Below are 57,671 nucleotides of genomic sequence, written 5' to 3' on the forward strand. Positions count from 1 at the left end.
ACGGCGAACGCCCCTTGATTGTAGCGCCTCTGCGATGGGCGCAGGACGAAGCGCTGGCCAAAATCAAAGCTTTCATCGACGCGGGGCCTCCAGAGACAGGCGCCACCGCTGGGCTGGATTTCGCGACAGTAGCGCAAAAAGTCTTTCCAGTTCTCTCATCGTCTCAGACGTCCCAGGCTGCGGATCGCATCGAGTCCCAAGGAACAGAGCGCGGCAACGCGAATCTAATCGCTCTTCGAATGCTGCCTCTCTCCTTTTCCAATCAGCTAGCTTTGCTGACCACACAGGACATGGCCTCATGGCCACACGGCGTCGACACGCTCCTTCGAGAACCTACTGTCGAAGAATATCTAGAACAGATCGACACCCTGGATTTCGCGGGCCCTACCGAGCCGTTGAAAACCAAGCTGCATCTTTTGTCGAAGATCAATGAGCGCTACAGGCCAGAGTGCGAGGCAAGGAAGGTTGACTGGTCACAGGCGTTCACGCATGCGGACAATGATATAAGGACACTCTCGCTCGATTTGGCTGACGCCATCGGGGGCCAGCGGGCCTCGCGGCAGCTAGCCGCCACTGGGTGGAGTTCTCAAGACCTCCCCCCCATCCCAGCTTATGAGGGCTCCTCCGTCCTCGGAGCGCTACCCGACGTCGAACTCCTGCCGCTAGGCTCTCGCCTGAACGGAGAGTACTGCTTGCGTCTCCTCCACCAACGGCCAGGCCTTCGCGCCGCTGCCGAAGCAGGTATCTGGCGCTGGATTGCGGCCACCCTCGAGACAGCCCGCACGAGTCATTCGATTGGCGGCACTTGGTGCCACTACGGCAAACGCGATGAAGCCTTTGCCGAATTCGTCGCCCACGACGGCGAAAAAGTATATCAAGTCCTTGCTAAGGTCTGGGCGGACCATAGCCTCAGAAACAACTTGCTTTACGGAGACTGGGACGGGCCGGGCTGGCCGCTCCTGAAGGCATTAGCTCCTCAACAGCCTAACTTCGTGAAACAGATCTGGCGAGAAGCGGTCACACATGGGCGCGGCTTCTCCTCCTCTTTGACCAGCAGCTTTCCAACTGACCTCCCACCCGGCCCGGATTTTGACGATGTGAGGCTGGAAATGTTGGAGGCGGTCCATACGGACGAGGGGTTGTTTGGGTACGTGCGCGCACTTCAACGCAAAGGCCATCTTGGCTTTGTGAAGGATCTAGTCGCCGAACGGTTTAATGGCGAGAAGCCCTATGATCGCGCTTGGGCCATGACGCTGGCGGGCTTTTTAATTCCCACGGATGGGGCTGAGGCGATATGGCGCGAGCATCTGTCGCGATCGCCCGCCGGAGGCTGGCTTGCCCAAGTCTACGAGACCTCGCGCAGATCATTCGACTCGGCGCTACACATGCGCCATTGGTGTTCAAAGCTTGTAGAGGCCGTCTCCGAGGAGGACGCCTGGTGCGCTTTCCGTTTGGCTCAACTCAATGCAGATGATCGCTATGCCGACTTGATGGGGGGGCCGCCGTTTTTATTCAAGAACAAGGATAGTCGGGTCAGTTGGTTGAACTTTCTTGCGTCGGAAGGACACGACGCACGAAAAAAGGTTCGGCAGGCCCTTGGGAATACATGGCTCAGAGGCCCTCGCTATCAGGATACGATTAACGGGCGTTGATACGAATTTGTCGCCTCTTCTAGCCTCTACTCAACAGGCCAACGGGTCTGCCGTGATGTGGCGAGACCTCGGCTCAGCGGCAGCGAACTGGACGGAAACCAATTTGGCTCACAGCGCCACGGTGACCCTTTCGTTTTGACCGGGAACGAACGGCAGCTTTGCGTCCAAGAGCTGCCGTTTCTGAATTTGCCCATCGTACCGACGCAAGTATTCATGTTGGCGTTCTCGTCGTGTGTGGCATCGGTTAAATGGCATTCATCGGAAATTCCTAAGCAAGCCCACCATTGTGATAACCCTTTCAAAACGCTGATTCTGAGCCGAGCGACGTCAATGACCGTATTTGAAGTCACCAAGGAGATGATTGTAAGGCTTGAGGACGAGCAGTTGCGTCAACTGCTCTGTCGATTGCTTGAAGCCGAGGCACGAGCCCGCAGTATTCCGCTATCAGCTATCGCAGTAGGAGGGAACCAAACCGCAGGCGACGGTGGCGTTGACGGTTCCATCGCTTGGAATGGACCACCTAACCCTGAAGGTTGGCTTCCACAGCGCATGATTTACTTCCAGTCTAAGGCCGAGGTGATGGGCCCGGCAAAGCTTACCAAGGAGATGCGCCCCGGTGGCGTAGTACGTTCAATCTTCACCGAACTGGCCGCTGTCAGAGGTGCGTATATCGTATTCTCCAGCGATGACCCTTCCAAGTCTAGCCGTGACGCGCGGCTTACCGCCATGCGCGCCGCATTAGCCGATGTTGCGGGTTCAGATCAAATTGCGCTCGACTTCTACGGCGCTGACAAGATCGCGCGTTGGTCCAACGAGCATCTGGGCGTCGCGTTGTGGTTACTCGAGGAGACCGGTCGACCGCTAGCAGGATGGCGCAGGTATGGCGCCTGGTCAGCTCCGGACAACCCGGGCCAACTCTACCTTGTGGACGACACTGCACGAGCGACGATCCACGATCGCGAGTTGCCGATGCGCGACGCCGTTGCAGCGATGCGCGAGATACTCGCCCGCCCTGGTGGGGTTGTGCGTCTGATCGGTCTGTCGGGCATGGGCAAGACACGCCTTGCGGAAGCCCTTTTCGACGATCGCCTCGAGGCGGGTGCGGCGCTACCAAAGGAGCGAGCGGTCTATGGCGATACCGGCCTCGACCTCTCCGTGAGCGCGGCCCTGATGGCGGAACAGATCGCAGTGGCCGGCATCGAAGCCGTAATGGTGGTCGACAACTGTACGCAGCGTACCCACGACCAACTCGCTGAAATCGTGCGGCGTGGAAATAGTCGGGTGAGCCTACTGACAATCGACTATGATGTCCTGAGCGAGCAGCCCGCCGGTACGCTTGTGACACTCGGCTGCAATAGCGAGGAAATCCTGGAAGGAGTGCTCAAGCAGCGCTTTCCAAAGTTAAGCAATACAGAGCACCGGCACCTCGCTGAATTTTCCGGCGGCAATGCCCGGATCGCACTTAAGATCGCAGAGGCTGGCGGGGAGGACATTGACCTCTCTAAACTGAAGGACAGCCAGTTGCTTGAGCGGCTCTTTCAGGGCGGACGCCAAGAACGCGACTCCAGGATGCTTGACTGTGCGGAGGCAGCCTCGCTCGTCCACGCCTTCTATGTCGCCGATGGCGACGGGCACGTTGTCGAGTATCCAGTGCTGGCGAGCTTGGCGGACATTAACCCTCAGCGTTTCTTTCGTGCGATCGCCACATTCCTCGACTGGGGCGTCGTGCAGCAGCGAGGGCCACAGCGCGCGGTGATGCCCCCGCCACTCGCCAATATGCTGGCTGGACCATGCATTCGCCGTAGCGATCCCGATACGCTCGTTGCGACGTTTTCCGGAGGCCCAGTAAGGTTGTTCGCCTCATTTGCGCGACGCATTGGACAATTGCACGATGAGCGTGCCGCGATCGCCATTGCTGAGCGCTTCTTCGCTGCAGGGGGACCGCTCGGACATCCGGTCGAGTTCGATCCGCTTATGCATCGCGCCTTCATCCAAGCTGCCCCTGCAGCCCCCGAGGCAGCGCTGGGTGCGATCGAGCGGGCATTGGCGAGTGGCGACCGGGACCGATTGCTCGTACCCAACGAGCATCGCCGGGACCTGTGCCAATTGCTGGTCCACCTTGCCCATGAACAGCGCCTGTTCGGACGCGCTATAGACGTGCTCATAGACTTCACGCTGGCCGATCGGGACACCCGCGATGAGTTTAAGGCGCGGCCGCACCTCCTCGAGCGCTTCTGGCCGATCTTGTCCCTAACTCTCGCCGATCAGGACACCCGACTTCTCAGAATCGACCGAATGTTGAGCAATCCCGATGACCGCGTCCGCGCGCTAGGCGTTGAAGCGCTTGATCACATGCTCGACGCCAATCACTTCAGCTCGTCGCTCAGTCTTGAGTTCGGCGCTAAGGCTAGACTCAAGGAATGGCGACCAAACAACGGCGCAGGGTATCGGCCCTGGTTCGATGCAGCCTATGACCGTTTGGTTATGATCGCCAAGGGTGAGCACGCTGATACCGGGCGAGCGCGAGAGGTGATCGCGGAGCATTTTCGCGAACACTACGACAGCTCGATCGATGACAAGACGCTCGACGCTATGCGCGCGGTACGTGGTGCCGGCTATTGGGAGCGTGGCTGGCGAGCGATCAATGACACGCTCCACTTGATGCGGAGCCGCCCTGCACCGGAGAATCCAGCGGCCGTAAACAAGCTTGAGGCATTGGTCGCACTGGAGCGTGATTTTCGTCCCAAATCGCTCGACGACTTCTTCGTCACTTTCGTTTTAGGCGAGCCGTGGCGACACTGGCACCCAAATGGAAACGATCGCAAGATGTTACGCAACGCGAGCACGCTTTCCCGAGCAGTTGGGCGCGTGATGATGCGTAGGAATGTGCCATTGGCACCCTATCTCTCCCGTGCCGCTGTTGCTCATGGCGCAAACAGTGTGTGGTCGTTCCTGGCTGGCCTTGCTCGATCAGCGAACGATCTCGACGAACTTTGGGACATGTCATACGAGCTATTCGCCGTCACCGATCATGGCCATCCGGGACAGTTGGGCGGGCTGCTTGAGGGCGCTAGATTTCGGCATCGCGACTGGGTTGAGCGCAAGCTCGACGCAATCGTGACCGATCCAACGTTGGGTGAGCATCTCATTACCTTGCAACATGCCGTTCCGCTCGACGCGGCTGCGGTCGGGCGGTTCAGCACCGCGCTTTCCCGAGGTCTTATTTCGGTCGATCGCTTTTCACAGCTCATGGCGGGCAGTGTGACGAAACCACTGCCCGGAACCGTCCTTGCGCAATTCCTGCGGGAATTGTTCGCCCATCAGGACGGACTCGTCCCCGCGGCCCAGATACTGCACATGCGATTGTTTGGCGATCGCAGTGACAAGATGCTGATCGATCCTGCCTTAGTCGAGGTCGGCCGCGAGATGTTGGATGACGCTCGTATCTACACGCATGAATTTCGCCAGCACGATCACGACATCACCGAAATCGCCAAAGTCGTGTTCATGGCTGGCGACAATTCGGAACTCGCCCGAGCGATCTGCGTCGCGATGCGCGAGAATGCTGGCAACAATTATGTCAGTGATCGCGAGTTTAGGGAGTTGGCTGCACTGATCATGACGCGATACCCGTTAATCGTCTACGAGGAGATTGTCGAGAAATCGGCCAATATGCATCTCATTGAGCGCTTCTTCGGCGAACTTGCCGACGACGATGATGACAAAATGCCCGAGTCCGAGACCAGTCTCGAAACGCTGCTTGAGTGGGTGGCCCAGGACCCTCAAGCGCGCGCGCTCAAAGTAGGCCACGTCGTTCGATACACGGTCAAAGATGGCGATAGCGGAGAACTGCGCTGGTCCGCACTCGCTCTGGCATTGATCGACATCGCCGTCGATCCTGGTGCAGTACTACGTGTGTTCGAGAACCGATTCTTCACCGGCGCCGGCTGGGGACCATTCTCACTCAGATTCGTGCGGCGTCGGCCACTCGTTGCCGCCATGCTCCAGAGCAGCCATCCGCGCGCTCGGGCCTGGGCGCGCGAGGCCGGCCCTCGGATCGAGGAAAGTATCAGACAATGGGATGAAATGGATCGCGATCGCGACAGTCGGTTCGAATGAAAACCAACCACTCGAACCACCGTATATAAGCCAGCTTAGCGACCGACACGCCCATATTGGCTCCAATGCATCCAAACCGCTTCCCGCCCCTTTCAGTCACCAACAAGTTGGCCGGTCGCCGAAATGAGCCAGAGCTGATGACGTTGAAGACAAATAAGCCGCTACAGGTTCGCCTTTTGTGCTTCGAAAGTCGCATAAAGGGCAGTCTGGAATTTTTCGGGGACTGGCCTGACACGGTGACTTTCAAAGGAGCATTATCTTCGAGTAGCGGACAACAATTTTGTCCTGCCGGAAGCGGCGCTCCAAGTCGCCCCGCCGGCGCTGCCAATCTGAAATGTCCACTGTTGGCGTCATCACCTCGAAGACGACAATTTCGTCGCTTTCTGTTTCTCCGCCGTCCTTCCAAAGACCTTGCGCAGGTGCCTGTAGATAGGCGGTCACGCCTTCGAAACGAGCCGCTAGCTCTTCTTTCAGCCGGTCGAATTCTCTCCCGGGGAAGGGTTGACCCTGGTTGTCTGAACGGGGCAAGAGGATTTGGACGAGATACATAGCAATGGCCGCCGTGCTGCGGCTCTCAGTTGGATTTGCTTACGAGGAGTGTGATCTGTGGACCGGCTCGATAAAGGAAACGGGCGACGCTCGCCCGTTGTTGTCACACTTAGCGATGTCGGGGTCCAAAATACGGTTCAGCCGTTGGACCGAGCCGCTACCTATTTCAACTCCCTAGGCGCGTTTCACTCCCTCGCATGAGTCAAGATTCGGAATAGCACCCACTGAGAGATCGCTTCGCGCAACCTGGTGAAAAGGTTGCCTTCTTTGTCGATGGCGGACCGAACTTGAACAGCAGCCCATCCGGCTTTCATCGTCCCGCCGACATGGCAATGGCAAACAACAGCGTGCAACTGCCAATCTGTTAGCTCGAAGAAGCGCTTGGCTTCGCCATATGTGTCGGTTTTCAGCCCCTCCGCGCGCAACATCGGATCGGCGAAAGCGATGCTGAGCGCGGAGCCCAGCGACTGGGCTTTGTCGCGCACATCCAAGGTCATGTATTCCGTGCCGGGGAAAGCGGCGAGGCACTGTTCGGGATTTTGCTCGAGCAGCCTTGCCCAATGTTCCAGGCGCTGATTGCGTGTCATAGCCGGAAGTGATGCCGCGACTTCCGCGACCTCATGCAGTTCTTCGATGGTCTGATGTTTCATGGCCGTCTCCTGTTGGCGAGGCGCTCTGCCTGCATGTTGCACAGGTCGGAATGGGCCTCAGTCGTCCCTATGCATGCGAACCTGCAATGGGGCGGGAAGTTCCGTGGCCGGAAAAATTTGCCGCCGCCCCTACATTGCCCCCAATGTCCCGGCGGCTCAGGCCACCCAGCAGCGTGCTAGTGCGGTGCTTGGACTAGTCGTTGGAGCAAGGGTAATGCTTCAGATCTTTGTAAGGGGTGATGTCCAGATCCCCGGGCACGCGGCGAAGCTGTTCGGCTGCGACTACTCAAAGCAAACGGCACTCGTCCGTTCCGGCTTACACAACCGCTGTCACCCATAGCGCGGTCTTCTAAACTGGAACCAATTGCCGATTAGCAGATTCTCTTGCGGAGTGAGTGCCTGATCCAAGAAGGAGCTCGTCATGGGAAGCACGTCAGACAAGGTTAAGGGCAAGGGTAACGAGGTCGCTGGAAAGGCGCGCCAGGCCGTGGGCAAGGCCGTGGACAACCACGAGGAACAGGCCAAGGGCAAGGTCCAGGAAACCAAGGGCAAGGCCCAGGTTGCGAAGGGTCAGGTCAAAGACGCGGTGAAGAACTTCGTCGACAAAGCCTGATTGTCGATATCCAGCTATCAGTTAGCCTGCGGCGACGCGGCTTTTCCTTAGAAGGGAGAAATCCGCCTCGGGACGGCGTATTCCCCAGTCGGGAGGCTCCAACAGGCAGGCGGCTGTTCTGCCGACAGAAACTCAAGCCTCATGCGGCAGCTTTCCGCGCAGGCGAGCGGCGCTTGCCGCCGGTCCTTGACGTAAACTTGCGCTTTGAAAGGTGCGCAAGCAGGGCCGCCAGACACATCGCGTTGAGGACTCGGTCTCTTGGGACGCCTCCCTTGCGCGCCATCTCGACACCCCAATGCATGTGGTCGAGTTCGCGGATTGAATGCGCGTCTGGATTGATGCTGAAGATGCATCCGTAGTCGAGTGCCTTTTGATGCCACCGCCAGTCGAGGTCCAGCCGCCACGGATGCGCGTTGATTTCGACCGCGACGCCATTTTTCGCGCACGCTTTGAGGACCTTATCGACGTCGAGATCGTAGCCGGGACGACGCAACAACTGGCGACCGGTCATGTGCCCGATGATTGTCGTGAGGGGGTTCGCGATTGCCGCAATGATACGTTCCGTCTGCTCTTTCTCAGGCAACCTGAAACGGCTGTGCACACTTGCGACAACGAAATCGAACTGCTTCAAGATGTGGTCCGGATAGTCAAGCGAACCGTCGGCCAGGATATCTGCCTCAATGCCCTTGAGGATGCGGAATTTTCCATCATACTTCTTGTTCAGCCGATCGGCTTCGCGGTGTTGTTCAGCAATCTCCTGCAACGTGAGCCCACCCGCATAGTGGGCGGACTGCGAATGGTCTGCGACGCCATAATACTCGAACCCGCGCCTACGGGTCGCTTCAGCCATTGCCTCAAGCGTCTCGGTTCCGTCGGATGCGGTCGTGTGAGAATGCAGGATCCCATGGAGATCTTCGTCCCGGACGAGGGTAGGGAGTTGCCGCCTCGCTGCCCGCTCAATCTCGTCCCTGCCTTCGCGCAGTTCAGGCTCGATGAACTGCAGGCCCAACGCTTCGTAGATTTGGGCCTCTGTCGCTGACGCGACGAGCTTCCTGCCGCGGTAGAGCCCTTCGGGTTTGAGGGCGAACCCCCTCTCGGCCGCGTACCGCCTCAACTGCTCAAGATGGGCCTCCGAACCGGTGGCTTCGAGGAGGCTCGCGCCAAAGCGCTTGTTGTCCGTGACGACAAGCCTGAGGGTGGACTGCTCGATTTCGGTCCGCCTCTTCCCAAGCGCTACCAGCGCGAGGTCGGCAACAAGTTCGCAACCGCGTCGGAAATCACCGGCGATTTCTACCCGCGAAAACTCGGGATGCTCTTGCTTCAAAGATATGACCGCATGTTCAAGGAGGGCCGCGGCCTTGTGCAGGTGAAGCTGTGTCTCGCCGCTTCGAGCGATGGTCAAGTTCTGCAGGATCTTTGTCTGAAGCGAAGCACCGAGGCCTTTGACTGGCCGAATGCGATCTGCCTTTGCTGCCGCTTCGAGTTCAGCAATCGAGTTCACGCCGAGCGCGTGATGAAGCTTCAGGATCTTGTCGGGCCGAAGCCCCGGTATGGCAAACAGCTCCAAAACCCCCGCCGGCACTTCCTCGCGTAGCTTCTCAAGGCTTGGATGCGTGCCTGTTTCATAGAGCTTGCGCACCATGTCCGCGATCGCTTCGCCGATGCCTGGCATTCTGGTGAGGGTGCCCGCGGCGATGATCCGATCAAGTGGTTGCGACAACGCAGCCAAGCTATCGGCAGCGCGCAAGTAAGCTTTGGCGCGATAGGGATTGCCTCCGCGAAGCGATGTGCGATGTGCATATTCCCTCAAGAGTCTGGCGACTGTCCGTGGATCGGTTTTTGCCATGGTTGAGGCAAACGGGACCGATATCCCCGGGTTCCAATCAGGCGAACGAGGCGAAGCCTTGATCCAGTCTTTCTGCCGTCGAGGAATGGGCTACAGATTTGGCAATAATTGGTCGGCTCGGCCCCATCCCACCAGGGATTTGCTGGCTGCGCGTTTCTTCAGTTCACCAGCATCGCCGATGTGGAAATGCGAGGGCGCATCAATCGTCTTCATTTCCGCCCAGGTGATGGGCGCGGCCACCGGAGCGCCCGGTCGGGACCTCGCGCTGTAGGGCATGATTGCGGTCGCCCCTCGCTGGTTGCGCAGATAGTCGACAAAGATACGGCCCTTCCGCTTCGCCTTCGACAACACGGCCGTAAAGTGAGAGGGATCGGTCTGGGCGACCGCCTGCGCCAGCCCGGAGGCGAAGGCCTTCACCTCGGGCCATTCGGCCTGGGGTGTGAGCGGGGCGATCACATGGACACCCTTGCCGCCCGTCAACATCGGGAAGGTGGTTAGCCCAAGCGATTTTAGAATGTCCCGGAACTGGAACGCGGCGGCACGCACCGCCTCGAAATCGAGACCCTCGTCAGGGTCGAGGTCGAAGACGAGGCGGTCGGCCTTTTCAACGTCCTCGATCCGAGCGCCCCACCCGTGCAGCTCGATCGTTCCCATCTGCACGCAGGTCATCAGCCCATCGGCATCGTCGACATAAAGGTACGGCTCCTCGTGGCCATCCTTTTCCGCGATACCGACGTGGTGAACTTTGTCGCCAAAGCTGCCGGCATCATGTTTCTGGAAAAAGCACTTCTTGGCTCGGCCCTGGTGGCACCGAACAAGGCTTATCGGCCGGCTGCCGACCCAAGGGAGCATGATCTCCGCGACGGCTGCGTAGTGGTCGGCGAGCTGGCCCTTGGTGATGTTGGATTCGGGATAGATCACCCGGCCGCGGTTGCTGATGGCGATCGTGCTTGCCGCCGGAGGCGGCAGGGTTGCTGTACGTTGCGCCGTCTCAAGCGCAACGGCTTCCGGCTTCTTGTCCTCGCGCAGGCCGAGATAGCTTGGATGGCGCAATGTCCCTTCATTGGTCATCTCGGTGTAGGCGATCTCGGCAACAAGCTTCGGTCGCAGCCAGTGCGCGCCGCGAACCTCCGCGCGCGGTGCTTCGACCGTGGCGGCGCTCTGCTCGAGCGGGGCCATGGTCTTCATCAGCCGCGCCATCTCGGCGGTATCGAAACCGGTTCCGACCTTACCGGCATAGCGCAGCTTTCCGCCCTCATGGACACCGAGGATCAGCGATCGAAACGCGCGGTCCTTGTCTGACGGCGTCCAGCCGACGAGCACGAATTCCTGGCGTTTGATGCACTTGATTTTCAGCCAGCTTCCGTCGCGAGCGCCGACATAGTCCGAATCGGCCAGTTTCGAGATTACCCCCTCGAGCCCGGCGTCGCAGAAGCGGTTCAGCAACTCGTCGCCCCGGCCCTGGATATGGTCGGAGTAGCGAAGGATAGGGTTCTTCGCCGGCAGAATTTCCTCCAGTTTCGCCTTGCGCTCCAGGAGGGGAAGCCTCGTCAGGTCTTCGCCGTCGAGTTGGAGCAGGTCGAAGGCATAAAAATCGATGCTGGCGGGATCGCCCTTCAAGGCGTTCTGGAGCGCCTGGAAACTCGATCGCCCCTCGGCGTCGATGACAACGGCCTCACCATCGATGAGCGCGGATCGAACCTTAAGCTTGCCTGCCTCCGAAAGGATAGAGGGGAAGCGCCCGGACCAGTCCAGGCCGGAACGTGTGTAGGCACGCGCCTCTCCGCCACCCACCGCGACGAGAATGCGGTAGCCATCGTATTTCATCTCGTGGATCCAGCGATCGCCGGCAGGGACAGTGTCCACCAGCTTTGCGAGCTGGACGGGCCTAAAACTGGGCGGCCTTAATGTGGCTAGCTCAAGCGGAGGCGACTCCGTTTGACGAGCGCGCACCCCATCGACTGCCTTTCGCTTGCTCACTTTCACCGCCCCACACTCAAGAGCAATGGCTCAATCGCGTCCAACGCAGGACTGCTTCTTTGGTTTCGACGCTCAGTGGGGTGGGTGCAGTTCTCCCTACCTGAACCGCAGAAAGGGCAGAGCTATCTTGCCGTCAGAAGGATACGAGGTGCCCTCGACGTCTGCCCGTTTGCTCCGGAAGTCGCATAGAAGGCATTGTTGAATTCTTCACTCGGCGCGTTTCAAGAAGTCTACTTGAGGTTATTGGTCGTGCGCGGATGCGTTGATTCAGCAGGTGCGTCCCGGACTGGCCTGCGAACGCCCTGAGCCAGCGCGTTAGCCGCTACTTAGATCGTGAATGGCCGGCTGTAGACCGTCAGGCGTGATATCAACCGTCGCAAGCGTGATCGGTAGCTTAAAACGACGGTGACCGGCGCTGCCTGGATTAAGATATAGCACGCCGTCAACGGTTTTGAGTTTTGGCACATGGGAGTGACCCGACACGACCATGTCGATGCCAAGCGCCGCTGGTGAGACCTGAAGCGCCTTGAGATCATGAAGGACGTAGAAGGTTCTGCCTGCCAGCCGCACCAGCGCGGTGTCAGCGTATTTCGAAGCCCACCCGGCCCTGTCCACGTTGCCTCTGATCGCGGTAACCGGCGCGATCTGCTGAAGCGCGGCAATAATGTCAGGACTGCCAATGTCTCCGCCATGGATGATGTGGTTTACCCGGGCCAGGCGCAGTTCCGCCTCAGGTCTCAGCAGGCCGTGGGTGTCAGAGATGATGCCTATCCTGAATGTCATTGTCGGTCGTTATATGGTGAGCACATCGAGATCAGCCGCAATACGGCTGTTCGGAAATGCCCGCACGGCTTCCGCGAGGATTTCTTCGTCGGCATAGCGGCCAGAGATATGCGTAAGAACGAGCTGCTTCACGTTGCTCGTCGCTGCCAGAGATGCCGCCCGCGCAGCCGTGAGATGACCATAGTCGCGCGCCATGGCCGCATCTCGTTCCAAGAAGGTGGCCTCGATCACCAGAAGATCGGCGCCGCGGACATGTTCCGCGAGATCATCGGTCGACTCGGTATCGCCGATGATGACCAGCTTCTTGCCTGCTTCCAGCGGCCCCAACACGTCTTCGGAAGCAACTGTTCGGCCATTCGCGAGCGTGATTGAGCGGCCCTCCACCAGTTCCTTCCTGATTGGACCGTCTGGCACGCCTAGAGATGTGAGGTGCTCGGCGCGAAGGTGGCGGCGCGGTGGTGTCTCGATCACGAAGCCATAGCTATCGGTGTCGCGGTGACGAACCTGAAAGCAGTCGATCATGAATTCGTCCGCGTCAAAAAACCGGCCGGGCGTCAGCGGCTCAAGCGTTAGTGGGATCGGCGCTCGTCCTTCACCCCACAGACCAGCGAGCATGCGCACAATGACATCGAGGGTATCCGAGCCTCCATGGACGGTCAGGAGATCGTCGCTTTGCCGCAACCGGAGTGTCGAGAACAGGCCGGGAATTCCAAGGATATGGTCGAAATGCGCATGGGTGAGCAACAGGCGATGAAGCCGCCTGAAGCCAGCGCCGCTGCGCAGCAGCTGGCGCTGCGTGCCTTCCCCGCAGTCGACTAGAATTCGGTGGCCTCCAGCCTCGACAAGCAGGGCAGGGTGATTTCGCTCGGCAGAGGGTACGCTGGCCGAGGTGCCAAGAAATGTCAGTCTGAAAATCATGGGAATAGTCTATCCCGCGAGCGGTGACGCCTCAAAGCGGGCAAACAACGCTTTCGCGCGGCCAGTCTGCCGTGGCCTTCTTTGACTATTTTTAGGCCACGCCCTGCTCAGACTTTATCCCGAGGTATGACCATCACTGGGGCCTACCGAAGTCTAACCAAATGCGGCTTTCCGAGTGGAACCGTGGATGCTAAGGCCCCCTGGTCGAACACTGGATCGAGCTGTACTCGCCCGAGAGCGGTCGCTTTACCTCCTTGGGCCGTGTCGTCTCGAACGCTAGGGCGTTAAGCGCTATGGTGCAGCCCCCAATTGCTTCAAGGCCTGCTTAGCCTGGGCGTATTCGACAGAAGTGACGGGGCAGCTTTCAGCGGCGGCCCGACACTGACTCGTTGCTCGGCTGTTCGACTCGACACCTGATCAAAGACGCCGACGTAAAAGTCAGCCTCGCACTTCTCGACCGAGCTGGACGCCGTTGCGGTGCGGCACGCCTTGCCGGGGGCGGTCTGCCCCGCGTCCCGCCTGCGGCGGCGCTATGCTGACGCTCCTTAGGCCGCCCTATTGAACCGGTCTCGTTGTCACGAACCGGCTCGACGATGAAATGACATTGTCCGTCCGGCGGACATTTCATCGTCTGCGCTTTGTACGCCCTCATTTTGTTTTGGCCGCTTCGCGGCACGGCTGACGCCGGAACGGATGGAGACTTCTCCCTGTGAGGAGAGGGACGGCGTTGACGTCTCGAAAGTGCTGCTGTTGGCGGACGGAAGTTGTTGCCGGTCAAGACAGCGCAACTCGATGGGAGTCTATACAGTGTTGTGTATCGGATCAGCGGTACGATCATTATGCTATATCGACTGGTTTGACAGAGGACGCTCTGCGCGCTAGATATAATATCCTGATCTTTGGCCTTTTTGATACGGATTATATATCATGGCCTACCAGAGCGAAAACCTGATCGCGCAAGCTCGCGAGGTCCGCGAGGCCTCCGGTGTTAGCCAGCGCGCGCTAAGCGAGCGGGCCGGGCTGACGCAGAGCCATATCTCGCAAATCGAGAGCGGCAAGATGGAGCCGGGACTGTCGAGCTTCATAGACCTGACACGGGCGCTCGATCTGGAGGTCATGCTCGTACCGAAGAAGCTCGTGCCGGCGGTACTCGGCCTGGTCAAGGCCCAGGCGACGCCTGACATGCATATCCATGCCGGTCAACCAAACGACAAGCGTTTTGCCCGTGCCGAGCGGCTGGTAAAGAAAATGAAGCGCCTTTACGGCAGCTCAGCCGACCTTGATCGGATCGAGGATACGCTTCGGTTTCTGCGGCGGGTGAATCTCGGCGATCAAGAAATGCAGTTCGTGCGCGAACTGATCGCCCGCCTCGAGCGCTATCAGGCGAGCGCGCAGGCAGCACCCATAGTGCGTGACATCGCGCAGAACCTGCAGCGCCTTCGCAACTCGATCGCCCATCCCGTTCCGTCGGAGCCGCGACCTGCCTATTCGCTGGACGATGGAGATGCGGATGCCTGACGTCTCGGTTCTCGACGTACGGCTCTACGACGAGCCTATTGGCACACTTACCCATCTGCAGGGCGATCGAACGATATTTGCTTTCAACGAAGATTACGTCGATAACCCCGATCGGCCGACCCTCAGCCTGTCGTTCAAGGACGACCTTGGCGGCCTCATCACCAGGATCCGCCCGACACAAAGGGTCGTGCCGCCATTCTTCTCCAACCTTTTGCCAGAGGGCGGCTTGCGTCGCTATCTCGCCGAGCGGGCCGGGGTAAATCAGCAGCGCGAATTCTTCCTGCTCTGGGTGCTGGGGCTCGACCTGCCCGGAGCACTCTCGATCCATCCTGGGGTAGGTGACGGCCTTCCTCCTGGTGATGACGAGGACCTTCCGAAGAACGCCAAACCCAATGCGCTGCGCTTCTCGCTCGCCGGCGTTCAGCTCAAGTTCTCCGCGTTTCAGAACGCAGGGAAGGGCGGCGGCCTGACCATTCCCGCCGAGGGCGTCGGCGGATCGTGGATTGTGAAGCTGCCGTCGCAGCAGTTCGCCGGCGTTCCGGAAAACGAGTTTTCGATGATGACGATCGCCGGGATGATCGGCATGGAGGTGCCCATCATCAACCTGGTCGATCTCGATGCAATCGCCGGTATCCCCGAAGGAGTGGGTGAATTGAAAGGCCAGGCGCTTGCTGTCAGCCGCTTCGACCGAGCCGGTGACGGTCCTGTCCACACCGAAGATTTCGCGCAGGTGTTCGGGGTCTTCCCGGACGACAAGTACAAGCGTGCAAGTTATGCCAACATCGCGCGCGTTATCGGCACCGAGGCGGGCGATGTCGGCGCGGCCGAGTTCATTCGCCGCCTCGTGTTCAGTGCGCTGATCGGCAATGGCGACATGCACCTCAAAAACTGGTCCCTGATCTATCCGGACCGGCGCTCGGCCGCGCTCTCGCCGGCCTACGATCTTGTGTCGACCATTCCCTATATGAAGGGCGAGGACACGGCTGCGCTTAATTACTCTCGGACGAAAAAGATGGCCAAGCTCGATACCGATGAGCTTCGGCATCTGGCGGCCAAGGCTCTTCTGCCGGAAAAGCTTGTCGTCGACACCGCTGCGGAAACCGTCCAACGATTTCGGCAAGTCTGGGAGGCTGAGAAAACGCATCTTCCTCTCGCCGCTACCGTCGTGAAGGCAATCGACGCGCACGCTCCGAGGGTGCCACTATTTATCGAACTCGCATGATCAGGACTCGGCTCGCCGTCGCCTTGAGAACATTCGATCTGGCCCATCCGATCGAGTCTCGGCGGGCTTTGGTATAGCCGCGGATGGCGCGGCCCTCAGGCCGCGCTCGCGATGCCGGTCGCAAAGCCGCGATAGGTGTGCAAGGGGCGGCCCAAAATAGTGGTCAGCCGTACAACGTCATCGGCCTCCGGGATCATACCATCGCTGACATAGCGCTCGGCCATCAGGCGCATCTCGTAGGCCGTCCATTTCGGCATGAAGCTCGCCATGTTCTGCTCGAACGCGCCGGGATCGTCGCCCCCATAGACCACCTGGCGACCCAGAAGGTCCGACCAGATCTTAGCCACCTCCGGGCCGGTCAGCGTGTCGGGTCCCACCACGTTGATGGTCTCGATCGGCAGCTTGCCGGGCGCGGAGTCGCGGCGGATCAGCTCGATCGCGGCCACTTCGGCGATGTCACGAGCGTCGACCATGGCTACGCCTTTGCTGCCAATCGGCATCGGATAGACGCCGTGCTCCATAATGACGTCCTTTACCATCGACTCGTTGTCGATGAAGTAGGTCGGACGCAAGATCGTGGCGCTGAAGTCCATCTGCACCAGCATGCGCTCGGCGCCGAACTTCACGGCGAAATGCGGAACGTTCACTGCCCGATCGGCTTCGAAAACCGAGAGATAGACGATACGGTCGACGCCCGCTTCGCGAGCAACGTTGAGCGTGATGATCGCCTGGGCGAATTCGTCACCCGTAACGGCATTGAGCAGGAAGAGCGTGGTCACGTCCTTGAAGGCGCTGCGCAGCGCATCGATGTCGAGGAGATCGCCCTTGGCGACGTCGACACCGGCCGGAAAGCTGGCTTTCGTGGGGTCGCGGGTGAGCACACGCACCGTCGCGCCGCGCTGAAGGAGTTGATCGACGACGTGGCGGCCGACGCGGCCGGTGGCACCTGTAACGAGGATGGTCATTGGGGTTCACTTTCTGTTTGAGTTAAAAGGCACGCTCAAAATGAGTGATCCACATTCATCCCGATAGATGGTATATTTGGACAGGTCGTCTCATTGGTGGAACAGAAAAGAACAAAATCGTGGATCTTCTCGCTCTTGCCGACTTCAACCTGGTGGCCCGCCACGGCGGGTTCGGAAAGGCCTCGCGTGCAGCCGGCCGGCCAAAAGCTACTCTTTCCAGACGCGTGGCCGATCTCGAGGCAAGTCTTGATCTGCGCCTGTTCGAACGTGGTTCGCGGACGCTCAAGCTCACGGAGGAGGGACGAGCCCTGTTTGAACGAACGGGCTTTCTGCTCACAGAACTGGATGAGACGGCGAAGGCGATCGCTTCGGGCGGCCATAGCCCGCGTGGCCGGCTACGCGTCAGCGCGCCACTGCTCTTTTCTCAGACCGCGGTCGGAAAGCTCGCGGCCGGCTTCGTCCTCAGATACCCGGAGGTTCGGTTGGAAATAACCACGGAAGACAGGGCCGTGGACATGATCGAAGAAGCCTACGACCTCGTCATCCGGGTCAACCCGGAGCCGGATGCCACCCTTGTTGGACGAGTGTTCCTGCGCGATCGGCTGGTGGCGGTGGCAAGTCCCCACCTGACGCCCCCGGCCTCTGGGCGCCCTGTTCCCGCGATCTGTCGAGGGTCGTTGAACGAGTCCGAAGCCTGGCAAGTCACGACCTCGTCCGGCAAGTCGACGATTAAGGCCAAGCCAGTGCTCAGCCTGGCGTCGTTCGTCATGGTCCGGGATGCGGTGCGCATGGGGCTCGGCGCCGCGCGCCTCCCGTTGTCGCTTGCCAGCGGCGATCTGGCTGCCGGCACGCTGGTGCATTGGGGTGATGTGTCAGGGCCCGAAACGGCGCTTTGGGCCCTCTATCCTTCGAGGCGTCTGCTCAGTCCCCGCGTGTCAGCGTTTCTCGACTACTTGAAGGAAGCCTTTCCGCAGGGGACGGCTGATGAATTGGCAGCCTATGTAGCGGGCTGAACATGCGGCCGCCCGTTCCCGCGAGCAAGGTGAGGTGGCGCCCGTCAACCGCAGCGAAATTCGAATGAGAACGTGAGTTTGATCGCCTTCTTGATGGAATGGTCGCGTTCAAGTGGCTTAAGCTGACAAACGGCTTGCAAAAGTGACCCCGGATTGGCGTTCAATTTTCCCCTTTGTAATGCACGGAAATGTCAACCAGCAGCCGATAACGCCGACTACCGGGGGCCGCATTTGGGCACCGTTCCGTGGGCATTCCAGCAGGTTGACTTACCTCGCTCTTCATAGTACCAAGAGAAACGACGTTTTGTGATACGAAACGCAGTGCGCCGACCGCACTCGCCAATGCGCGGAGACTTGGACGCATCAACGAAGGATCGCGGGCCAAGTGACCATAGTGCCCGACTGTACGCGGAAGCGCTGAGCAGAATGTACATTGACTACCAGCATTTGCTCTCAGCCAGCGCGCCGTCGCTTCGCTTTGGGCCGGCAACCGCTTCCTGCATTGACGGCCTCCTCGCGGAGGCAAAAGGCTGCGTGGTGGGTCGGCAGCGCGGTCGGCCTTTTGTCGACATCAATGTCGATGGCGCACCACATCGCGTCGAGTTCGATCGCGACGCGGATCTGGGGCTGCTCCTCGCCAGAATAAAGGCACGCGGAATCCCGCTGCATCGCGATCGCGAAGTTATCTCAGCGGTGCTCGGCATGGGCGCTGTCTTGATCCTGGCGATCGCGCTCGCCGTCTGGCTGAGACCCTGACTCTCGATAAACCCGCAGTCAGGAAGCGGCCGGTTGCATCCGCTTGCGCGCCTCGACGGCGCCGCGATCATAGCCGAGATTCCAGGAGATGCGCAGACTGGCCTTGAGCAGGGCCTCGATCTGCGCCTGATCCGGAATGGGCTTAATGTTCTGAACCGAGCCGACGATAGCAACCGTGCCCGCAACATCCCCCATGCGATCGAAGATCGGAGCCGCCACCGCATTGATGCCGAACGTCTCCTCGTTGGGCGCGGTGATGAACCCCTGCGCCCGCGCTTGCTCCAGCTCAGCTTCCAGTTTCGAGGCATCGACGATGGTGTGATCGGTCAGGCGGGTGAGGCCCTGGCGCAGCACATGTTGGAGCAGCGAACGATTGCTGAAGGCGAGCGCCACCTTGCCCTGAGCGGTGCCATGCAGGATCAACTCGCTGCCCTGCCTGACGCCGATCTCAAGGTTGGATTTGCCGAAGACAGTGCGCAGGACGACCAGCGACCGATTGCGTAATGCCGAGACGACGACCGTCTCGCCGATTTCGTCGCGCAACGCGGCGACCGCGTCTGACGAAGCGGTCAGCAATTCGATGCGGCCGGCGGCGACCTGGCCGATGAGGTAGGAACGGGTTCCAAGCTTGTAGCGGGCCGAAACCGCGTTCTGGTCTACGTAGCCACGCTCCACCAGCGTCTGCAGATGGCGAAAGACCGTCCCCTTGGTCGTGCCAAGCAGGGCTGCCAGCTCGCTCACCCCAACCTCGCCAGGCGCCGCGGCGACCGCCTCGAGCACGTCGAAGGCAAGCTGGACCGATTTCACGCCGCTGTCAGACCGTTCCGTGCCCATTTCTCTTTTCTTCTCTCCTCGCGTCCGTGCGCACCGGCCATGCCGCGTGAAGCACTTCCTCCGTGCTACCCCGACGTGTCCTCCAATACAAGATTCCCTCAGATCGCCACCGGACGACCGAAATCTATCTCCGCAGCGGTTAACTCGACGTCGCGATCGCAGCGAAGACGGACAATACCGAGCGCAGCACATGGCCCACCTCCGAGACGGTGTAGCCGCCTTCCTGCACGAGCACCGTCGGCAGCCGCAGCGCGGCCAGACGGCGAGCGACCTCGACGAACCCTTCCGAGGTGACGTTGAGCGAGCCCAGCAGGTCGCTCTCATGCGCGTCGAGCCCGAGCGAGACGACCAGGAAGCCCGGATCGAACCGCCTTATGCGCTCGATGGCGATGTCGAGCGCAGTCAGATAGGCCGCGTCGCCGGAGCCGACTTTGAGCGGCAGGTTCAGGTTGAAACCCTCGCCCCTGCCGGTCCCAACCTCGTCGGCATGGCCAACGAAGAAGGGATAGGTCATGTCGGGATCGCTGTGCAGCGACGCGAAGAAGACATCGTCGCGATCGTAGAAGATGTGCTGCGTGCCGTTGCCGTGGTGGACGTCGATGTCGATGACTGCAACGCGGGCGTGGCGTGTTCGCGCCACCGTGGCGGCGATAGCCGCGTTGTTCAGGAAACAGAAGCCCTGGCCCATATCGGCATGGGCGTGGTGACCGGACGGGCGGCAGAGCGCGTAAGCGACGGGCTCGCCCGCGAGCACCAGGCTCGCGGCATGGGCCGCGCTCGAGGCGGACCCGAGCGCTGCTCCCCAGGTCTGCGCCGTCAACGGCGAGACCATGTCGCCCAGGTAATATCCAGCCTGGCCGAGGTAGTGCAGGGGCCGGCGCACCGGAAAGTGCCGTGTCGGGTAGATATTGGGCATCAAGGACGTCAGGCCCGGCATCACGTCTGGCCAACGGCCGGGCGCTTCGGCGAGGAATTCCAGATAGCCGGGATCATGGACGCCTTTGAGGAGAGCGTCGGCGATGACCGGGGGTTCGATCAGATCGAGGTTCATCTCCCGAACGACCGCTATGAAGGCCTCCAAACGCTCCGGCGTGTCCTGGCTTTCGACGAGTTTGCCGCGGAAGAAGACCGGCGCGGATTTGTATCCGCGCTGCAGTGAAGAAACGACGGCGCGCATGAACTAGCTCTCCGGCAAAACTGGGGACCTTTAGGGGTGGTCAGTCGTTCTTCGGCACTGGCGCGTATTGAGGCCGCGCGGGCGTGAAAACGTCGATGTTGATGACCTCTTCGTCGCCGACGACGACGGCGTGGTGCATCACGTTCGGGGGAACGACGATCAGGCTGCCCGGACCCAGGCGCCGGACCTCGTCGCCGACATGGAAATCGACCGTTCCGGAGACGATATAGGCGATCTGCTCGTAGACATGCTTGTGCGGCCTCGGCTCGTGGTCAGGCTGAAGCCGGTGCATCGCAATGGTGGCGCTGTTGCCGGAGAAGGCCTTCTGGTCCACGCCGCTGCGTATCGTCTTCCATTCGATCGCGTTCCAATCGATGCCATGAATGGTCATGTCAGGATCCTCTTTGTTGTTGTCCGTCGATGGGAAGGGCCTGGGCCGCGGCCGCGATGGCGCGGCCGCCCGCCATCAGGATGCTCTGGTCGGAGCCACAAATGAACACGGACACGCCGTGATCGACCCAGCGGGCGATATGCGACGGATCGCCGACGAAAAGGCCGGCAGTCTTGCCAGCCTTGCGAGCGGCGGCAGAGACGCTAACGATCGCGGCGTCCAGCTCGATCGATCCGGGTTCAACCTGCATCGACAGGCTAAGGTCGACCGGGCCGACGAAAAGCACGTCGATCTCGGGCACCGCCGCGATGTCATCGAGATGCTCGAGGGCCTCACGATCCTCGATCTGGGCCATGATGATAGATCGCCGGTCGGCGTCGGTGCGATAGCCGGGACCGGCGGTGCCATAGTCGCCACCTCTGACCGAGGGTGAGAAGCCGCGTTTGCCGCGATCGTATTTGACCGCGTCGGCAATGTCCTCGGCATCTTGCGACCCGCACACATGCGGCACCACGATGCCGGCGCAGCCGATGTCGAGAACGCTGCCGATCCCCTCCGGCCGCCTGGAAGGCACTCTTACCAGCACCGGCATTTGCGCGGCTTTCGCGGCCAGCGCGATCAGGTCCAGCGTCCCGATCCCCAGGGGGGCATGCTCCTGGTCGGCGACGACGAAGGCCAATCCCGCGAGCCCGAGAATCTCGACCTGGCGCGGATCCGGCGTTTTCAAGAATGTTCCTGCCAGCACTTCGCCAGCTAGAAGGCGCTGACGCAGTCCGCTCATGCGTCGAGGCCGACGAACCGGGCCGCGTTGTCGGCCGTCATCTTGCGCACCTCGGCCTCGGTGTAGCCGAGCTTGAGCAGCAGCGCCACGACCTGGCGCATGCCCTCGACCGGGGTCGGGTTGTTGTTCTGGCCGAGATCGGACCCGAAGAAGGTGTTGTCCACGCCGGCGGCGGCGATCACCTGCTTCAGATGATCCTCGTCGAACATATAGAAGGTCGACGGGACGAACATGCAGATTGAGTGCTCGATCATCACACCCATCGCCACGAGGGCGCTGACCTGGTCCATAGATGCGCCGTTCACATAGGTCGGGTGGTTCAGAAAAAGGCGCTTGACGCCGCGCTTCCTCGCCTCCTCGTAGAAGGGAAAGGCCTCGTCGATATGATGATGGCCGGCCGATACGCAGGCGTCCGCTTCTGCGATGAGGTCGAGAATGGCCTTGACCTCGTCCAGCACGACGCCTTGCCCGTCGACAAGTCGCAGGCCTTCGGCCTCGACGGTCTTCTTGGTGTTCTCCGGGAACTTGCCCTTCAGTTCCTTGGCCGTCTTGATGATATGGTTCTCGGCGTGCGCCGTCGGCATCCAGACGATGCGCGCGCCCTGCTTCAACGCATAGTCGACCGCCGACGGGTTGAAACCGCCCAGCGGGTGGTTGAGGACGATGGCGCTCAGCACCTTGGTGTTCTTGCCCATATTGTTGTTGAGCAATGTCGCGACCGGCATGGTCGGATAGTAGTGATCCTTGAGCAGGATCGCGCGCATGCCGGCTTCGTCGGCGGCACGCAGCGCCTCGATGTGGTCGATCTTGCGCGGGTGCAGCGAGGGACCGGAATGGATGTGAAGGTCCACGGCACCCTTGATGAGCGTGTCGATCCGCGTCTGGTCAATCTCTGCGGTCATGTCATGGCTCCTGTGTCATTCGCTCGCGAGCGGAGCGGGTATATAATCGCGCCAGCGCTCGTCGAGTTCTGGCATGTCGGCAAAGCGCTTGCGGGCGTCGGCGGCACGGCCGACAAGGTCGCGGGCCGATTGCGATTTTGCGTTGCAATAGGCGCCGAGATCGGCGATGGCCCGGGACAGCACGCCCCAGCCGCGCAGCATCACTTCCGAGGCCATGCCCACCGCCGAGGCGCCGGCAAGCATCATGCGCGCCACGTCGCGGCCATTGGTGGCGCCATTGATGCCGATCAGGTCGCGTCCGGCGCCGAGCACGGCGCGCGAGTTGGCAAGCCAATGGCAGGTGAGGGGCAGATTCCAGGAGCCGCCGATGCCGCCGCTGGTAGAGAGGACGGGAGCCTGGGTCTCGAGGTCGGGCAGCATGCCAAGCGCGCGCCCCGCCATGATCACGCTTTCGGCCCCGTTCGCGAAGGCGGCGGCGGCGAGGTCCGGCACGCGTTCGCTCTGACCGGTGATCTTGATCCAGACCGGAATGCCCAGAGTATCGGTCATCATGCGGGTCAGCGCTCCCACTGGCTCCGGCGAAAGCACGGTGGAGACCGCGCCTTTCGCGGCCTCGCTCGCGTAGGGCGTTCCGATGTTGAACTCGAGCACGCGCAGCCCCGCGGCTTCGATGCGGCGAGCCATGTCGAGCGCCGGCTCCTCCGCGGCGAGTATAATCGAAGGCACGAACAGGCAGTCGTGCTCGCGGGCGAAGATGTCCATGGCCACGGCCTGTACGAGCCAGGCGTCGAAGCCCATCGGCGGCAGTCCCGAGCGCGACAGAATAGTCGTGCCCGCCGGCGCCGCGAGCCCCCAGGGCACCTCTGTCCAATCCGGGCCGAGGGCAACGTATTCGGCGCGCCGCAACTGCGACTTCGCCACCTGCGATTCGTTGATCGACTTGCCGACCACCGCGCCTGCTCCGGCCAGGATCGCGGAGCGGATTCCCGCCGCATCGATAAGGTGCTCGCCCGGCGCCGCGATGACCGGGTTTTTCAGCGTGGTCCTGCCGACCTGAACGCGAAGGTCCGCCACCGTGTCACCTCGTCCGGCAAGATGCGGGGGCGCGGCGCTGGCTACGCCTGTCGGCCGGTCCGTCCGTCATCACGCCAGCTCCGGTTCGGCAATTCGGGTCAGCGTCGTTTCCAGCGCGTCCAACACCTGCGCAAGTTCGTCCTCGCTGACGACAAGTGGTGGGGCGACGACGAGCGTGTCGCCCAGCGCGCGCAGCAGGATTCCCTGAGCCTGGAGATCGGCGGCAATCCTGGCGCCAAGCCGGCCGGGTTTCTCGAATGGCGTTTTGGTCGTCTTGTCGGCGACGAACTCCAGCGCGCCCATCAGCCCGACGCCTCGAACATCACCGACCAGCGGATGGTCGGCGAAGCGACGCAAGCCGTCCTGCAACTGCCCCTGGCGAGCGCGGACCAGGCCGACAATGTCGATCTCGTCATAGATGGCCAGCGTCTCCAGCGCGACCGCCGCGCCGACCGGATGACCGCCATAGGTGTAGCCGTGGCCGAAACCGCCGAACTCGGCGGTGCGGTCGGCCAGCACCTGATAGATCCGGTCGCTGAGCATCAGAGCGGAGATCGGGAAATAGGAGGCCGACAGGCCCTTGGCGCAGGTGAGCATGTCGGGCTTCATGCCGACGGTCTGGGACCCCCAGTAGTTGCCGGTGCGGCCGAAGCCGCAGATCACTTCGTCGGCGACCAGCAGGATGTCATGCTTCGCCAGAACCGGCTGGAGGAGCTCGAAATAACCCACCGGCGGCGCGACGACGCCGCCGGTGCCCATGACCGGTTCGGCGAAGAAAGCCGCGATCGTGTCGGCGCCCTCGCGTTCGATCGTCGCTTCGATCTCGGCCACGAGGCGGGCCGCGAAATCCCGCTCGCTTTCTCCAGCGAGGCCACCGCGCCAGTGGTGCGGCCGCGAAACATGGATGAAGGTGTCGATCGGCAGGCCGAAACCGCGGTGCATGTTGGGCAGGCCGGTCAGGCTGGCCGAGGCGATCGTGCTGCCGTGATAGCTGCCCTGCCGTGACAGGATCTTGCGGCGCCGTTCGTTGCCCTTGGCCGCATGGTAATACCAGGAGAGCTTGATCGCCGTATCGACGGCCTCCGAGCCCGATGTCTGGAAGATCACCTTTGACATCGGGGAGGGCGCCTTCTCGATCAGGCGGCTGGCCAGTTCAATGACCGGCGGCGTCGAGCGATGCGCGAAGGTCTGCTGGTAGGGCATGGTCAGGAGCTGCCGATGCGCCGCATCTGCGAGCCGCCGGTTCGAGAAACCGAGGGATGCGCACCATAGTCCCGAGACACCCTCGATATACCAGCGGCCATCGGTGTCCTGGACCCGGACGCCATCGCCCTGTTGAATGATCAGCGGCCCGAATTCCTCGTGCCGCCGGAAGTTCGTCTGCGGATGCAGGTGGGTGGCAATGTCACGATCGCGGAGCAGGTTTGTCATTGTCTTCCGTTCTGTATCATAAAACGATGTTACATAATACGAAACGACATGCCGCTGCAACCGTTTCCAGATCTCCGCCGGCCGATGCGCGGCCTGCGCGCGCTTCAAGCATTCAACTGGCTGACGAATTTCGGCGTGAGATAAGCCTGGATGCCTTCCGATCCCCCCTCGCTGCCATGGCCGGACTCCTTGATGCCGCCGAACGGAGTCTCCGGTGCTGCGAGCCCGAAATGATTGATCGAGACCATTCCGGCCTCGATGCCGCGCATCAGCCGGTCGGTGCGATCTACTCGCCGTGAGAAGGCGAATGCGGCAAGGCCGAAGGGCAGGCGGTTGGACTCCGCAATCGCATCGTCGACCTCGGAGAAGCGGTTGACGATCGCGATGGGACCGAACGGCTCGTCGTTCATGATCCGTGCCGAAAGCGGGACATTGGTCAGCACGGTAGGCTCGAAGAAGAAGCCCTCATTGCCGATGCGCTTGCCGCCGAAGCGGAGTTCGCCACCCGCCTCGACCGCATCGCGCACGAAGCCGGCCATCGCGTCGAGCCGGCGTGCGTGGGCGAGCGGCCCCAACTGGGTTCCTTCAGCCGCTCCGTCGCCGACGTTCAGCTTGTTGGCGCCGGCGACGAAGGACTCGACAAACGCATCGAAAACGCCGTCCTGCACCAGGAAGCGGGTGGGTGCTGCGCAGACCTGTCCGGCGTTGCGGAACTTGAGCGCGACCCCGATTGCGCTGACGGCGGTCGGATCGGCGTCATCGCAGACGATGAAAGGGGCATGGCCGCCCAACTCCATGGTCGTGCGCTTGAGATGGCGCGCCGACAGTTCGCCAAGGTGGCGGCCGACCGGCACCGAGCCGGTGAAGGAAACCTTGCGGATCACGCTCGACGCGATCAGATGCTGCGATATCTCGGCGGGAACGCCGAACACGAGGTTGAGCGCACCGGCTGGCACGCCGGCCTCCTCGAAACACTTCACCAACTCTATGATGCAACTCGGCGTCTCTTCGGGCGCCTTCGCGATGATGGAGCAGCCCGCCGCCAGGGCGCCCGCGATCTTGCGCACGATCTGCCCGATGGGAAAGTTCCACGGCGAGAAGGCCGCCACCGGTCCGACAGGCTCCGGCAGCACCATCTGTAACGTGCTCGGCGCGCGCGCCGGGATTACGCGGCCATAAGCGCGGCGTCCTTCTTCGGCATACCAGTCGATGTGATCACCGGCGCCACGCGCCTCCATCAGCGCTTCCGACAACGGTTTGCCCTGCTCACGCGTGATGGCATGGGCGATGGCATCGGCGCGCTCCCGGGTCAGGTTCGCGGCCAGGCGCAGGATGTTGGCGCGCTCATACGCCGAAACGCGGCTCCAACTGCGAAAGCCCTGCTCGGCCGCAGCCAGCGCCGCGTCGAGATCCGCCGTCTCGGCAAAGGCGATCTCGCCGATCGTCTCGCCCGTGGCCGGGTTGAGGACACGCCCCCGGCGAGTGCCGGAGCCTGCGGACCATTTTCCGTTGATGAAGAGATTTGCCGACATGCGATCCGTTCCGTTCGAGGTGACGTCTCCCGTGCACACCCAAATGCCGCCGCATAGGCGGCCGGATACCTCGCCGGTTCCTTTCGGGTGTGCAGGAATAGCGGCGCATGGGGCCGCCAATGACCGGGTGGAACACTAGCCGCGATCAGGCGCTTCGTCAATCCTTTTGGTTCGCGATACAAAACATCGTTTTGTAATAAGAAATAGAATTCAGCCGGTGCCGTTTTGCTATCCCGCCGACTTCTTCGCCGGCACGCGCCCATTGCGGGGCTCGAAAGGAAGGTGGCCGACATAGCCGAGATTCCACGAAACCCTTTGCGCCGCGCGCAGCACCGCCTCGATCTGCTCGGGCGCCGGCTGGCGGCCAATGTTCTGGATCGACCCAACGATTGCGATCGAGCCCGCGGTCTTGCCGGAGCCGTCCATGACCGGCGCGGCAAGCGCGCTGATGCCGAGCAGCATTTCTTCCGCCGCGGTGGCATAACCTTGCGCACGCACCGCTTCCAACTGCCGCTCGAGCACGTCGATGTCCGTCACGGTGTGAGGCGTCAGCCCCGTAAGGCCCCTGCGCCGCAATTGCTTTATGAGCCCCTGGGTATCGAATGCGAGAACGGCCTTGCCCTGCGCGGTCGCATGCGGTTCGAGCACACTGCCCACCCTGACCCCGATCTCAAGCGGCGACTTTCCGATCAACGTGTTCATGACGATGTTGCCGCGGTTGCTGAGGCTGGAAACGACCACCGTCTCGCCGGTTTCGTCACGAAGCGAGCGCATCGCATCCTGCGAGCCGGCAATGATGTCCACGCGTTCGGCCGCCGCGCGGCCAATCAGGTAGGCCCGCGCTCCGACCCGGTAGCGTTGGGTCGAGGCGTTCTGGATGAGATAGCCCCGATCCACCAGCGTCTGCAGATGACGAAATACCGTCCCCTTCGTTGTCTGCAACTTGTTGGCAAGTTCGCTGACGCCGATCTCGCCGGGTTCGAAAGCGACCGCTTCAAGCACTTCGAATGCCAGATGGACAGATTTCACGCCAAGCCTCTGATCGTCCGACTGGGTCACGGTCTGCCTCCCACTTCAGGGCGCCGCTCAGACTGGGGTTCGGCTGTTGACCCGGTGTTCTTTTGTATCATAATTCGGAACATAGTTTTCTTAGACGGAACAAATTGAGGTGGGAGAGCTGCGGAAGACCGAGCCGGGTTCATGATATCGATCGTCTTATTATGAGGTACGCTGTTTCTCTTGACAATACGATATTGACGATCGTAGATAGGCTCAAACTGGACTGAAACGACCCGTCAGGGAGATTTTTGCCTTGATCCCAATGCTTCGCCATGAGCAGAGCGGGTTGCTCTCCAAAGGTGCCGGCAAATTTGCCGCCAACCGAGCGGGAGTACGTGACTTCGAAAACGGAGGCGTAAGAGTGGTACATGCCCGCGGCGGTGCCGTTCCGCAGAATAAATTCGTCGAATTCGCGGGCGTCCAGAAGAGCTACGGCAGTGTCAATGTCGTGCGCGACCTCAACCTCGGAATCGAGCGCGGCGAGTTCATCACCCTGCTTGGGCCGTCGGGTTCTGGCAAGACCACATGCCTGATGATGCTCGCCGGTTTCGAGAACCTGTCGGCCGGCGATATCCTGCTCGACGGCGTCTCGATCGGTTCGATGCCGCCGCAAAAGCGCAACATCGGCATGGTTTTCCAGAGCTATGCGCTGTTCCCTCACATGACGATCGCGGAGAACATCGCATTCCCGCTTCAGGCTCGCCGCATCGGCAAGTCCGATACGGCCGAGCGGGTGGCCAAGGCGCTGGCGATGATACGCCTGGACGGCCTTGGCGGGCGCCTGCCGGGGCAGCTTTCGGGCGGCCAGCAGCAGCGGGTGGCCCTTGCCCGTGCGCTGGTGTTCGAGCCCTCGCTGGTGCTGATGGACGAGCCGCTCGGCGCGCTCGACAAGCAGCTTCGCGAGGAGATGCAGTACGAAATCATGCACATCCAGCAGCGCCTCGGCGTCACCGTGGTCTATGTGACCCACGACCAGACCGAAGCGCTGACCATGTCCAGCCGCGTAGCGGTTTTCAATCGCGGCAAGATCGAGCAGTTGGGACCGCCGAAGCAGATCTACGAGGAGCCGGTCAACAGTTTCGTCGCCCGCTTCATCGGCGAGAACAACAGGCTGAACGGCACCGTGCGGACCATCGACGGGGACGATTGTACGATCGACGTCGGCGGCGACCAGAGCATTCGCGCCGCCGCAATAAACGTCTCGGCGGCGGGGGAACGGACCACGCTGTCCATCAGGCCCGAGCGCGTCGTTATCGGCGCCGCCGCCGCGAATGCGCAGAACTGCTTCGAGGCAACCATCGACGAGGTCGTCTTCCACGGCGACCATCTGCGCATGTCGGCGACGCTGTGCGGACAGCCCGGCTTCATCGTCAAGATCCCAAACAGCGCCGGCGTCGGCATGGGTTCGCCAGGCGATCGCATCAGGATCGGCTGGGCGGCACGCGACTGCCGCGCCCTCGATCATGGCTGACGGCAGGGTCGGCCTGACATCAATCTCAAACGAAAACGAAAAGGGGAGCAGGAAATGAAGAAATCAAGTCTGGCGGGCGGACTGCTGGCCGCCTTGATCCTGGGCGGCGGCATAGGCCACGCCTTCGCCGAGGACGTCACCGTCGCCACGTGGGGCGGCACTTATACCGAGAAGCAGCGCAAGTCGATCTTCGACCCGTATACGGCCAAATCGGGCAGCGCTGTGCTCGATGCCGTCTACACTGGCGGGCTTGGCCAGATCCAGGCGATGATCGAGTCCGGCAACACCACCTGGGACGTCATCCAGATGGGGGCACCTGAGATGTTAAACGCCTGCGCCCAAGGCCTTATCGAGGAGCTCGACACCAGCAAGCTCTCCTCGGCTGCCGACTTCAAGGATCCCGGCATCACCAAATGCGGCATCGGCGCCATCGGGTGGGGCATGGTCATCGCCTACAACACCAAGGCCACCGGCGACCAGCCCAAGAGCTGGAGCGATTTCTGGGACCTGAAGAAATATCCGGGCAAGCGCGCCATGAAGCGCGAGCCCCAGAACAATCTCGAGGGAGCTTTGCTCGCCGACGGGGTCGCCCCCGCCGACGTCTACAAGGTCCTGTCGACACCGGAAGGCGTCGATCGCGCTTTCAAGAAGCTGGATGAGATCAAGGCCGACATCCAGTGGTGGGAGGCCGGCGCGCAGCCGCCCGAATGGCTCGCCAATGGCAGCGTGGCCATGTCGACGACCTTCGTCGGCCGCATTCTGGAAGCGCAGGCAGAAGGTGCCGCCATCAAGTTCGGCTGGCCGGGCTCCCTCTACAATGTCGACTACTGGGCCATCGTCAGCGGCACCAAGAAGAAGGATGCCGCCTATGCCTTCCTGAGCTATGCGACCTCGCCTGAGGCGCAGGCGGAGTTTTCCAAGATCCAGCCGGTAGCGCCGGTCAATCTCAAGGCGTCGGCGCTGCTGCCAGCAGAGCGGATCGCGATCATGCCGGTGGGCGACAATCTCAAGGAAGCGGTTCCGACCGACAGCAATTTCTGGAACGACAATCTGGAAGCTTTGACCGAAAGGTTCAACGCCTGGGCCTCGAAATGAAGAAGGCCGTTCCCGGCGCGGTTCGCCAAGCCGGGGACGCCGGCCGTCTGCAGCGATAGTCGAGTGAGCAAAAACCAAGCATGGCAAGCATATCGATTCCCGTGGAGCAAAGTGGTTGGGCAGGCCTGATGAAGGTCTGTCGGCCGCTGATGCGCCACGGGCTCCTGTTGCCCTGCCTGCTGTTCATGGCCTTCATCTTCGTCTGGCCGATCCTTTCGCTGCTGGCCAAGGGCGTCTACAGCCCGGAAGTACGCGATACCTTGCCGCAGACTGCCGCGGCGGTGCTTGCATGGGATGGCGCCGGCGATCCGCCGGACGCGGTCTACGCCGCGCTGGTGGCGGATCTGCGCGTCGCCGATCGCCGCGTCGTCGCCAATGCCGGCCGCCGCCTCAACTACGAAATCCCGAGCTATCGCAGCCTGCTCATCAAGACGGCGTCCGCCCTGCAGAACAGCTCGACCGAGCCGCCGCGCCAGCAACTGACGACGATCGACGCCAAATGGCAGGACAGGACCTTCTGGACGGCGATGAGGCGGGCTGCCCCGGCCGTCACGCCTTACTATATCCTCAAGGCCCTGGACCTTGAGCAGAAGGATGGTGGCGGCATCGGCAAGGTCAAGCCGGAGGAAGCCACCTTCGTCGACGTGCTGGGTCGCTCGCTTTCGATATCGGCTGTAGTGACGGGCATCTGCCTCGTGCTTGCCTTCCCGGTCGCCTTCAGGATTTCAGCCGCTTCGCCTCGCTGGCGCGGCCTGCTGCTGCTTCTGGTGCTGCTGCCCTTCTGGACCTCACTGCTGGTGCGCACCAGCGCCTGGGTGGTGCTCCTGCAGGACAATGGGATAGTCAATTCGCTGCTGTTGTGGAGCGGCATCGTCGACCAGCCGGTCCACCTGATCTTCAACCGCATCGGTGTCTACATCGCCTTCGTCCATGTCATGCTGCCGTTCATGATCCTGCCGATCTACAGCGTCATGGTCGGCATCTCGAAGGACTATACGCGTGCCGCCTATAGCCTCGGCGCCAGCGGGCCGCGCACTTTCTACAAGGTGTATCTGCCGCTGGTTTGGCCCGGCCTATGGTCCGGCTGCCTGCTCACCTACGTCATCGTCGTCGGCTACTACATCACCCCGCTGCTCGTCGGCGGCAGCCAGGACCAGATGCTCAGCTACTTCATCGCGTTCTACACGAAGCAGACGGTGAACTGGGGCCTGGCCTCCGCGCTGGCGATCCTCCTGACGACCTGCGTGCTGGTGCTGGTAGGCCTCTACGGCCTGCTCGGCCGCAAATCCCAAATCGTGGTGAAGGCCTGAGCGCGATGCCCGCTTCCTCAACGCACAAGCCGAGACCCGATATTTGGCGCATGCTGGCAAGCGTGGTGACCGTGCTGGTCTTCCTGTTCCTGCTGGTGCCGATCGCGGCCGTGCTGCCGCTTTCCTTCAGTTCAGGCTCGTTCCTCTCGTATCCAATGCCCGGACTGTCGCTGCGCTGGTATGAGGAACTTTTGACCAACTACAAATGGCTGCTCGCGCTGAAGAACAGCGCGGTCGTTGGCGTCGGTGCAGCGGCGCTGTCCACCGTGCTCGGCCTGTCCGCGGCTATCGCCATGAACGGGCTTGGTCCGCGAGCCCGTAGCATCGTCAACGGCTTCCTGATCGCGCCGCTGGTCATGCCGGTCATCATCATGGCTGTCGGCCTGTATCTATTCCTCTCCGATCTCGGCCTCGCCGGGACGATTGTCGGCATGATCCTGGCTCACACCGTGATCGGAACGCCCTATGTGGTGATCTCCGCCACCGCGGCGCTTCAGAATTTCGACATGCAGTTGATCCGGGCTGCCAAGAGCCTGGGCGCGTCGCCGTGGATGGCGTATCGGCGCGTGATGCTGCCGGCAATTCGCCCGGCGATAGTCGCGGGATCGCTTTTCGCCTTCGTCGCCTCGTTCGACGAGGTCGTGATCGTGCTCTTCCTCGCCGGTCCTGGTCAGGTGACGCTACCGGTGCGCCTATTCGAGGGTATCCGCGACGAGCTTACGCCCGTGGTCATCGCCGCCGCCGTGGTGATGATCTCGATCTCGATCGGCCTGATGGCGATCATCGAGATCCTGCGTCGCAAGTCGGTTGCCCGGCGCGGTATGGAACAAGGATGAAATCCGCTGAGGGCGAGCCTCCTGCTGCCTTGCGGTCAATCTTACTATTCGAAGAAATCAAGCTAAATAGGCATGTCAGCTGTACAGAGCTAAGCGACAAACTATCACGACGAATGCTGTAAAAATGGGTGGCGCATTTCTTGCAAATTCGCGCCACCAACCGGACCGTCTGTTCCGGCCCAATCCAGACACGGCAGACTGCCGGCTGGATATCCCTTTGCTCATGCTCTGTGGTTCGAAAGTCGCATAAAAGGCATTGTCGAATTCTCGCCTTACGTCGTCTAACCAGGCGCCTCAATTCAATCCGATCATGAAGCGCCTCAACAGCGGTCTGGGCCAATCCAAAGTTCGACCGACTGGAATGACGACTTCCACCGCCCTGCAACCCCATCTCTGAAGCGTTGCCAACCCAAATTGGTCGGCGTTCATCGGCCCCCATTGCGCGCGCTCATTTTGTCGCTATGATAAAAAGCGCCATCGATGGAATTGATATGAAAAAAAACTTCACAACCGACATTGCGACCACCAAGGATGTCGCCGACGTAGCCAGTCTGCTGAGTTGGGCCTTCGGTTTCAGCAAGGCGCGGTCGCACGAATACATCGCCAATATCGGGATCGAGACGCTGCGGCTCATGCGCGGCGAGGGCGGCCGTCCGGTCGTGTGCGCGGGTCTGCTTCAGACGGCGCATATCTTCCACGGCAAGGCCGTGCAGGCGGCAAACATCGTGCATGTGGCGATCGCGCCGGAGCGGCGCGGCCAGGGCGTTGCCGTGCCTTTTGTCGATGCTCTCTGCGATGAGGCGAGGAGCAAGGGCGCCGCGATAGCCACGCTGTTTGCCTCGACGCGGCCGGTCTACCGCAAGGCCGGTTTCGAGCTTGCCGGGCACGAGATCGTCTATGAGGCGGCAACAGCGGCACTGCCTTCGTCGAGCCGGCTCGCCTTCGATCGCGTCGAGCTCGACGATCCGCGCATGGCCCGCGCCTATGACGCCAAGACGCGTGGCGAATCGGGCTTGCTCGCACGCGCCGCCGCCCACTGGAACGAGTTGCGGCGCGCTCCGACCGATGCTCTCGCAGCCTATCTTGCGGAAGGCGAGGTCGCCTATCTGATACTCGACATGGGCGACAAAACCTGCCTGGTGGTACGGGACTGGTTTGCCGCGTCGCCCGAGGCGGCGCAAGGCTTGCTTTCCTTTCTTGCCCGCTTTCGCTCGGTCTATCCTGCGGTGCGCTGGCATGGCGCCCCGCAGGACGATCTGGTGGCGGCGATGCCGGACAAGGGCTGGCGGCTTGCGCGCCAGGAGGAATGGCTGTTGCGAGTGCTCCATCCAGCGACGGCGCTGCGCCAGCGCGGCTACCATGTCGACCAGGCAAAACTCGCGCTGCGCATCGGCGATGCAGCGCTCGAAATCGAAATTCGCCAAGGCGCCGCCGAGGTGCGCGAGGCGGGTAATGCGTCCGGTCCGGCCGTGCGTGTGGACGCGCCGGCCTTCGTCCAGCTTTTCACGGGCTTTCGCAGCGCCTCGAAACTGGCGCAGTATGGCCTCGTTGCCGGCGACTCGGCTGACATACGCCGCTGTGACCAGCTGTTCGCCGGACCGCCGCCCTGGGTGGCGGAGCATTTTTGAGCACGGTTTGGACAGGATCCATACTCTTACCGGAAATCATCTGAGGGGTCTTGCATGACACACGCGCTGATAGCCTCCCTGAGAGCAGCGGCGGGCGATATGACGCCGGCGCTGGCGCGCGTCGCCGAGACGGTGCTGGCGCAGCCCGACGCCACATTGCGCCAGAGCATCACCGAGCTTGCCGAGACATCCGGATCGTCCGAAGCGAGCGTCATGCGCTTCTGCCGCGACCAGGGCTTTTCCGGTTTTCAGGACTTCAAGCTGGCGCTGGCGAAGGAACTCGCGACCGACGAGCGGGCGAGGGACAACGGCCTGCCTTCCGACGACATCCAGCGGCTGGTGGAGACCGCAATCACCTCGCTGCGAGAAACCGAGCAGCTCATCGTCCGGGAAGATATCGCCACCGCCTCGCGCAAGCTGCTGGGCGCGACAACGGTCGAGTGTTTCGGCATCGCCGCCTCCGCCGTCACGGCGCAGTATCTCGCCTACAAGATGACCCGCATCGGCAAATTCAGCCGCGCGCTCGGCGATGCGCATCTGGCCGTGATGGCGGCGGGAACCGCGCAGCCGGGAACGGTGCAGGTGGTGATTTCGAGTTCCGGCTCGACGATTGATGCCGTGCGCGTGGCAGAGCTTGCGCGCGCCAAGGGCGCCTTTGTGATCGGTATCTCGAACCGCTCGAAGAGCCCACTGATCGCCGTCTGCGACCTAGCTTTGATCGCATCCTGGCCGGAGACGCCGCTCACGGGCGGCGCCTTCCCCTCGAAGATCAGCCAGTTGCTCATCGTCGATGCGCTGGTGGCCGAGATGACCAGACAGGATCCGAAGCGGCTGGTCGAGCTCAGCCGCACGGCGGAGGTCGTGAGTGACCGCAGCTTCTGATTTGCCTGTGCTCGCCATCGATATTGGCGGCACCAAGATCGCGACAGCCGAAGTGAGTGGCCGCAGGATCGCAAACCGCCGCCAGGCGCCGACGCCACGCACCGGCAAAGGCGACGATCTGATCGCGGCCATTGCCGAGCTTGCGCCGAAAAGTGGTTTTGGCGCGGTCGCCGTCGCTACCACCGGCATCGTGCGCGACGGCGCGCTGACGGCGCTGAACCCCGAAACCCTGCCGATCGAGGACGGCTATCCGATTGCCTCGGCGATCGGAGAGGCCTTCGGGATGCCGCCTCTGGTCGTCAACGACGCACAGGCCGCCGCCTGGGCGGAATTTAGGCTCGGTGCCGGCCAGGGTTTTCGAAACTTCGCCTTCTTCACCGTCTCGACCGGCATCGGCTCCGGGCTGGTGATAGACTGCCGGCTGGAAAGCGGCGCGACCGGGCTTGCCGGCCATGTCGGGCACACGCGCTCCGAGCCGGGCGGCATCTTGTGCGGCTGCGGCCGGCGCGGCTGCCTGGAGACGGTCGCCTCTGGCACTGCTCTGGCGCGGTTGGGCAGTGAGCGCCTCGGCCGGAAAGTTGCGGCACCGGAGCTGTTCGCGGCGGCGGAACAAGGCGACCGCGTTGCCGGGGAAATCATCGCCGGCGCGGTCGTCGCGCTGGTTGACGCTTTTGCCGACTTGGCGGCTTCGGTCGATGTCGACTGCTTCGCCGTCGGCGGCGGCGTCGGCCTCGCCAACGGCTTCATCGAGGCGCTGCAGACGCGCTCGCTCGACCTGCCGCGCGTCTACCGGCGTCCCATTGTCGCCGCGCGTGCGGGCGCCGATGCAGGCCTGCTTGGCGCGGCGATGCTGGCGCGTTCGAAAAGCTATGACGGAAATTTTCATCGAACATAACTTATTGACAAAAACTTTTATCTGCGCTTGGTTAGAGGGGTAGTGCTCTTCCAGGAGATGCTCCGGTGCAGGCCATGCAGGGCGATTTGCTCGCCACACTCGATGGAACGCTGGTCGTGTCGTGCCAGGCCGAGTCCGGCCTGCCGCTCGACGCTCCCGACCACATCGCCGCGATGGCGCGCTCCGTCGTGTTGGGCGGCGCCACTGGCGTGCGCATCGAAGGCGCGGCCAACATCGCCGCCGTCCGCGCCGCGGTCGAGGTGCCGCTCATAGGCCTCATCAAGGTCAGGCGTGACGACACCGAGGTCTACATCACGCCGACGCTCGACGAAGTCGCCGCCGTCATCGAAGCCGGCGCCGATATCGTCGCTATCGACGCCACCAGCCGGCCGCATCCGGCTGCGTTGAAGGCGATGTTCGCCAGCATCGCGGCGAAGGGGCGGCTCTCCATGGGCGATGTCGCCACGCTCGATGAAGGCAAGCGCGCGCTCGACGCCGGCGCTGACCTCATCAGCACCACCATGGCCGGCTACACGGACTACTCCAACGATCAGCGCGGCCCCGCCTTCGCCCTGATGGAGGAATTTGCCCGCGCCGGCCTGCCTTTCGTCGCCGAGGGGCGCATATGGTCGCCGGACGAGGCCGTCCGCTGCTTCGAGCTCGGCGCCCGCTTCATCGTCGTCGGCGGCGCGATCACGCGGCCCGATGCCATTACTCGCCGCTTCGCCGACGAGGTCGCCGCCTGGGGCGCCCGTCCGCAACTGAGAAGGAATCCGACATGATCAAACGTCGCCGCGTTGCCGTCATCGGCGCAGGCTTCATGGGCTCCATGCATGCCGGCATCTTCGCCGGCATGATGGGTGCGGAGCTCGCGGCCATCGTCGACCCCAACCGTGCGCTGGCCGAGGCGGTGGCGGCAAAGGCGACGGGCTGCAAAGTCTATGACAGCCACCAGGCGCTGCTGGCGGCCGAACGCGATCTTGACCTCGTCTCGATCTGCACGCCCGACAACCTGCATCTGGCGCCGGCGGTCGCGGTTGCCGAAGCCGGCATCAACGTCTTCGTCGAAAAGCCGATCTCCTCCAAGGTCGACGACGCCCGGGCCATCATCGCTGCCTGCGAGGCGGCGGGCGTAAAGCTCGGCGTCGGCTACCTGCTGCGCTTCGATCCGCGCTACGCTGCCGCCAAGGAGCTGATGACATCGGGCAAGATCGGCGAGCCGATCCACATCTATGCCCGCCGCAACAGCGCTCGCACCGAAGGCCCGAAGCGCTATGGCGGCAAGCTGCCGCTGGCGCTGCATGTCACCGTCCACGACGTCGACATGGTGCTGTGGATGCTGGAAGGCCAACAGCCGGTGTCGGTCTACGCGCAGCAGACCGACAAGCTGCTGGGTAGCTCCGGCACGCAGGACAGCATCGCGGCAATCGTGCGCTTTTCCGGCGGCACGGTCGTCAATTTCGAGAGCGCCTGGTCGCTACCGTCCGGCGCGCGCCACATGATCGACGCGCGCATGGAGCTCATCGGCACCGACGGATCCTTCGAAGTCCAGTGCGGCGACAGCGGGCTCTATTTCGCCAGCAATGAGGGGTCTCGCGAGATCGACACCCAGCACTGGCCCCTCATCAACGGCCGCTTCGACGGCGACCTCGCGCGCCAGCTCGGCGGCCTTATCGACTGGCTGGACGGCGCGGCCCTGCCGATCGCCACGGGCCGGGAAGCCCTTCGTTCGCTCGAACTCACCCTTGCCATGATGCAGTCGGCGCAGAGCGGCGAAATCGTGCGCCTCGGTTGAGCTCAATCAAACGAACGGCGCTGTTGCAACGAGGCCCGACGGCCCAAGAATGGGAGACGAAACATGCTGAACAGACGCAATCTACTGATGCTTGGCGCGGCCGCCGCCGCGCTGTCGCTGGCCGCGCCGGCGTCCGCTGAGGACAAGCCGTTCAATGGCGTGCAGATATCGGTGCTGCTCGAGGGCCACCCGACCACCGACGCCATCCAGAAGATGGTGCCGGAATTCAAGGAGAAGACCGGCATCGACGTTGCGATCGAAGTGGTGCCCGAGGCGGACATCACCGCCAAGGAATTGCTTGAATTCTCATCCAAGTCCGGCCGCTACGATGTCGTCCAGAACAACATCATCTACCTGCCGGGCTTCGTGAAGTCCGGCTACATCGTGCCGCTCGACGATTTCCTGACCAAGCACAAGGAGAATTTCGACAAGGCCGATTTCGTGCCCGGCTATTTCAACACCAATGTCCTCGACGGTAAGGTCTACGGCCTGCCGGTCTATGGCGAGAGCACCTTCGTCATGTACCGCAAGGACCTGTTCGAACAGTACGGGCTGGCCGCGCCGAAGTCCTTCGAGGACATCGAGAACGCGGCGAAAACCATCTCGGAAAAAACCAACAAGCAGATCGCCGGCATCACCATGCGCGGCCAGCAGGGCATCCAGGGTGTCTATGTCTGGGCGGCCTATCTGTGGGGCTTCGGCGGCTCCTTCTTCGATGCCGGCGGCAAGTCGGCGCTGGCGACGCCTGAAGGTATCGCCGCGCTCGACGCTTTCACCAAGGTGCTCAAGGACTACGGCCCGGTCGGCGTCGCCAATTTCGGTTGGGAGGAAAACCGGCTGCTCTTCCAGCAGGGCAAGGCGGCAATCACGCTCGATGCGACCGTCAACGGCGCCTACAATGAAGACCCGGCCGTCTCGACGGTGGTCGGCAAGGTCGGCTATGTGCCGGTGCCGATGAAGTCGGCTTCGCCCAAGGGCGGCTCGTCCTCGCTAGCCGTGCATTCCATGTATGTCTCGGCCGAATCGAAAAACCAGGAAGCGGCGGCCCTCTTCGCCGCTTGGGCGACCGCCAAGGAACAGCAGCTGAAGTCGATCGAGACCGACCCCAACTCCGGCGTGACCTCGCTCTCGGCGCTCAACAGCGACAGCTTCGGCAAACGCTACGGCGCCTTCAAGGAAGGCATGATCGCCGCCATCAACGCCGGCAACCCGCAATATCTGCCGACAGTCGAGCAGGCGAACGAGATCATCAACAACACAGGCATCGCCGTCTCCAAGGCGCTCGCCGGAACCGCAAGCGCCGCCGACGCGCTGAAGGAAGCTGACGAAGCCAACAACGCTGCGCTCGCCCGCTAAGGGTCGAGTGGCGTGCCCTGCCGCGTGCGCTCCCTGTGCGCGGCAGGGTGAAATTCTCAGGTTGATCCGATGAGACCCGTGGCCGCAGCGTCCGATCCCACAAAGCACTTCTTCCAGCCGATCATCGTCTGCCTGACGATGGCGTCGGTGGCGCTAACGCTGTTCGTCATCTGGATCTCGCTGCACGATCTTTCGCTGATGCGGGCAGGGCGGGAAAAGTTCGTCGGGCTCGACAACTACATCCGCTTCCTTGGCGATCCGCGCGCCATGGCCGCGCTCTGGCGCTCGGTGCTCTTCACCACATTGGCGACGGTGATCGAGATCGCGCTTGGTCTTGCGGTGGTGCTCTTCCTAGACCGCGACTTCGCGATGAAGCGGCTGGTGCGCACGCTGCTGCTTGTGCCGATCATTATGACGCCGGTTGTCGTCGGCCTCACCTGGCGCTTCCTGTTCGACCCTGCCACCGGCATGGCGAACTATCTTCTGTCGTTGGGCGGCATTTCCCTGGTCGACTGGTTGGGCAGCCCTCAGATCGCTCTCTTTTCGGTGCTGATCGCCGACATCTGGCAGTGGACGCCCTTCGTCATCCTGCTGGTGATGGCCGCGCTGGAGTCGGCGCCCACCGATCCGCTCAACGCCGCCCGCGTCGACGGCGCGCGCGAATGGCAGGTCACCTGGTATGTGCTTCTTCCCATGCTGCGCCGCGCGCTCGCCATCGTCGCCTTGATCAGGGCGATCGACAGCATCAAGGCGTTCGATCTGTTTTACATCATGACGCGCGGCGGGCCGGCGCTGTCGACCGAGACGCTGAACTATTACGGCTACATCGTCGCCTTCACCAATTTCGACATCTCCTACGCATTGGCCATCGCCATCATCCTGACGGTGTTCACCAATGTCGCGCTGCTCACCATGTACAGCGTGCTCTTTCCGAAGACAGGGGACCGCTGATGGGCAGGCGCACTCTGTTCTATCTCGGGCTGGTCCTGCTTCTCTTGGCGGTGCTGTTCCCGCTCTACTGGGTCATCGTCACCTCCTTCAAAACGACGCGCGATGCCTTCGCCATTCCGCCTGTCTGGCTGTTCAGCCCGACGCTCGACAACTACCGCACGGTGTTCGCCAATCGCGGCTTCCTTAGCGCCTTCGCCAATTCCTTCATCGTGTCGATCCTCTCCAGCGCGCTCGCCGTCGCCGTCGGGTCGGTCGCGGCTTATGGGCTGGCGCAGCAGCCGGCGGAGCTGCGCCGCGCACGGGAGAAATTCATTCTCAGCCTGCGCATCGCGCCGGCGCTGCTCTTCGTTATCCCGATGTACTACCTGGCGACCCGCATCGGCGCGCTGAACAAGCACTGGCTGCTGATCGCCGCCTATGCTTTCGTCAACGTGCCCTTCGCCATCTCGCTGCTCATCACCTTCTTCGACGACATTCCGAAGGAGCTGCGCGATGCAGCGCGCGTCGACGGCGCGCGCGAGTTTTCGATCTTCTGGCACGTCTATCTGCCGGCGGCGCGCGGCGGCATCATAGCCACGCTGATCCTGTGCGTTCTGTTCACCTGGAACGAGTTCTTCGTGGCGCTCGTGCTCACCGGCCGCGACACCCAGACACTGCCGGTCTCGATCACCTCGTTCCTGACTTTCCAGGGTATCCAGTGGGGCGCGCTCACCGCCGCCGCCACCCTCATCATGCTGCCGATGATCGTGCTCGGCATCCTGGTGCAAGGGCAGGTCGTGCGCGGCATGACGCTCGGCAGCGTGAAGGGCTGAATTTCAGATGGCGCAACTTTCGATAAGATCGGTCTCGAAATCCTATGGCGCGGTCCAGGTGCTGGACGACGTCTCGGTCGAGGTGGAGGAGGGGTCCTTCGTCGTGCTGCTCGGCCCGTCCGGCTGCGGGAAGTCGACGCTGCTCCACGCGGTGGCCGGCCTCAACCCGATCGACTCCGGCACGATCGTCATCGGCGACCGCAACGTCACCAACTTGCCGGCGCGGGACCGCGACGTGGCAATGGTCTTCCAGTCCTATGCCCTTTACCCGACCATGACGGTGGCGCAGAACATCGCCTTCCCGTTGAAGATGCGTGGCCTCGATCGCAGGACATCCGATGAGAAGGTCGCGGGCGTCGCGCGCCTGCTGCAGATCGAGCCGCTGCTGGCGCGGCTGCCGCGCGAGCTGTCCGGCGGCCAGCGCCAGCGCGTCGCCATCGGCCGGGCGCTGGTGCGCGATCCGCGTCTTTTCCTCTTCGACGAGCCACTGTCGAACCTCGACGCGGCACTTCGCACCGAGCTTCGGGCCGAGATCAAGCGCCTGCATCAGTCGATCCGCCGCACCATGGTCTATGTCACGCATGACCAGACCGAGGCGCTGACGCTCGCCGATAAGATCGTCGTCCTGAAGGCCGGCCGCATTGAGCAGACCGGTACGCCGCTGTCGCTTTATGACGATCCCGACAACGCCTTCGTCGCCGGCTTCATCGGCACGCCGCGCATGAACTTCCTCAAGGCGGTCGTCGTGGACGACGGCAAGGCGCTGACAACCGGCGAGGCGAGAGTGGACATCTCGCATCTCAAAACAAAGCTGGAGAACGGCAAAACGGTGACTCTGGGCATCAGGCCGGAACATCTCGACGAAAAGCAGGGCGTTGCGCTGCCGCTTGCCGTGGACGTCACCGAGCGCCTGGGCTCGACCTCCTATGTGCATGGCGCGCTGCCGAGTGGCGAGACCGTCGTCGCTGAACGCCGCGAGGACCAGCCCCGCTTCGGCGAGACCATCACGCTGCGCTTTAAGCCCGGGCTCGCCCGCGTCTTCGATGGAGACGGAAACCGTATTCGCTGACGCCCCTGCCCCAGCTTGCACACAGTTAAGTTCCCAAGGGAAAGGGGCGGGTTTTCTGGTCTACGCCACCCGAAACCGGACTGTCTGTTCACGGCCCCAGAGCACGCATGAGAGCTTTGCGCCTCATGCGCGAACCCGCATCGTGGAAGGGACGCCTCGTTCTGAGATGGCGCGACAGGCATTGGTCTGAGCAGGTAACTGCAGCCGCCTACGCTCTGAAAAGCCCGTCGCCTTCCAAGCGCCTGCTGGAATTTACTCGAAACATTCGGAACAGGGCTGTCAGGGAGCTTAAGAGCCACGGCCGGCGAGGTTTTGCAAATCGGCGAGGAGGCTTGTAGGAGCCCCGGCGGCTCACCAGCCGTCCGGGGCTTTGGCATGTACGCTGTACCAGGCATGTCCAATATGAGCCTGCGCTAATATCGTGAACGAATAGTGAATTCGGACCTCACACCTTGCCGCTTGCGCGCTGCGGCCGGCAAGGGGGAGCTACGCCGCGGCTCGAGTCCGACGATGCTGTATGATTCATCAGTTGTCAGCCGCGCCCTTGCCCGCCTTGCTCTTCGCGGCCTCCGGTTGCTGCCCCGCAATCTGGGTCGGGAACGAAAGAGAAGGAGCGCGACAGTGCGCGATGGCGAAACATGGAAAAAGCAGAACTGGAAGAGCTGAAAGAGAAGGTGCCCTGCGCCGCGGTGCTTGAGCATCTAGGATTCGCGCCGGACCGCAAGGAGAGCACGCGCAAGGCAAGGAAATATCGCCGCGAGGCGGCGATCATCATCGTCATTCATGACGGCAAGGGCTGGTTCGACCCGCTCTCCGACGGCAAGGGCGATGTCTTCCGCCTCGTAGAGCATCTCGAAGGCGTGCCTTTCGTCGAGGCCATGAATGAAGTCGCCGGCCTCGTCGGATTTGTGCCGGCCGAGAATGTCCGGGATCGGGAAACCCGCGACCGGCAGCCCGATCTTTCGGTTCCGGAACGCTGGCGGGCGAGGCGCAAGCCGTGGCGCAGCTCGGCGACTTGGCGCTATCTTAGTGACACCCGCCATCTTCCCGAATCCGTTCTCCGGGCTGCGATCGCTGCGGACATCCTGCGTGAAGGCCCGCATGGCAGCATGTGGGCAGCACATGTCGATGCCGACGGCGCCGTTGCCGGATGGGAGGAGCGCGGCCCGGACTGGCGCGGCTTCGCCACCGGCGGCGCCAAGGTGCTGTTTAGGCTCGGCCATGACGGGGCGCTTCGCCTCTGCGTGACCGAGGCGGCGATAGACGCCATGAGCCTCGCCGCGTTCGAGGGCCTTCGCCCCGACACGCTCTATCTCAGCACCGGAGGCGGCTGGTCGCCGGCGACGGACGCGGCGATCCGGGCGCTCGCCGTCAGGCCCGGAGGCCAGCTTGTCGCCGCCACTGACAACAACAAGCAGGGCGACGTTTATGCTTGCAGGCTTCTCGCCCTTGCCGAGGAGGCCGGATGCCGCGGTGAGCGATTGCACCCTGTTGCCGAGGATTGGAACGCCGATCTGAAAGCAATGGAGGAAGCCAGAGGAAAGGAGGAGAGAGGCCGACTGCCGCATGCCCGACGGCCGCGTCAAGGGTGACGCTCCGCCCGGCTGCGCCGGCCCTTGACCCGCCCGGTCGGAGAGGCGGCTGCAGGGAGGGGTCCGGAAGGGCTGAAGATGATGGTGATCCGCGAGGGACCAACCGCGCTCCGGCCCGCAACTGGCCAAGGAGCCTCCCATGACCCTTCAGTCCTCCATCCGCAAGATCTACCAGGGCGTCGCCGACCGTCGGCAGATGTATCGCCTGTTCGATCGCCATGCCCAGCGGCCCAATCGCTGGGAGAATGACGACAGCGCGCTGTTCATCGGCGAATGGTTCGAGATAGCTCGCGCCGAGCACGATTACATGCTCGACATCCTGCCGCCGCTCTGGATGTGCGGGGACATGTTCGCGCTGCGTGAGTTCCTTACCGAGAGCGTCACCAGCGTGTTCTACACGATGCGCATCGACGGCAGGGCGCGCTATTTCCATGCCTATTGCGACCTATCTCAGGCCTGCTCCCGGGTCGAGACGCGCGACGTCATCGTCGAGCGCGAGTCCTGGCCGGTTAAGGCGATGACGCGTGAGGAGCGTCTCGAGCACATCTGGAGCGCCACGCACGATGAGTATCGGGGCTATGCCGGTGAGCGCTTTGTGCCCGAGCACCGCGGCAAACGAACCCTCCTCGTCTATGGCCCGGCGCGGACCGAGCTCAAGCTGCTTGAGGATCTCACCGACGACGAGATTGCAGCCAAGCTGCCGGTGCATCTCAGGCACCTTCCCGCGAAGACCGCGGCGTGAGGGGAGCGGCGATGTTTACCTTTCCCATTGTCGCCGTCCGCAAAGTCATCGACCGCGGCATTGCCGATGCCGCCGTCAATCGCGGCTTCCGAAATCCCTACTACGGCACGCGCCCCGGCGAGGGCGAGAAGTCGGGCCTGTGGCTGGTCGGCGACCAGGGCGTCTACATCATGTCCAACGGCAAGCTCGCGGAAGGCTCCCGCGCGCTCGTCGTCTATGCCGAGCAGTGCCATCCCAAGGGCGACTTCGACTGGTGGGACTACAAACGCCGCCACTTCGGCGCGGATGACGGCATCGAGTTCATCGAAGCCGAGCGGCTGATCCCGCTCGTCGACCGCAACTATGGTGCCACCCACCTAAACGTTGAGCTCACCGAGACCGACATCGCGCTCTCGCTGATCACCCGCTGACCTTCCCAAACCCCCACCGCGACCACCGGCCGATCCTGCTCGGCCGGGCTCACGCGCGACCTCACCCAAGGAGAATTCCCATGCCCAGCGACGATCCCTTCACGCTCGATCTTCTCGGCAATACTGCATTGTCGTCTGGTCTCGGCCTCGGCGTCACCGCCTTCGGCAGCGCCGACGAGCCGGAGAACGGGCAAAGCGCGGTCCTAGCAGAGACGGCTCGACCAGCGGGGCTCGGCCCGGATACCGCCGCCACCCCGCGCCCGCCCCATGCTAAAGATGGCCGCAGGGAGAACTTCATTCTCGCCGGCGACCGAGGCCTCGCCAAAGGTTGGAAGCGGCGGGCCCAGGACAACATCGACGCCATTCGCCTTGCCGCCGAGATTGAGGCCGCCAATCGGCCGGCGACGCCAGAGGAACAGGCGCGGCTCATCCGCTTCACAGGCTTCGGTGCCTCCGAGCTTGCCAATGCCGTGTTCCGGCGCGCCGGCCAAGACGGCCTCCGATCCGGCTGGGATGAAATCGGCGCCGAACTTGAAGTGACGGTGCCGCGCCATGAATACGCCTCGCTCGCCCGCTGCACTCAGTATGCGCACTTCACGCCGGAGTTCATTGTAAAAGCGATGTGGTGGGGCCTGCAGCGCCTAGGCTGGCGTGGAGGCAAGGTGCTTGAACCCGGCATCGGCACCGGCCTGTTTCCGGCACTCATGCCCGCGACCCTGCGCGCTGCGTCCCACGTCACCGGTGTCGAGCTCGATCCGGTGACGGCGCGCATCGCCCGCCTGCTGCAGCCGCGCGCACGTATCGTCAATGCGGACTTCGCCCGCGCCGACCTTCCGGCCTCATTCGACCTTGCCATCGGCAATCCGCCCTTCTCAGATCGCACTGTGCGCTCGGACCGCATGTATCGGTCGATGGGGTTGCGCCTGCACGACTATTTCATCGCGCGATCCATTGACCTTCTGAAGTCTGGCGGTCTCGCGGCGTTCGTGACCAGCGCGGGCACGATGGATAAGGCGGACAGCTCGGCGCGCGAGCATATCGCGAAGTCCGCCGATCTCGTCGCCGCCATCCGCCTGCCGGAGGGCAGCTTGCGGCAGGACGCCGGCACCGACGTCGTGGTCGACATTCTCTTTTTCCGCAAGCGCAAGCCCGGCGAGGCCGAAGGCGATGCCGGCTGGCTCGAAATCGACGAGGTCCGCCCAGCCGATCGCGACGATAGCGCGATCCGCGTGAACCGCTGGTTCGCGAGGCACTCCGATTTCGTGCTCGGCAGCCACGCCACGAAGTCCGGTCCCTTCGGCGATACTTACACCTGTCTGCCGCGCCAAGGCGCCGATCTCGGGCAGACTCTTTCCGAAGCGATCTCTCTTCTTCCGGAAGCGATCTATGACGGCGAGCCCGAGGTCATTGATCGCGACGCCGACGACAGCGTCGATGCCATCGACGCGCTTCGTCCTGACGAGATCGCTATCCGCGAGGGCAGCTACTTCATCGCCAAGAACACGGCCCTGATGCAGATGGTCGACGGCGCGCCTGTGACCATCACTGTGCGCAAGGGGCGCGGCGCCCACGGCGTGCCGGACAAGCACGCCCGCATCATCCGCAAGCTGATCCCGATCCGCGACGCTGTGCGCGAGGTTCTCAAGTCGCAGGAATTCGATCGGCCGTGGAAGTCGGCGCAGGTCAAGCTGCGGATCGCCTGGTCGAACTTCGTGCGCGCCTTCGGGCCCATCAACACCACGGCGGTGTCGACCAGCGAGGACCCGGAGACCGGTGAGATGCGCGAGACGCATCGCCGGCCGAACCTGCAGCCCTTCCTCGACGATCCCGATTGCTGGCTGGTCGCCTCGATCGAGGACTACGATATCGAGACCAATACGGCGCGGCCCGGGCCGATCTTCACCGAGCGGGTCATCGCCCCACCATCGGCGCCGATCATCACTTGCGCCGCCGATGCATTGGCCGTGGTGCTCAACGAGCGCGGCCATGTCGACATCGAACACATAGCCGAGCTGCTTCATGACGATGTGGATTCCGTCATCACCGAACTGGGCGACGCCATCTTCAGCGATCCCGAGAGCGGCGGATGGCAGACGGCCGACGCCTATCTTTCCGGTCAGGTCCGCGACAAGCTCAAGGTGGCGCAAGCCGCCGCCGCTCTCGATTCCCTCTTCGAGCGCAATGTCCGAGCGCTCGTCGCCGTCCAGCCGGCCGACCTCGGCCCCTCTGACATCACCGCCCGTCTTGGCGCGCCGTGGATTTCGGCTGCCGACGTCGTCGCCTTCGTGAAAGAAACCATGGGCGCCGAGATCCGCATCCATCACATGCCCGAGCTCGCCTCGTGGACGGTCGAGGCCCGGCAGCTCGGCTACATGGCGGCCGGCACGTCGGAATGGGGCACTGGGCGCCGTCATGCCGGCGAGCTCATTGCCGATGCACTGAACAGCCGCGTGCCGCAGATCTTCGACACCATCAAAGACGGGGACAGCGAACGGCGAGTGCTCAACGTCGTCGATACGGAGGCAGCCAAGGAGAAGCTCGCCAAGATCAAGACGGCGTTCCAGACCTGGATCTGGTCCGATGCCGATCGGACCGACCGGCTGGCGCGGGTCTATAATGACCGCTTCAACAATATCGCGCCCCGGCACTTCAACGGGGACCACCTGCAGCTTCCGGGCGCCTCTGGCGCCTTTTCTCTTTATCGACACCAGAAGCGCGGCGTCTGGCGCATTGTCTCGGCGGGCTCGACCTACCTCGCCCATGCGGTCGGCGCGGGCAAGACGATGACTGTTGCCGCCGCCGTCATGGAGCAGAAACGGCTCGGCCTGATTGCCAAGGCAATGTTGGTCGTGCCCGGCCATTGCCTTGCGCAGGCGGCCCGCGAGTTCCTGGCGCTTTATCCGACGGCGCGAATCCTGGTCGCTGACGAGATCAACTTCACCAAAGACAAGCGGCACCGATTCGTGTCGCGGGCCGCGACCGCGACTTGGGACGCCATCATCATCACTCATTCGGCTTTCCGCTTCATCGGCGTGCCGTCCGCCTTCGAGCAGCAGATGATTCACGACGAGCTGGAGCTCTATGAATCGTTGCTCACCAAGGTCGAGAGCGGTGACCGCGTATCGCGCAAGCGCCTCGAGCGGCTGAAGGAAGGCCTCCAGGAACGGCTGGAGTCGTTGGCGACCCGCAAGGATGACCTGCTGACGATCTCCGAGATCGGCGTCGATCAGATCATCGTCGACGAGGCGCAGGAGTTCCGCAAGCTCTCCTTCGCCACGAACATGTCGACGCTCAAGGGCATCGATCCGAACGGCTCGCAGCGCGCCTGGGACCTCTATGTAAAATCGTGTTTCACTGAGACCAAGAACCCGGGTCGTGCGCTCGTACTCGCTTCCGGCACCCCGATCACAAACACGCTCGGCGAAATGTTCTCGGTGCAGCGATATCTCGGCTATGCCGCGCTCGCCGACCGGGGCCTGCACGAGTTCGACGCCTGGGCATCGACCTTCGGCGATGTCACCACCGAGCTCGAGCTGCAGCCCAACGGCAAGTACAAGCCGGTCACGCGCTTCGCGACCTTCGTCAACGTCCCCGAGCTCATCGCCATGTTCCGCTCCTTCGCGGACGTGGTTATGCCCGAGGATTTGCGCGACTACGTCAGGGTGCCGGCGCTATCGACCGGCGCGCGGCAGATCAGGACCTCGAGGCCCTCCGCTGCCTTCAAGCGCTACCAGGTCCTGCTCGATGCCCGGATCAAGGCGATCGAGCAACGCGATCGGCCGCCCGAACCCGGCGACGACATCCTGCTCTCTGTCATCACCGACGGCCGCCACGCGGCGATCGACCTGCGCCTCGTCGATCTCGACAGTGACAACGAGCCGGACAACAAGCTCAACGAGCTCATCGGCAACGCCTTCCGCATATGGCAGGAGACTGCCGGCAACGCCTATGTCCGTCCTGATGGCAAGCGCTTCGAGCTGACGGGTGCTGTCCAAATGATCTTCTCCGATCTCGGCACGGTCAGCGTCGAGAAGACGCGCGGCTTCTCCGCCTATCGCTGGATCCGCGACGAGCTGGTTCGTCTCGGCGTGCCGGCGTCGGAAATCGCCTTCATGCAGGATTTCAAGAAGTCGGAGGCCAAGCAGCGGCTGTTCGGCGATGTTCGCGCTGGCAAGGTCCGTTTCCTGATCGGCTCGTCCGACACGATGGGCACCGGCGTCAATGCGCAGCTCCGCCTCAAGGCCTTGCACCATCTCGACGTGCCCTGGCTCCCCTCACAGATCGAGCAGCGGGAAGGTCGCATCCTGCGGCAGGGCAACCAGCATGATGCCGTCGACATCTTCGCCTATGCCACCGAAGGCTCGATGGACGCGCAGATGTGGCAGAACAACGAACGCAAGGCCCGCTTCATTGCCGCAGCTCTGTCGGGCGACACCTCGATCCGCCGGCTCGAGGACCTCGGTGAAGGGCAGGCCAATCAGTTCGCCATGGCCAAGGCAATTGCCTCGGGGGACCCGCGCCTGATGCAGAAGGCTGGCCTCGAAGGCGACATCGCCCGGCTCGAACGCCTGCGCGCCGCGCATCAGGACGATCAGTTCGCCATCCGCCGGCAGATCCGCGACGCCGAACGCGACATCGAATATTCGACTCGACGTAGCGGCGAGATCGGTCAAGACCTGGACCGTCTGACCCCGACGACGGGCGAGGCGTTCCGCATGACCGTGGGGGACGAGACTTTCGCCGAGCGCAAGCTGGCCGGGCGTGCGCTGATGAAGGAGATCCTAACGCTGGTCCAGCTCCAACACCCCGGCGACTCCATCATCGCGACGATCGGCGGCTTCGAGCTGAAACTTTCCGGGGAGCGCTTTGGCCAGAACGGTTATCGCTATTCCACTGTGTGGCTGCGCGCCGGCGCCGAGACCGAGATCGAACTACCGGTCACCACCACGCCGCTCGGCGCGATCGCCCGGCTGGAACATGTTCTCGGCGCCTTCGAAGATGAACGGGCGCGCTATCGACATCACCTCTCTGACGCGCAGCAGCGCCTGGCGTCCTATCGTATGCGCGAGGGTGGCACGTTCGCCTTCTCGGATGAGCTGGCCGAGAAGCGCCGGCAGCTTGCCGAGATCGAGAAGTCGCTTGCCGCCGACGTCGATGGTGCGAGGCCCGAGGATACGCGGGCGACAGCCGCGTAGATCAACCGAGCCGGTGCTCGTCGTCGATCAGCTCGAGTCTCGAAGGAGCAGCGTCACCCCATCGCCACAGAACGAGATTCGAATCGCCGGCTACGGCGCCCTTGGCGAAGCTCGGTACGAGCAGGCCATTATAGCTTTGCGCGACGAGCTCACGGGCAAATCGCTGTGTATGCGCCTCGCCATGGTCTCTCATCTGATCGCGCCATTTCGGGTCGGCGAGGGCCGCCGCATCGAGGCCCATTGCGGCAAGAGAAGTGGCGTCGCCCGCATCGAATACGGCCTCGATCTCGGCGCGATAGGCGACAAGCGTCGTCGGTTGCAGATCGCCCACCTGGTTGGCTTCGCGCAAAGCTGTCAGGATCGACGTCGACGCATAGAGCGCCGGCATCCCTTTGGGGTTGAAACGCCCTCCATAAAGCTCGGCACCACGTCCCGACATAGGCTCGCGGGCATACACCGGGTTGAGAGCGCGGTAGAGCCGGCCCGAATAGGTGATGGCGGCGACAGTCAGGCGTAGACCCCTGCATCGACCGCGTCGATGAAGTCGAGGACCTCGTCTGCCCGGCCCTCCCGAACGAGCTGCATGGCCGTTCGTCCCGAAAATCCCGGCAGCGGCTCGGAGCGGTACCAGGCATAGGCCATGAGGGCGGAGCCAAATCGCGACTCGACCTTGTTCACGATCTCCACCATCTCGCGCAGGCGGCGCTGCGTCTTGTCCGAACGCACCCGCTCCCGGCGCTGAACGGCGTCTTTACCCAGACCAGCGGTACGCGCGATCTCCTCGCTCGTGGTGCGGAAGGCGTCCGCAATCTTCTTGGGCGCGAACAACCCGTCGTCCGCATATTGTGCCAGGCCCATCACAGCACCTCCGTAGCCAACAATTATGACGCAATATAGCGTCAGGATTGGCGGCGTTCAAGGCTGCCAGGCATCTGCGCGTCACAATGGCTGTTCAAGCGGCCAAACTCGACGGCAGCGTGGGCGACTTCGCAGGCATGTGTGAAACCATGTGGATAGCATCGGCGGGATCAACCCAACCCGCCTCCTGTCGCAAGGCGACCTCGGCGTCGCTCCGTGGCGCGACATTCCAGAGGGGAAGTGAGGGGTGACGGAAAAGAGGAAGGACTGCTCGCAGATCGGGCGGACCGCTGACGCCGACCGCTCAATCGCTCCCGTCGCGATCCCGGCCCGTCATCCTGCGCAGGGCTGAAGGAGCCCCGCTTGGCTAGCCGGACAGGGATGCTCGTTCGCAATTGCACCGGCCTGCCCGCTCCGCGGGCCGGGGGGTGTCTTCGGGAAGAAGACGAAAAAGGGACCGGTGAACAGGCCGCGTCCGCAATCCCCAAAGGAGCATCTCCATGGAACTGAAATTTGTCGATCCACGCTCGCTCAAGGACAATCCCGACAGGGCGCGCCGTTCCAAGTCCAGCCCGCAGGCCGACGCCCTGCTGCTGGCGACGATCAAGGCTGTCGGCATCGTGCAGCCGCCTGTCGTCGCCGCCGAGACCGATGGCGGCAACGGCTTCGTCATCGACGAGGGCCACCGTCGCGTCAAGCAGGCGATCGCCGCCGGTCTGGACGAGATCGCAGTTCTGGTGGTTCCCGGGGCCGAGGACGGTGGCGCTATGCGTTCGCTGGTTACGACGATCGCGCACGAGCAGCTCAACCCCGTCGACCAGTGGCGCGCCATCGAGCGTCTCGTTGCGCTCGGCTGGACCGAGGAGGCGATTGGCATCGCACTCGCCCAGTCAATACGTCAGATCAAGAAGCTGAGGCTGCTCGCCAACGTGCTGCCGGCGATGCTGGACCATATGGCCAAGGGCGACATGCCCGACGAGCGCCAGCTCCGCACGATCGCGGCCGCCTCACTCGACGAGCAGAAGGAGGTTTGGAAGGCGCACAAGCCGACCAAGGGAGACCCGCAGGTCTCGTGGTGGGCCGTCGCAAATGGCCTTGCCAAGACCCGCATGTACGCGCGCGATGCCAGCTTCGGCGACGATCTGCGAGAGGCCTATGGCATCGCCTGGGTCGAGGACCTATTCGCCCCGGCCGACCAGGACAGCCGCTACACCACCGACGTCGACGCATTCCTCGGCGCTCAGCAGGAGTGGATGACGCAGAACCTCCCGAAAAAGGGAGTCATCACCGAAACCAACACCTGGGGCGAGGTGAAGCTGCCGCCCAAGGCCGAACGCGTCTACGGCACACCGAAGAAGTCGGACCACACCGCGATGTATCTCGATCGCGAGGGCAAGGTGAAGACGGTCCACTTCCGCATGCCCGAAGCAAAGAAGGCCAAGGGCAAGGATGCGGAGGACGCCGGCGGCGTCGACGAGCCGATCGTCGTCTCCAAGCCGCGTCCCGACGTGACGCGCAAAGGCATCGAGATGATCGGCGACCTGCGCACCGATGCCCTGCATGAGGCGCTCTCGCGCGCGCCCATCGAAGACGACACGCTGCTCGCGCTGCTCGTTCTTGCCTTCGCGGGCCAGAACGTGCGCGTCGACTCCGGGGCCGGCGGCGATTTCCGCTTCGGCAGACGCTTCGGCCGCCATGCCGCAAGCCTGTTCGATGCCGAAGGCAAGTTCGCCTTCGACATGGACGCGCTGCGCGTCGCTGCCCGCGGCGTGCTGATCGATGTGCTCTCGTGCCGGGAAAACATCAGCAAGTCGGGCATCCTGGCGCTCGTCGCCGGCAAGGCCATCGGCGCCGACGGCTTCCTGGGCAACATGGGCACAGAGGACTTCCTCTCCTGCTTGTCGCGTCCCGCGCTCGAGGCCTCGTGCGCCGACACGCCGGTATTGCCGCGGGCGCGGGTCAAGGACACCAGGGCCGCGCTCGTCGAGCACTTCAGGGAGGGCCACTTCGTCCATCCCGGGGCTCTGTTCGCGCCGAACGGCGCCGGCCTTGCCGAGTGGCTGGCCAAGAGCGCCGACACCCAGGTCGAGGATGAGGATGTTCCTGACGCCGGGGGTGTCGCCGGTGAGGACCACGTGGCTGCGGGCGATGCGACGGACGAGTTCGACGAGAGCTACCGCGAGGCGGCCGAGTAGAGCGTCGCTTCCGCTTTTCGCAGGCATTGCCGCCGCCGGTCATCCCGGCGGCGGTTTCGTTTCAGCTCAAGTTGGCCACAATGATGTGATCAGCTAACGCAAAGTTGATCTCCATCTTGGATTGACTTCAAACAGGCGAAGCAAGTTCCTTCCAATCACGAGAATGGAGGAAGGAATGGCTGAAGAGGTCAGTCCGAATAACCCTGACGCTGTGGCCCAAGTTACCAAGACCGACGTCATGGCGCAGGAATCCATTACCATCGGTCAATTCTGGGATCAAAATCCGTTAATTATGCCTTGGATGGGGGAATATCTACCACGAAATCCTATGTGGAAAGATGGCACATTCATACTATATAACTGCGTTTTTTCTATTGTCATAATTGTACTATTTTCCAACGTACTCATCTTACCGGACAAGCTTGTTTTGGTTCCCGCAATTATTCTGATCGTTTTCGATTCATATCTTTTGGCCGCGTTTAATACCAGAATGGCCCGTGCACAGGGAAAATTTATCAGAGCTAAGCTGCATGCCAGACCCTTTTCCGAAAGGATACGGAGCGGAGTGCAGGGTATCAAAGAATGGTTGAATCCTTAGATCGGTGGCTACCATGCGAAGGTTGTCGCAGTTGCTTTGTTTCGTTTCTGGCGTTCTAGCGACCGGCCTCGCCCATGCTGGGCAGGCGGAAGACGCTTATAAAAGAGGAGATTACTCAACGGCCGTGGAGTTGTGGAGCGTCATGGCTAACATCGGTGATGCCCGGGCAGAGGACAACCTTGGGACCGCTTATGCCGACGGGCACGGTGTCAGACAGGATTACATTCGAGCTGCCGCTTGGTTCCGTCTGGCAGCGGACCAGGGTGACGCCCAAGCAGAGCACAATCTCGGCTCTATTTACGACCGGGGGTTAGGGGTCAAGCAGGACTTTGCCGAAGCTGCAATTTGGTTTCGCAAAGCTGCCGATCAAGGATTGGCGGTCGCTCAAACCAATCTCGGGTTGCTGTACAGAGATGGAAGAGGCGTGCCGCAGGACTACATACAATCTGCCGCATGGTTCCGTAAGGCCGCCGATCAAGGAACGGCCATTGCCCAATATTTTCTGGGTTTGGCTTATGCCAAAGGTCAAGGTGTCACCCAGGATTATCCTGAGGCAATCGCGTGGTATCGCAAGGCAGCGGAGCAGGGAAACGCCCTGGCCGAGCATGATCTTGGCCTGGTTTATGCGGAGGGCCTAGGCGTTACGATTAACTACGTCCAGGCCGTCTCCTGGTTCCAGAAAGCTGCGGACCAGGGAGATGCAGGTGCCGAGTACGACCTTGGTCTTTCGTACTACAGCGGGTTAGGGGTCCCTTTAGACTATGCGGAGGCCGTCGCGTGGCTGCGCAAGTCTGCCGACCAGGGGTACGCTAAAGCTGAGAATAGCCTCGGGGTGGCATACCTCGATGGCCATGGAGTGAGGCAGGACACTGCCCAAGCTCTGATTTTGATACGCAAAGCCGCTGATCAAGGAGATCCCACTGCCAAGGCTAACCTTATCAAGTTGGAGCCGCCCGCAAAAAAGGCCTAAGATCTGCTGTCTCCAAGAGTTTCGGAACTCAAAACTGGTGGGCCTGCTGAGTTTATCCCTAGTTGTAATTCACGTCGGAGCAGGAGAACGGTGCGTCGAGTGCATCGCCACACCCGGCGGAAGGCGCGGCGCCGGCACCGAGAAAAGCCACTTCCTCTTTCCCGCCGGCGAGTACGCAACCGGCCGGTTCGGTTCCGTCATCGACCCCGACCGTCATGCGTCGCCTATCGCGGAAGCTGACGGGGCAGGATCAAGGCGCTCGCCAGATTCTCGATCGGCACGGCGGTGAAACGGCTCACATGAGCGAGTGAGCCTAGCGGTGCCGCTATTCGGTGGGACGCCGGCTAGCTCGAGTGGTCAGCGGAATCATTGGAGGTGACCATTGCGGCGATTGTTGTTGGGTGATGACACGCCAGCATTCGATCGTTGAATTGGCAGATGGTCATGACCACTCGTCCTTCTGTTCCCATGTCGAAATCGAGGCCCGTGCCGGCCTCCCTCGGTCTTGCTGCGGTCCTGAACCGGCCGCCGTTCGCTTCAAGGCCGCGTTCCGCGCCGCCGGCGGCCGGATCGTTCCGGGCTCGGCATGGCAGGTCCGCGTCCCGCGCGAGGGCTGAGGAAGGCCCTGCTTGGCCGCAAACCTTCCATGCTCGCCTCAGTCCGCCCAGGCCCTGAAGCGCCCGTCATTCCTCCGGTTCTTTTTGGTCCGCGCCCGAGGGAGGGCCGGCACGGAGCCGGTCCGAGCTTCGGGAAGCTGAAGAAAGGACATGCCATGACCAAGAAAGCCGCCAATTCCCGCGCAACCGCCCGGGCGGTTCCGCTCCGCAAGGGCACTACCCTCCAAATGGTCCGGCTCGCCTGTCCCGATGCCGCACAGTGCTCGCTCATCTCCGAGAGCTTTGGCCTCCCGGTGCTCGACAGCGACGGAATCCGCGACCAGCACGAAAGGCTCATCGTCGACACGGCCGCCGCGCTCGATGAAGGGCTTGGTGAACGCGCCATGCAGATCCACCTGCAGCGTATTGTCGGCGCATTCGTCGGCTCCGCCTACGGCGCGGGCCAGTTCTACAGCCGCGCGGTGAGCGACGCGCGCGACGCCACGGCGAAATCCGCCTGCGACGACCGGGACGAAGATGTCGATGGACCCGTCGGCTTCGACAGCGCCGCCCAGCGCAAGCGGGAATTCGCCGCGGACATGGCGCTTCAGTCCCATGCCCTGCGCATGGCCGCCGAGGGCGCCGTCGCTGCATACGAGCAGGTCGTCGGCGAAGCCTGGAAGCCCTTCGAGCGCGCGACCGAGAATCCAGGCAAGACGGTGGATCGCAAGGCGGCCGAGCTGCAGATGGCGGCTCTCGGATGAGCCGCCGAGGGCGGGGCTCAGGCCCCGCCTCTCGCCAACGGATGCTCCGTCCCATGAGAGGCAATTTCCGCTCCTCCCCTTGTCATTGAGAAAATCATTCCTGTCTAATTCTATAAATTCAGTCGACTATGAGCCAACGCTCTGTATGGAGCGGTCAACCGAGGGGTGGCCCCTCCACTCAAAGGATCGATCTCATGCGAAAATTGATTTCCGCCGCCTTGGTCGCGCTCGCCGCAGCGGCCACCTCTGGAATGGCTCATGCTGACGACAAAAAGGTCGTCATTGCTTACCAGACCGGAGCTAATCCCTACAATCTCGGCATCGCCAATGGCGACCTTGCCAAGAAAACCGGCTGGAATATCGAATTCCGTCGCTTCAATTCCGGCGCCGACATCTTCGCCGCCATCGCGTCCGGCGACGTCCAGATCGGCGATGTCGGGTCGAGCCCGTTCTCGGCTGCTGTCAGTAAGGGCATCGACGTGAAGGCGTTCTACATCTCGTCGGTCTCGCGTGACGGCGAAGCCCTGGTGGTGCGGCCCGAAATCAAGTCGCCGGCGGATCTGCGCGGCAAGAAACTCGCCGCGGCGCCCGTCTCGACCGACCATTACCAGCTTCTGGCCGTGCTCAAGCAGGAAGGCATTTCCGAGAAGGAAACCCAGGTCATCGCCATTCCGCAGCCCGAGATCGTGGCGGCCTGGAAGCGGGGCGACATCGACGGCGGCTTCGTCTGGGATCCGGCGCTGTCCGAGCTCAAGAAGAACGGGAAGGTTCTGCTCACGGCCGGCCAGGTCGCCGATCGCGGCGCCCCGACCTTCAGCGCGCTGGTCGTCACCGGCGCGTTCGCCAAGGCCAATCCGGAGTTCCTCGCACAGTATGTCCGGCTGATCGACGGCTACAACCAGGCCTATCTGGGCAACCCGGCCGCCTGGGGCCCGGACTCCGAGAGCGCCAAGGCGATCGCGAAATTGCAGGGCGGCACGGCGGCCGAGAATTCGGAGCAGTTGAAGACGACGGTGGTCCCACCGCTCGACGAACAGGTCTCCGACAAATGGCTGGGCGGCGGCGAGAAGAGCGCGGTCGCGAAAATCCTCAAGGACACTGCGAGCTTCCTGAAGGACCAGCACAAGATCACCTCGATCAAGGACAGCTACGCCGCCTTCGCCGATCCGCAATACGCGCAAGTGGCCAAGGCCTCGAACTAGCAATCCTTGAAGGAAACGCGATTTGGCCGGCGCGCCGGGCAAATCGCCCGGAGGCCACCATGCTTCGAATCCGCGACGCCAGCGTTACCTTTCCGGCTTCCGACGGCCAGGACGTGCATGCGCTCGATCACGTCTCGCTCGATATTGCTCCCGCTTCCATTGTTGTCGCGGTCGGTGCTTCCGGCTGCGGCAAGTCGACATTGCTGAACGCGATCGCCGGCTTCCTGCCGCTCACCGAAGGCACCATCACGCTGGACGGACAGGAGATCGTGGCGCCGGGCGGCGATCGCGGCGTCGTGTTCCAGAAGGACACCCTGCTGCCGTGGGCCAATGTGCTGGACAACGTTGCGCTCGGCCTGAAGTACCGGGGCGTATCGCGCGGCGAACGCCATGAGCGATCGAGGCACCTTTTGGAACTAGTCGGCCTCGCCGATTTCGCCGAAAAGCCGCCCTACGAACTGTCCGGCGGCATGCGCCAGCGCGTCGGCATCGCCCGGGCGCTGGCCACCGATCCGAAAATCCTCTTGATGGACGAGCCGTTCGGCGCCCTCGACAGTCTGACGCGCGAGACGATGCAGCAGCTCCTGGCCTCGGTCTGGGCCAAGACCGGCAAGCAGATCCTGTTCATTACCCATTCGATTGAGGAAGCGCTTACGCTCGGCACGACCATCGTCGTGATGTCGC

The 57,671-nt window shown here is 62.5% G+C and carries 49 protein-coding genes (2 of these 49 running past the window's edge); 30 read left to right on the forward strand and 19 right to left on the reverse strand.

Annotation, left to right across the window (positions count from 1 at the left end; translation table 11 throughout):
- A protein-coding gene (locus tag EN862_RS31885) for a hypothetical protein (RefSeq protein ID WP_127868249.1) crosses the window boundary here: on the forward strand, positions 1–1,652 show its 3' portion. 2,734 nt of this gene lie to the left of the window's left edge; the window shows 1,652 of its 4,386 coding nt (coding positions 2,735–4,386); its start codon lies off the left edge, out of view; its stop codon occupies positions 1,650–1,652.
- A 330-nt stretch (positions 1,653–1,982) separates the two neighbouring features.
- A complete protein-coding gene (locus EN862_RS31890; RefSeq protein WP_127868250.1) occupies positions 1,983–5,771 on the forward strand; it encodes a hypothetical protein in 3,789 nt (1,262 codons plus the stop codon).
- Between the two features lie 243 nt (positions 5,772–6,014).
- Here EN862_RS31890 and EN862_RS31895 read toward each other — a convergent pair whose 3' ends face one another.
- The gene (locus EN862_RS31895) at positions 6,015–6,320 is read right to left on the reverse strand and encodes a hypothetical protein (RefSeq protein ID WP_127868251.1); all 306 of its coding nucleotides are present in this window, start codon (positions 6,318–6,320) and stop codon (positions 6,015–6,017) included.
- A 185-nt stretch (positions 6,321–6,505) separates the two neighbouring features.
- A complete protein-coding gene (locus EN862_RS31900; protein ID WP_127868252.1) occupies positions 6,506–6,970 on the reverse strand; it encodes a hypothetical protein in 465 nt (154 codons plus the stop codon).
- A 421-nt stretch (positions 6,971–7,391) separates the two neighbouring features.
- Between EN862_RS31900 and EN862_RS31905 the strand changes: the two genes are divergently transcribed.
- On the forward strand, positions 7,392–7,583 hold the full coding sequence (locus EN862_RS31905; RefSeq protein ID WP_127848073.1) for a CsbD family protein: 192 nt from the start codon (positions 7,392–7,394) through the stop codon (positions 7,581–7,583).
- 139 nt (positions 7,584–7,722) lie between these two features.
- Here EN862_RS31905 and EN862_RS31910 read toward each other — a convergent pair whose 3' ends face one another.
- The 4 genes from EN862_RS31910 to rnz form a co-directional block, all read right to left on the reverse strand.
- A complete protein-coding gene (locus EN862_RS31910; RefSeq protein WP_127868253.1) occupies positions 7,723–9,429 on the reverse strand; it encodes a DNA polymerase/3'-5' exonuclease PolX in 1,707 nt (568 codons plus the stop codon).
- Positions 9,430–9,519: 90 nt separating this feature from the next.
- Positions 9,520–11,409, reverse strand: a complete 1,890-nt coding sequence (gene ligD / locus EN862_RS31915; RefSeq protein WP_127868254.1) for a DNA ligase D — start codon at positions 11,407–11,409, stop codon at positions 9,520–9,522.
- Positions 11,410–11,724: 315 nt separating this feature from the next.
- Positions 11,725–12,192, reverse strand: coding sequence for a metallophosphoesterase family protein (locus EN862_RS31920; protein ID WP_127306953.1), 468 nt, complete (start codon positions 12,190–12,192; stop codon positions 11,725–11,727).
- A gap of 9 nt (positions 12,193–12,201) precedes the next feature.
- Positions 12,202–13,107 carry a ribonuclease Z gene (gene rnz, locus EN862_RS31925; protein WP_127868276.1) on the reverse strand — a complete coding sequence of 302 codons (906 nt, stop codon included), beginning with the start codon at positions 13,105–13,107 and terminating at the stop codon, positions 12,202–12,204.
- Positions 13,108–14,037: 930 nt separating this feature from the next.
- Here rnz and EN862_RS31930 point away from each other — a divergent pair.
- On the forward strand, positions 14,038–14,628 hold the full coding sequence (locus EN862_RS31930) for a helix-turn-helix transcriptional regulator (RefSeq protein ID WP_127868255.1): 591 nt from the start codon (positions 14,038–14,040) through the stop codon (positions 14,626–14,628).
- Positions 14,621–15,850: a HipA domain-containing protein gene (locus EN862_RS31935; protein ID WP_127868256.1), complete on the forward strand. Its 1,230-nt coding sequence runs from the start codon at positions 14,621–14,623 to the stop codon at positions 15,848–15,850. Before EN862_RS31930 ends, EN862_RS31935 begins: the two co-directional genes overlap by 8 nt.
- A 95-nt stretch (positions 15,851–15,945) precedes the next feature.
- Here the strand turns inward: EN862_RS31935 and EN862_RS31940 are convergent, their stop codons facing one another.
- Positions 15,946–16,815: an NmrA/HSCARG family protein gene (locus EN862_RS31940; protein WP_127868257.1), complete on the reverse strand. Its 870-nt coding sequence runs from the start codon at positions 16,813–16,815 to the stop codon at positions 15,946–15,948.
- A 119-nt stretch (positions 16,816–16,934) separates the two neighbouring features.
- On the opposite strand from EN862_RS31940, the gene EN862_RS31945 reads away from it, so the two are divergent.
- Together EN862_RS31945 and EN862_RS31950 are read left to right on the forward strand one after the other, a co-directional pair.
- Positions 16,935–17,828: a LysR family transcriptional regulator gene (locus EN862_RS31945; RefSeq protein ID WP_127879668.1), complete on the forward strand. Its 894-nt coding sequence runs from the start codon at positions 16,935–16,937 to the stop codon at positions 17,826–17,828.
- A gap of 354 nt (positions 17,829–18,182) precedes the next feature.
- A complete protein-coding gene (locus tag EN862_RS31950; RefSeq protein WP_127864674.1) occupies positions 18,183–18,584 on the forward strand; it encodes a hypothetical protein in 402 nt (133 codons plus the stop codon).
- Between the two features lie 18 nt (positions 18,585–18,602).
- Here the strand turns inward: EN862_RS31950 and EN862_RS31955 are convergent, their stop codons facing one another.
- The 9 genes from EN862_RS31955 to EN862_RS31995 form a co-directional block, all read right to left on the reverse strand.
- On the reverse strand, positions 18,603–19,418 hold the full coding sequence (locus EN862_RS31955) for an IclR family transcriptional regulator (protein WP_127864675.1): 816 nt from the start codon (positions 19,416–19,418) through the stop codon (positions 18,603–18,605).
- A gap of 139 nt (positions 19,419–19,557) precedes the next feature.
- The gene (locus tag EN862_RS31960) at positions 19,558–20,595 is read right to left on the reverse strand and encodes a histone deacetylase family protein (protein ID WP_127864676.1); all 1,038 of its coding nucleotides are present in this window, start codon (positions 20,593–20,595) and stop codon (positions 19,558–19,560) included.
- Positions 20,596–20,635: 40 nt separating this feature from the next.
- Positions 20,636–20,986 (reverse strand): cupin domain-containing protein, encoded by a 351-nt coding sequence (locus tag EN862_RS31965; RefSeq protein ID WP_127864677.1) that lies wholly within the window; start codon positions 20,984–20,986, stop codon positions 20,636–20,638.
- 1 nt (position 20,987) lies between these two features.
- Entirely contained in the window at positions 20,988–21,767 is a 780-nt protein-coding gene (locus EN862_RS31970; RefSeq protein ID WP_127864678.1) for an aldolase/citrate lyase family protein, read from the reverse strand.
- Positions 21,764–22,669 (reverse strand): DUF6282 family protein, encoded by a 906-nt coding sequence (locus EN862_RS31975; RefSeq protein ID WP_127864679.1) that lies wholly within the window; start codon positions 22,667–22,669, stop codon positions 21,764–21,766. The genes EN862_RS31970 and EN862_RS31975 overlap by 4 nt, the downstream gene beginning before the upstream one ends.
- A 15-nt stretch (positions 22,670–22,684) precedes the next feature.
- Positions 22,685–23,743 (reverse strand): dihydroorotate dehydrogenase, encoded by a 1,059-nt coding sequence (locus tag EN862_RS31980; protein WP_127864680.1) that lies wholly within the window; start codon positions 23,741–23,743, stop codon positions 22,685–22,687.
- A 69-nt stretch (positions 23,744–23,812) separates the two neighbouring features.
- Positions 23,813–25,174 (reverse strand): aminotransferase, encoded by a 1,362-nt coding sequence (locus EN862_RS31985; protein ID WP_127864681.1) that lies wholly within the window; start codon positions 25,172–25,174, stop codon positions 23,813–23,815.
- A gap of 104 nt (positions 25,175–25,278) precedes the next feature.
- Entirely contained in the window at positions 25,279–26,706 is a 1,428-nt protein-coding gene (locus tag EN862_RS31990; protein ID WP_127864682.1) for an NAD-dependent succinate-semialdehyde dehydrogenase, read from the reverse strand.
- A gap of 228 nt (positions 26,707–26,934) precedes the next feature.
- The gene (locus tag EN862_RS31995; RefSeq protein WP_127864683.1) at positions 26,935–27,765 is read right to left on the reverse strand and encodes an IclR family transcriptional regulator; all 831 of its coding nucleotides are present in this window, start codon (positions 27,763–27,765) and stop codon (positions 26,935–26,937) included.
- A 361-nt stretch (positions 27,766–28,126) separates the two neighbouring features.
- Here EN862_RS31995 and EN862_RS32000 point away from each other — a divergent pair, with 361 nt between their 5' ends.
- The 17 genes from EN862_RS32000 to EN862_RS32080 all read left to right on the forward strand — a co-directional run bounded on the left by EN862_RS32000 (position 28,127) and on the right by EN862_RS32080 (position 49,804).
- Positions 28,127–29,236: an ABC transporter ATP-binding protein gene (locus tag EN862_RS32000; RefSeq protein ID WP_245519773.1), complete on the forward strand. Its 1,110-nt coding sequence runs from the start codon at positions 28,127–28,129 to the stop codon at positions 29,234–29,236.
- 54 nt (positions 29,237–29,290) lie between these two features.
- Positions 29,291–30,331, forward strand: coding sequence for an ABC transporter substrate-binding protein (locus EN862_RS32005; protein WP_127864684.1), 1,041 nt, complete (start codon positions 29,291–29,293; stop codon positions 30,329–30,331).
- 128 nt (positions 30,332–30,459) lie between these two features.
- Positions 30,460–31,641 carry an ABC transporter permease gene (locus tag EN862_RS32010; RefSeq protein WP_193771616.1) on the forward strand — a complete coding sequence of 394 codons (1,182 nt, stop codon included), beginning with the start codon at positions 30,460–30,462 and terminating at the stop codon, positions 31,639–31,641.
- Positions 31,642–31,691: 50 nt separating this feature from the next.
- Positions 31,692–32,477: an ABC transporter permease gene (locus tag EN862_RS32015; RefSeq protein ID WP_245519774.1), complete on the forward strand. Its 786-nt coding sequence runs from the start codon at positions 31,692–31,694 to the stop codon at positions 32,475–32,477.
- A 491-nt stretch (positions 32,478–32,968) separates the two neighbouring features.
- Positions 32,969–34,105: a GNAT family N-acetyltransferase gene (locus tag EN862_RS32020; protein ID WP_127864687.1), complete on the forward strand. Its 1,137-nt coding sequence runs from the start codon at positions 32,969–32,971 to the stop codon at positions 34,103–34,105.
- Between the two features lie 54 nt (positions 34,106–34,159).
- Positions 34,160–34,987: a MurR/RpiR family transcriptional regulator gene (locus tag EN862_RS32025; protein WP_127864688.1), complete on the forward strand. Its 828-nt coding sequence runs from the start codon at positions 34,160–34,162 to the stop codon at positions 34,985–34,987.
- Positions 34,971–35,882: an N-acetylmannosamine kinase gene (locus EN862_RS32030; RefSeq protein ID WP_127864689.1), complete on the forward strand. Its 912-nt coding sequence runs from the start codon at positions 34,971–34,973 to the stop codon at positions 35,880–35,882. Before EN862_RS32025 ends, EN862_RS32030 begins: the two co-directional genes overlap by 17 nt.
- Before the next feature lie 74 nt (positions 35,883–35,956).
- Entirely contained in the window at positions 35,957–36,664 is a 708-nt protein-coding gene (locus tag EN862_RS32035) for an N-acetylmannosamine-6-phosphate 2-epimerase (protein WP_127864854.1), read from the forward strand.
- On the forward strand, positions 36,661–37,677 hold the full coding sequence (locus EN862_RS32040) for a Gfo/Idh/MocA family oxidoreductase (RefSeq protein ID WP_127864690.1): 1,017 nt from the start codon (positions 36,661–36,663) through the stop codon (positions 37,675–37,677). The genes EN862_RS32035 and EN862_RS32040 overlap by 4 nt, the downstream gene beginning before the upstream one ends.
- 63 nt (positions 37,678–37,740) lie before the next feature.
- A complete protein-coding gene (locus tag EN862_RS32045; RefSeq protein ID WP_127864691.1) occupies positions 37,741–39,033 on the forward strand; it encodes a sugar ABC transporter substrate-binding protein in 1,293 nt (430 codons plus the stop codon).
- Positions 39,034–39,102: 69 nt separating this feature from the next.
- Complete coding sequence (locus tag EN862_RS32050; protein ID WP_127864692.1) at positions 39,103–39,984, forward strand: sugar ABC transporter permease; 882 nt, start codon at positions 39,103–39,105, stop codon at positions 39,982–39,984.
- Positions 39,984–40,796, forward strand: a complete 813-nt coding sequence (locus EN862_RS32055; protein WP_127864693.1) for a carbohydrate ABC transporter permease — start codon at positions 39,984–39,986, stop codon at positions 40,794–40,796. Before EN862_RS32050 ends, EN862_RS32055 begins: the two co-directional genes overlap by 1 nt.
- A gap of 7 nt (positions 40,797–40,803) precedes the next feature.
- Positions 40,804–41,865: an ABC transporter ATP-binding protein gene (locus EN862_RS32060; protein ID WP_127864694.1), complete on the forward strand. Its 1,062-nt coding sequence runs from the start codon at positions 40,804–40,806 to the stop codon at positions 41,863–41,865.
- A 638-nt stretch (positions 41,866–42,503) separates the two neighbouring features.
- On the forward strand, positions 42,504–43,457 hold the full coding sequence (locus tag EN862_RS32065; protein WP_127864695.1) for a DUF3991 and toprim domain-containing protein: 954 nt from the start codon (positions 42,504–42,506) through the stop codon (positions 43,455–43,457).
- Between the two features lie 139 nt (positions 43,458–43,596).
- On the forward strand, positions 43,597–44,199 hold the full coding sequence (locus EN862_RS32070) for a DUF1419 domain-containing protein (protein ID WP_127864696.1): 603 nt from the start codon (positions 43,597–43,599) through the stop codon (positions 44,197–44,199).
- Positions 44,200–44,210: 11 nt separating this feature from the next.
- Positions 44,211–44,609: a DUF3085 domain-containing protein gene (locus EN862_RS32075; RefSeq protein WP_127864697.1), complete on the forward strand. Its 399-nt coding sequence runs from the start codon at positions 44,211–44,213 to the stop codon at positions 44,607–44,609.
- Between the two features lie 80 nt (positions 44,610–44,689).
- Positions 44,690–49,804 (forward strand): N-6 DNA methylase, encoded by a 5,115-nt coding sequence (locus EN862_RS32080; protein ID WP_127864698.1) that lies wholly within the window; start codon positions 44,690–44,692, stop codon positions 49,802–49,804.
- Between the two features lies 1 nt (position 49,805).
- On the opposite strand, the gene EN862_RS32085 is transcribed toward EN862_RS32080, so the two are convergent.
- Together EN862_RS32085 and EN862_RS32090 are read right to left on the reverse strand one after the other, a co-directional pair.
- Positions 49,806–50,300 (reverse strand): RES family NAD+ phosphorylase, encoded by a 495-nt coding sequence (locus tag EN862_RS32085; RefSeq protein WP_127864699.1) that lies wholly within the window; start codon positions 50,298–50,300, stop codon positions 49,806–49,808.
- An 11-nt stretch (positions 50,301–50,311) separates the two neighbouring features.
- Positions 50,312–50,662 (reverse strand): antitoxin Xre/MbcA/ParS toxin-binding domain-containing protein, encoded by a 351-nt coding sequence (locus EN862_RS32090; RefSeq protein WP_127864700.1) that lies wholly within the window; start codon positions 50,660–50,662, stop codon positions 50,312–50,314.
- A gap of 500 nt (positions 50,663–51,162) precedes the next feature.
- Between EN862_RS32090 and EN862_RS32095 the strand changes: the two genes are divergently transcribed.
- From EN862_RS32095 to EN862_RS32105, 3 genes are all read left to right on the forward strand, one after another.
- Positions 51,163–52,857 (forward strand): ParB N-terminal domain-containing protein, encoded by a 1,695-nt coding sequence (locus EN862_RS32095; protein WP_127864701.1) that lies wholly within the window; start codon positions 51,163–51,165, stop codon positions 52,855–52,857.
- A 175-nt stretch (positions 52,858–53,032) separates the two neighbouring features.
- A complete protein-coding gene (locus EN862_RS32100; RefSeq protein ID WP_127864702.1) occupies positions 53,033–53,455 on the forward strand; it encodes a hypothetical protein in 423 nt (140 codons plus the stop codon).
- 142 nt (positions 53,456–53,597) lie between these two features.
- Positions 53,598–54,425 carry a tetratricopeptide repeat protein gene (locus tag EN862_RS32105; RefSeq protein ID WP_189401934.1) on the forward strand — a complete coding sequence of 276 codons (828 nt, stop codon included), beginning with the start codon at positions 53,598–53,600 and terminating at the stop codon, positions 54,423–54,425.
- A gap of 58 nt (positions 54,426–54,483) precedes the next feature.
- Here EN862_RS32105 and EN862_RS37560 read toward each other — a convergent pair whose 3' ends face one another.
- Positions 54,484–54,642 carry a hypothetical protein gene (locus EN862_RS37560; protein WP_189401933.1) on the reverse strand — a complete coding sequence of 53 codons (159 nt, stop codon included), beginning with the start codon at positions 54,640–54,642 and terminating at the stop codon, positions 54,484–54,486.
- Positions 54,643–55,197: 555 nt separating this feature from the next.
- On the opposite strand from EN862_RS37560, the gene EN862_RS32115 reads away from it, so the two are divergent.
- From EN862_RS32115 to EN862_RS32125, 3 genes are all read left to right on the forward strand, one after another.
- Entirely contained in the window at positions 55,198–55,785 is a 588-nt protein-coding gene (locus EN862_RS32115; protein WP_127864705.1) for a hypothetical protein, read from the forward strand.
- A gap of 194 nt (positions 55,786–55,979) precedes the next feature.
- Positions 55,980–56,987 (forward strand): taurine ABC transporter substrate-binding protein, encoded by a 1,008-nt coding sequence (gene tauA, locus EN862_RS32120; protein WP_127864706.1) that lies wholly within the window; start codon positions 55,980–55,982, stop codon positions 56,985–56,987.
- A gap of 59 nt (positions 56,988–57,046) precedes the next feature.
- On the forward strand, positions 57,047–57,671 hold the 5' portion of the coding sequence (locus EN862_RS32125) for an ABC transporter ATP-binding protein (protein WP_127864707.1). 170 nt of this gene lie beyond the right edge of the window; the window shows 625 of its 795 coding nt (coding positions 1–625); the start codon lies at positions 57,047–57,049; its stop codon lies off the right edge, out of view.

Origin of the sequence: Mesorhizobium sp. M2E.F.Ca.ET.219.01.1.1 (genome assembly GCF_004016445.2) — a bacterium.
In the GTDB taxonomy this organism is placed as follows: domain Bacteria; phylum Pseudomonadota; class Alphaproteobacteria; order Rhizobiales; family Rhizobiaceae; genus Mesorhizobium.

Bases quoted from the DNA above. Each gene is read 5' to 3' on its own strand.
- EN862_RS31905 (WP_127848073.1), top strand. From the start codon at position 7,392: ATGGGAAGCACGTCAGACAAGGTTAAGGGCAAGGGTAACGAGGTCGCT.
- EN862_RS32060 (WP_127864694.1), top strand. From the start codon at position 40,804: ATGGCGCAACTTTCGATAAGATCGGTCTCGAAATCCTATGGCGCGGTC.
- EN862_RS31910 (WP_127868253.1), bottom strand. From the start codon at position 9,429: ATGGCAAAAACCGATCCACGGACAGTCGCCAGACTCTTGAGGGAATAT.
- EN862_RS32080 (WP_127864698.1), top strand. From the start codon at position 44,690: ATGCCCAGCGACGATCCCTTCACGCTCGATCTTCTCGGCAATACTGCA.
- EN862_RS31890 (WP_127868250.1), top strand. From the start codon at position 1,983: ATGACCGTATTTGAAGTCACCAAGGAGATGATTGTAAGGCTTGAGGAC.
- EN862_RS31955 (WP_127864675.1), bottom strand. From the start codon at position 19,418: ATGGGCACGGAACGGTCTGACAGCGGCGTGAAATCGGTCCAGCTTGCC.
- EN862_RS32105 (WP_189401934.1), top strand. From the start codon at position 53,598: ATGGCTAACATCGGTGATGCCCGGGCAGAGGACAACCTTGGGACCGCT.
- EN862_RS32040 (WP_127864690.1), top strand. From the start codon at position 36,661: ATGATCAAACGTCGCCGCGTTGCCGTCATCGGCGCAGGCTTCATGGGC.
- EN862_RS32050 (WP_127864692.1), top strand. From the start codon at position 39,103: ATGAGACCCGTGGCCGCAGCGTCCGATCCCACAAAGCACTTCTTCCAG.
- EN862_RS32115 (WP_127864705.1), top strand. From the start codon at position 55,198: ATGACCAAGAAAGCCGCCAATTCCCGCGCAACCGCCCGGGCGGTTCCG.
- EN862_RS31990 (WP_127864682.1), bottom strand. From the start codon at position 26,706: ATGTCGGCAAATCTCTTCATCAACGGAAAATGGTCCGCAGGCTCCGGC.
- EN862_RS37560 (WP_189401933.1), bottom strand. From the start codon at position 54,642: ATGACGGTCGGGGTCGATGACGGAACCGAACCGGCCGGTTGCGTACTC.
- EN862_RS31970 (WP_127864678.1), bottom strand. From the start codon at position 21,767: ATGAGCGGACTGCGTCAGCGCCTTCTAGCTGGCGAAGTGCTGGCAGGA.
- EN862_RS32055 (WP_127864693.1), top strand. From the start codon at position 39,984: ATGGGCAGGCGCACTCTGTTCTATCTCGGGCTGGTCCTGCTTCTCTTG.
- EN862_RS31930 (WP_127868255.1), top strand. From the start codon at position 14,038: ATGGCCTACCAGAGCGAAAACCTGATCGCGCAAGCTCGCGAGGTCCGC.
- EN862_RS32025 (WP_127864688.1), top strand. From the start codon at position 34,160: ATGACACACGCGCTGATAGCCTCCCTGAGAGCAGCGGCGGGCGATATG.
- EN862_RS32015 (WP_245519774.1), top strand. From the start codon at position 31,692: ATGCTGGCAAGCGTGGTGACCGTGCTGGTCTTCCTGTTCCTGCTGGTG.
- EN862_RS32035 (WP_127864854.1), top strand. From the start codon at position 35,957: ATGCAGGGCGATTTGCTCGCCACACTCGATGGAACGCTGGTCGTGTCG.
- EN862_RS31895 (WP_127868251.1), bottom strand. From the start codon at position 6,320: ATGTATCTCGTCCAAATCCTCTTGCCCCGTTCAGACAACCAGGGTCAA.
- EN862_RS31900 (WP_127868252.1), bottom strand. From the start codon at position 6,970: ATGAAACATCAGACCATCGAAGAACTGCATGAGGTCGCGGAAGTCGCG.
- EN862_RS32095 (WP_127864701.1), top strand. From the start codon at position 51,163: ATGGAACTGAAATTTGTCGATCCACGCTCGCTCAAGGACAATCCCGAC.
- EN862_RS31940 (WP_127868257.1), bottom strand. From the start codon at position 16,815: ATGACCATCCTCGTTACAGGTGCCACCGGCCGCGTCGGCCGCCACGTC.
- EN862_RS31935 (WP_127868256.1), top strand. From the start codon at position 14,621: ATGCCTGACGTCTCGGTTCTCGACGTACGGCTCTACGACGAGCCTATT.
- EN862_RS32020 (WP_127864687.1), top strand. From the start codon at position 32,969: ATGAAAAAAAACTTCACAACCGACATTGCGACCACCAAGGATGTCGCC.
- EN862_RS31960 (WP_127864676.1), bottom strand. From the start codon at position 20,595: ATGCGCGCCGTCGTTTCTTCACTGCAGCGCGGATACAAATCCGCGCCG.
- EN862_RS31985 (WP_127864681.1), bottom strand. From the start codon at position 25,174: ATGACAAACCTGCTCCGCGATCGTGACATTGCCACCCACCTGCATCCG.
- EN862_RS32090 (WP_127864700.1), bottom strand. From the start codon at position 50,662: ATGGGCCTGGCACAATATGCGGACGACGGGTTGTTCGCGCCCAAGAAG.
- EN862_RS32045 (WP_127864691.1), top strand. From the start codon at position 37,741: ATGCTGAACAGACGCAATCTACTGATGCTTGGCGCGGCCGCCGCCGCG.
- EN862_RS31965 (WP_127864677.1), bottom strand. From the start codon at position 20,986: ATGACCATTCATGGCATCGATTGGAACGCGATCGAATGGAAGACGATA.
- EN862_RS32005 (WP_127864684.1), top strand. From the start codon at position 29,291: ATGAAGAAATCAAGTCTGGCGGGCGGACTGCTGGCCGCCTTGATCCTG.
- EN862_RS32075 (WP_127864697.1), top strand. From the start codon at position 44,211: ATGTTTACCTTTCCCATTGTCGCCGTCCGCAAAGTCATCGACCGCGGC.
- EN862_RS32100 (WP_127864702.1), top strand. From the start codon at position 53,033: ATGGCTGAAGAGGTCAGTCCGAATAACCCTGACGCTGTGGCCCAAGTT.
- tauA (WP_127864706.1), top strand. From the start codon at position 55,980: ATGCGAAAATTGATTTCCGCCGCCTTGGTCGCGCTCGCCGCAGCGGCC.
- EN862_RS32070 (WP_127864696.1), top strand. From the start codon at position 43,597: ATGACCCTTCAGTCCTCCATCCGCAAGATCTACCAGGGCGTCGCCGAC.
- EN862_RS31975 (WP_127864679.1), bottom strand. From the start codon at position 22,669: ATGACCGCAGAGATTGACCAGACGCGGATCGACACGCTCATCAAGGGT.
- EN862_RS32010 (WP_193771616.1), top strand. From the start codon at position 30,460: ATGAAGGTCTGTCGGCCGCTGATGCGCCACGGGCTCCTGTTGCCCTGC.
- EN862_RS31920 (WP_127306953.1), bottom strand. From the start codon at position 12,192: ATGACATTCAGGATAGGCATCATCTCTGACACCCACGGCCTGCTGAGA.
- EN862_RS32065 (WP_127864695.1), top strand. From the start codon at position 42,504: ATGGAAAAAGCAGAACTGGAAGAGCTGAAAGAGAAGGTGCCCTGCGCC.